The 57409-nt window shown below is 68.1% G+C and carries 52 protein-coding genes and 1 pseudogene (2 of these 53 running past the window's edge); 24 read left to right on the top strand and 29 right to left on the bottom strand.

Translation table 11 applies throughout. The features are described from left to right. Positions 1-5941 carry the 3' portion of a hypothetical protein gene (locus ACIBJH_RS17195; protein ID WP_399117666.1) on the top strand. Its footprint begins 347 nt before the window's first position, so only the last 5941 of its 6288 coding nucleotides appear in the window; the start codon falls outside the window, past its left edge; the stop codon is at positions 5939-5941. After that, a complete protein-coding gene (locus ACIBJH_RS17190; RefSeq protein WP_399117665.1) occupies positions 5913-6623 on the top strand; it encodes a hypothetical protein in 711 nt (236 codons plus the stop codon). Before ACIBJH_RS17195 ends, ACIBJH_RS17190 begins: the two co-directional genes overlap by 29 nt. A 91-nt stretch (positions 6624-6714) precedes the next feature. Here ACIBJH_RS17190 and ACIBJH_RS17185 read toward each other — a convergent pair. Next, positions 6715-7382, bottom strand: a pseudogene (locus tag ACIBJH_RS17185) (nucleotidyl transferase AbiEii/AbiGii toxin family protein). A 113-nt stretch (positions 7383-7495) separates the two neighbouring features. On the opposite strand from ACIBJH_RS17185, the gene ACIBJH_RS17180 reads away from it, so the two are divergent. The 5 genes from ACIBJH_RS17180 (at position 7496) to ACIBJH_RS17160 (ending at position 11211) form a co-directional block, all read left to right on the top strand. Beyond that, complete coding sequence (locus ACIBJH_RS17180) at positions 7496-7969, top strand: hypothetical protein (RefSeq protein ID WP_399117664.1); 474 nt, start codon at positions 7496-7498, stop codon at positions 7967-7969. Between the two features lie 105 nt (positions 7970-8074). Continuing rightward, on the top strand, positions 8075-8476 hold the full coding sequence (locus ACIBJH_RS17175) for a hypothetical protein (RefSeq protein WP_399117663.1): 402 nt from the start codon (positions 8075-8077) through the stop codon (positions 8474-8476). 62 nt (positions 8477-8538) lie between these two features. Beyond that, a complete protein-coding gene (locus tag ACIBJH_RS17170) occupies positions 8539-10125 on the top strand; it encodes a DNA translocase FtsK (protein WP_399117662.1) in 1587 nt (528 codons plus the stop codon). Then, positions 10043-10342 carry a transposase gene (locus ACIBJH_RS17165; RefSeq protein WP_399117661.1) on the top strand — a complete coding sequence of 100 codons (300 nt, stop codon included), beginning with the start codon at positions 10043-10045 and terminating at the stop codon, positions 10340-10342. Before ACIBJH_RS17170 ends, ACIBJH_RS17165 begins: the two co-directional genes overlap by 83 nt. Then, on the top strand, positions 10339-11211 hold the full coding sequence (locus ACIBJH_RS17160) for an IS3 family transposase (protein ID WP_399117660.1): 873 nt from the start codon (positions 10339-10341) through the stop codon (positions 11209-11211). The genes ACIBJH_RS17165 and ACIBJH_RS17160 overlap by 4 nt, the downstream gene beginning before the upstream one ends. Positions 11212-11232: 21 nt before the next feature. Here ACIBJH_RS17160 and ACIBJH_RS17155 read toward each other — a convergent pair whose 3' ends face one another. Further along, a complete protein-coding gene (locus ACIBJH_RS17155) occupies positions 11233-11403 on the bottom strand; it encodes a hypothetical protein (RefSeq protein ID WP_399117659.1) in 171 nt (56 codons plus the stop codon). Between the two features lie 580 nt (positions 11404-11983). Between ACIBJH_RS17155 and ACIBJH_RS17150 the strand changes: the two genes are divergently transcribed. Continuing rightward, complete coding sequence (locus ACIBJH_RS17150) at positions 11984-12316, top strand: tyrosine-type recombinase/integrase (protein WP_399117658.1); 333 nt, start codon at positions 11984-11986, stop codon at positions 12314-12316. A gap of 213 nt (positions 12317-12529) precedes the next feature. Here ACIBJH_RS17150 and ACIBJH_RS17145 read toward each other — a convergent pair whose 3' ends face one another. From ACIBJH_RS17145 to ACIBJH_RS17125, 5 genes are all read right to left on the bottom strand, one after another. Beyond that, positions 12530-13138: a hypothetical protein gene (locus tag ACIBJH_RS17145; RefSeq protein WP_399117657.1), complete on the bottom strand. Its 609-nt coding sequence runs from the start codon at positions 13136-13138 to the stop codon at positions 12530-12532. An 89-nt stretch (positions 13139-13227) separates the two neighbouring features. Further along, on the bottom strand, positions 13228-15486 hold the full coding sequence (locus ACIBJH_RS17140) for a hypothetical protein (protein WP_399117656.1): 2259 nt from the start codon (positions 15484-15486) through the stop codon (positions 13228-13230). A gap of 54 nt (positions 15487-15540) precedes the next feature. Continuing rightward, on the bottom strand, positions 15541-16356 hold the full coding sequence (locus tag ACIBJH_RS17135) for a hypothetical protein (RefSeq protein WP_399117655.1): 816 nt from the start codon (positions 16354-16356) through the stop codon (positions 15541-15543). A 102-nt stretch (positions 16357-16458) separates the two neighbouring features. After that, positions 16459-17118: a Crp/Fnr family transcriptional regulator gene (locus tag ACIBJH_RS17130; RefSeq protein ID WP_399117654.1), complete on the bottom strand. Its 660-nt coding sequence runs from the start codon at positions 17116-17118 to the stop codon at positions 16459-16461. Positions 17119-17163: 45 nt separating this feature from the next. Then, a complete protein-coding gene (locus ACIBJH_RS17125; RefSeq protein WP_399117653.1) occupies positions 17164-17664 on the bottom strand; it encodes a hypothetical protein in 501 nt (166 codons plus the stop codon). A 461-nt stretch (positions 17665-18125) separates the two neighbouring features. On the opposite strand from ACIBJH_RS17125, the gene ACIBJH_RS17120 reads away from it, so the two are divergent. From ACIBJH_RS17120 to ACIBJH_RS17110, 3 genes are read left to right on the top strand one after another with little or no spacing between them, the layout of a single operon-like run. Continuing rightward, positions 18126-19400: an esterase/lipase family protein gene (locus ACIBJH_RS17120; RefSeq protein WP_399117652.1), complete on the top strand. Its 1275-nt coding sequence runs from the start codon at positions 18126-18128 to the stop codon at positions 19398-19400. Then, positions 19397-20566: a caspase family protein gene (locus ACIBJH_RS17115; protein WP_399117651.1), complete on the top strand. Its 1170-nt coding sequence runs from the start codon at positions 19397-19399 to the stop codon at positions 20564-20566. The genes ACIBJH_RS17120 and ACIBJH_RS17115 overlap by 4 nt, the downstream gene beginning before the upstream one ends. Then, entirely contained in the window at positions 20563-22101 is a 1539-nt protein-coding gene (locus tag ACIBJH_RS17110) for a hypothetical protein (RefSeq protein ID WP_399117650.1), read from the top strand. The genes ACIBJH_RS17115 and ACIBJH_RS17110 overlap by 4 nt, the downstream gene beginning before the upstream one ends. Positions 22102-22551: 450 nt before the next feature. On the opposite strand, the gene ACIBJH_RS17105 is transcribed toward ACIBJH_RS17110, so the two are convergent. The 12 genes from ACIBJH_RS17105 to ACIBJH_RS17050 all read right to left on the bottom strand — a co-directional run bounded on the left by ACIBJH_RS17105 (position 22552) and on the right by ACIBJH_RS17050 (position 30917). Further along, positions 22552-23076, bottom strand: a complete 525-nt coding sequence (locus ACIBJH_RS17105; protein WP_399117648.1) for a hypothetical protein — start codon at positions 23074-23076, stop codon at positions 22552-22554. Positions 23077-23263: 187 nt separating this feature from the next. Then, a complete protein-coding gene (locus ACIBJH_RS17100; protein WP_399117647.1) occupies positions 23264-23626 on the bottom strand; it encodes a glutamate ligase domain-containing protein in 363 nt (120 codons plus the stop codon). Then, entirely contained in the window at positions 23626-24147 is a 522-nt protein-coding gene (locus ACIBJH_RS17095) for a C39 family peptidase (protein WP_399117646.1), read from the bottom strand. The genes ACIBJH_RS17100 and ACIBJH_RS17095 overlap by 1 nt, the downstream gene beginning before the upstream one ends. Positions 24148-24184: 37 nt before the next feature. Further along, positions 24185-25276, bottom strand: a complete 1092-nt coding sequence (locus ACIBJH_RS17090) for an ATP-grasp domain-containing protein (protein WP_399117645.1) — start codon at positions 25274-25276, stop codon at positions 24185-24187. Next, positions 25273-26073 (bottom strand): diaminopimelate epimerase, encoded by an 801-nt coding sequence (dapF, locus tag ACIBJH_RS17085; RefSeq protein WP_399117644.1) that lies wholly within the window; start codon positions 26071-26073, stop codon positions 25273-25275. Before dapF ends, ACIBJH_RS17090 begins: the two co-directional genes overlap by 4 nt. 60 nt (positions 26074-26133) lie before the next feature. Further along, a complete protein-coding gene (locus ACIBJH_RS17080; RefSeq protein WP_399117643.1) occupies positions 26134-26277 on the bottom strand; it encodes a hypothetical protein in 144 nt (47 codons plus the stop codon). A gap of 182 nt (positions 26278-26459) precedes the next feature. Continuing rightward, entirely contained in the window at positions 26460-27002 is a 543-nt protein-coding gene (locus ACIBJH_RS17075; protein ID WP_399117642.1) for an NUDIX hydrolase, read from the bottom strand. Next, a complete protein-coding gene (locus ACIBJH_RS17070; RefSeq protein ID WP_399117640.1) occupies positions 26999-27388 on the bottom strand; it encodes a hypothetical protein in 390 nt (129 codons plus the stop codon). Before ACIBJH_RS17070 ends, ACIBJH_RS17075 begins: the two co-directional genes overlap by 4 nt. 96 nt (positions 27389-27484) lie before the next feature. Continuing rightward, entirely contained in the window at positions 27485-28330 is an 846-nt protein-coding gene (locus ACIBJH_RS17065; protein WP_399117639.1) for a helix-turn-helix domain-containing protein, read from the bottom strand. A 27-nt stretch (positions 28331-28357) separates the two neighbouring features. Next, positions 28358-28879 (bottom strand): DUF6879 family protein, encoded by a 522-nt coding sequence (locus ACIBJH_RS17060; RefSeq protein ID WP_399117638.1) that lies wholly within the window; start codon positions 28877-28879, stop codon positions 28358-28360. Further along, complete coding sequence (locus ACIBJH_RS17055) at positions 28857-29087, bottom strand: hypothetical protein (protein WP_399117637.1); 231 nt, start codon at positions 29085-29087, stop codon at positions 28857-28859. Before ACIBJH_RS17055 ends, ACIBJH_RS17060 begins: the two co-directional genes overlap by 23 nt. A 522-nt stretch (positions 29088-29609) precedes the next feature. After that, positions 29610-30917, bottom strand: a complete 1308-nt coding sequence (locus tag ACIBJH_RS17050) for a hypothetical protein (protein WP_399117636.1) — start codon at positions 30915-30917, stop codon at positions 29610-29612. A gap of 53 nt (positions 30918-30970) precedes the next feature. Here ACIBJH_RS17050 and ACIBJH_RS17045 point away from each other — a divergent pair, with 53 nt between their 5' ends. The 5 genes from ACIBJH_RS17045 (at position 30971) to ACIBJH_RS17025 (ending at position 36733) form a co-directional block, all read left to right on the top strand. Continuing rightward, positions 30971-31528 (top strand): helix-turn-helix domain-containing protein, encoded by a 558-nt coding sequence (locus ACIBJH_RS17045; protein WP_399117635.1) that lies wholly within the window; start codon positions 30971-30973, stop codon positions 31526-31528. A gap of 348 nt (positions 31529-31876) precedes the next feature. Beyond that, entirely contained in the window at positions 31877-34306 is a 2430-nt protein-coding gene (locus ACIBJH_RS17040) for an NACHT domain-containing protein (RefSeq protein ID WP_399117634.1), read from the top strand. A gap of 389 nt (positions 34307-34695) precedes the next feature. Next, positions 34696-35382: a DUF317 domain-containing protein gene (locus ACIBJH_RS17035; RefSeq protein ID WP_399117817.1), complete on the top strand. Its 687-nt coding sequence runs from the start codon at positions 34696-34698 to the stop codon at positions 35380-35382. 273 nt (positions 35383-35655) lie between these two features. Then, positions 35656-35955 (top strand): hypothetical protein, encoded by a 300-nt coding sequence (locus tag ACIBJH_RS17030; protein ID WP_399117633.1) that lies wholly within the window; start codon positions 35656-35658, stop codon positions 35953-35955. 106 nt (positions 35956-36061) lie between these two features. Next, entirely contained in the window at positions 36062-36733 is a 672-nt protein-coding gene (locus tag ACIBJH_RS17025; RefSeq protein ID WP_399117632.1) for a hypothetical protein, read from the top strand. 60 nt (positions 36734-36793) lie between these two features. On the opposite strand, the gene ACIBJH_RS17020 is transcribed toward ACIBJH_RS17025, so the two are convergent. From ACIBJH_RS17020 to ACIBJH_RS17000, 5 genes are all read right to left on the bottom strand, one after another. Then, positions 36794-38503 (bottom strand): relaxase/mobilization nuclease domain-containing protein, encoded by a 1710-nt coding sequence (locus ACIBJH_RS17020; protein ID WP_399117631.1) that lies wholly within the window; start codon positions 38501-38503, stop codon positions 36794-36796. Then, a complete protein-coding gene (locus ACIBJH_RS17015) occupies positions 38500-38991 on the bottom strand; it encodes a mobilization protein (protein ID WP_329552148.1) in 492 nt (163 codons plus the stop codon). Before ACIBJH_RS17015 ends, ACIBJH_RS17020 begins: the two co-directional genes overlap by 4 nt. Before the next feature lie 165 nt (positions 38992-39156). Then, a complete protein-coding gene (locus ACIBJH_RS17010) occupies positions 39157-40476 on the bottom strand; it encodes a hypothetical protein (RefSeq protein ID WP_399117630.1) in 1320 nt (439 codons plus the stop codon). Between the two features lie 94 nt (positions 40477-40570). Further along, a complete protein-coding gene (locus ACIBJH_RS17005; RefSeq protein WP_329557517.1) occupies positions 40571-41266 on the bottom strand; it encodes an ATP-binding protein in 696 nt (231 codons plus the stop codon). Then, complete coding sequence (locus ACIBJH_RS17000; protein WP_327400324.1) at positions 41263-42192, bottom strand: hypothetical protein; 930 nt, start codon at positions 42190-42192, stop codon at positions 41263-41265. The genes ACIBJH_RS17005 and ACIBJH_RS17000 overlap by 4 nt, the downstream gene beginning before the upstream one ends. Before the next feature lie 512 nt (positions 42193-42704). Here ACIBJH_RS17000 and ACIBJH_RS16995 point away from each other — a divergent pair. The 3 genes from ACIBJH_RS16995 (at position 42705) to ACIBJH_RS16985 (ending at position 44795) form a co-directional block, all read left to right on the top strand. Further along, on the top strand, positions 42705-42962 hold the full coding sequence (locus ACIBJH_RS16995; protein WP_399117629.1) for a helix-turn-helix domain-containing protein: 258 nt from the start codon (positions 42705-42707) through the stop codon (positions 42960-42962). A 117-nt stretch (positions 42963-43079) separates the two neighbouring features. Further along, entirely contained in the window at positions 43080-43520 is a 441-nt protein-coding gene (locus tag ACIBJH_RS16990; protein ID WP_399117628.1) for a helix-turn-helix transcriptional regulator, read from the top strand. Positions 43521-43568: 48 nt separating this feature from the next. Continuing rightward, a complete protein-coding gene (locus tag ACIBJH_RS16985; protein WP_399117627.1) occupies positions 43569-44795 on the top strand; it encodes a tyrosine-type recombinase/integrase in 1227 nt (408 codons plus the stop codon). Positions 44796-45081: 286 nt separating this feature from the next. Here ACIBJH_RS16985 and ACIBJH_RS16980 read toward each other — a convergent pair whose 3' ends face one another. Next, complete coding sequence (locus ACIBJH_RS16980) at positions 45082-46299, bottom strand: magnesium and cobalt transport protein CorA (RefSeq protein ID WP_399117626.1); 1218 nt, start codon at positions 46297-46299, stop codon at positions 45082-45084. 176 nt (positions 46300-46475) lie between these two features. On the opposite strand from ACIBJH_RS16980, the gene ACIBJH_RS16975 reads away from it, so the two are divergent. Then, complete coding sequence (locus tag ACIBJH_RS16975; RefSeq protein ID WP_399117816.1) at positions 46476-47585, top strand: winged helix DNA-binding domain-containing protein; 1110 nt, start codon at positions 46476-46478, stop codon at positions 47583-47585. Between the two features lie 20 nt (positions 47586-47605). Here ACIBJH_RS16975 and ACIBJH_RS16970 read toward each other — a convergent pair whose 3' ends face one another. Continuing rightward, positions 47606-48253, bottom strand: coding sequence for a LysE family translocator (locus ACIBJH_RS16970; protein WP_399117625.1), 648 nt, complete (start codon positions 48251-48253; stop codon positions 47606-47608). A 66-nt stretch (positions 48254-48319) separates the two neighbouring features. Between ACIBJH_RS16970 and ACIBJH_RS16965 the strand changes: the two genes are divergently transcribed. Both ACIBJH_RS16965 and dmpI read left to right on the top strand, forming a co-directional pair. Beyond that, positions 48320-49222, top strand: coding sequence for a LysR family transcriptional regulator (locus tag ACIBJH_RS16965; protein ID WP_399117624.1), 903 nt, complete (start codon positions 48320-48322; stop codon positions 49220-49222). Between the two features lie 91 nt (positions 49223-49313). Then, the gene (gene dmpI / locus ACIBJH_RS16960; protein ID WP_200717528.1) at positions 49314-49496 is read left to right on the top strand and encodes a 4-oxalocrotonate tautomerase DmpI; all 183 of its coding nucleotides are present in this window, start codon (positions 49314-49316) and stop codon (positions 49494-49496) included. 106 nt (positions 49497-49602) lie between these two features. Here the strand turns inward: dmpI and ACIBJH_RS16955 are convergent, their stop codons facing one another. From ACIBJH_RS16955 to ACIBJH_RS16945, 3 genes are all read right to left on the bottom strand, one after another. After that, positions 49603-50394 carry a S1 family peptidase gene (locus ACIBJH_RS16955; protein WP_399117623.1) on the bottom strand — a complete coding sequence of 264 codons (792 nt, stop codon included), beginning with the start codon at positions 50392-50394 and terminating at the stop codon, positions 49603-49605. 204 nt (positions 50395-50598) lie between these two features. Beyond that, complete coding sequence (locus tag ACIBJH_RS16950; RefSeq protein ID WP_399117622.1) at positions 50599-53418, bottom strand: ATP-binding protein; 2820 nt, start codon at positions 53416-53418, stop codon at positions 50599-50601. A gap of 172 nt (positions 53419-53590) precedes the next feature. Beyond that, the gene (locus ACIBJH_RS16945; RefSeq protein WP_399117621.1) at positions 53591-54424 is read right to left on the bottom strand and encodes a response regulator transcription factor; all 834 of its coding nucleotides are present in this window, start codon (positions 54422-54424) and stop codon (positions 53591-53593) included. A gap of 125 nt (positions 54425-54549) precedes the next feature. Between ACIBJH_RS16945 and ACIBJH_RS16940 the strand changes: the two genes are divergently transcribed. Together ACIBJH_RS16940 and ACIBJH_RS16935 are read left to right on the top strand one after the other, a co-directional pair. Then, complete coding sequence (locus ACIBJH_RS16940; protein ID WP_399117620.1) at positions 54550-56226, top strand: AMP-binding protein; 1677 nt, start codon at positions 54550-54552, stop codon at positions 56224-56226. After that, positions 56223-57409, top strand: partial view of an AMP-binding protein gene (locus ACIBJH_RS16935; protein WP_399117619.1) — the 5' portion only. Its footprint extends 451 nt past the window's final position; only the first 1187 of its 1638 coding nucleotides appear in the window; the start codon lies at positions 56223-56225; its stop codon lies beyond the right edge, outside the window. Before ACIBJH_RS16940 ends, ACIBJH_RS16935 begins: the two co-directional genes overlap by 4 nt.

Below are 57409 nucleotides of genomic sequence, written 5' to 3'. Positions count from 1 at the left end.
CGAAGAGAAGGTGACCTTCGAGTTCCTTTCCAATCGGCCGGTCCGTGAGTCGGTGCTTCAAGCGATCGAGGTCCTGGCAGCCGGCGGAGAGCCCAGTGAGTACGCGCACGATGTCAAGTACCTCAGGCAGTACGCGAACTTCTCCGATGACGCAGCTGGTGAGGCCGCGTTCTTCAGTCGCCTGGAGGTGGATGCCACGGCCCCGGGTCTGTTGCGGCTCGAAGGGCTGTTCCGGCTGGACTTGACCGGTCTTCTTCCCGGTGCCCCGGATGTGCAGCCCCTGCTGCTGAAGGAGATGATCACCAGGCGCGCGACCTCGCTCGAGGCGAACCACGTCGTTGAACGCTCCACGGTGCTCGCTGCTCTCGGAGTCCCACCTGAGCATGTGCTGCCCGCGCCCAACCTCATCGACAAACCCGGGCATGTCATCGTGACGGACCAGACTCGCGCGATCGTCGACGACATCGTCGGACTCATCGGGCGGCCCGTCGTCGTTCACGCGGCCGGTGGCGTGGGCAAGTCGGTGCTCACGACACAGATCGAACCGAATCTGCCTTCCGGCTCGGTCATACTCGTCTACGACTGCTTCGGAAACGGTGGGTACCGGCGTTCCAGTTCACCGCGCCATCAACATCGTCAAGGTTTGGTGCAGTTGGCGAACGAGCTTGCTGCGCATGCCCTTTGCGATCCGCTGATCCCGGTCGGCACAGCTCAGCCAGCCGACTACGCGAGGGCGTTCATGGCCAGGGTCCGGGGCGCTGCGGAGGCTGTCACGGCCTCCGCTCCCGGGGCGCTCCTGGTTCTTGTCGTGGACGCGGCTGACAACGCGGCGCTCATCGCGAACGACGGTGGGGAGCGGACCTTCGTCACGGACGTGCTGCGCGAGACACTGCCGGACAACGTGCGGCTCGTGATGTTGTGCCGCAGCGAACGCATCGATCTGTTGAAACCGCCGCCCAACGTACACAGAATCGAGCTCGAGGGCTTCGGCGTGGCCGAGTCCAAGCAGCATCTTGAGTCGGTGTTCGGGCCGGTCTCGGAGGCACAGGCGGCCGAGTTCCATCGGCGTACCGGCGGCAACCCTCGGATCCAGGCCCTCGTTCTGGGCATGGCCGCGGACATCGAATCCTGTCTGGTCTCTCTCGGGGAGGCGAGGCACCCCGACGGCTCCCTCTTCGACGAACTCCTCCAGGACATGGTGGACCGGTGCAAAGACGCCCACCACCTGAGCGCGGAGATCGACCGTCTGTGCGAGGCCCTGGCCGCGCTCCGGCCGAGGCTGCCCGTCAAGGTTCTGACCGAGCTGTGCGGAGTACCGGCCGCCCTCGTGCACAGCTTCGCGGCCGACCTCGGACGCCCGCTCCTCGTCGACGGTGACACGCTGCAGTTCCGTGACGAACCGACCGAGACCTGGTTCCGGACGAAGTACCGTCCCACCGGCAACTCCCTGATCGATTTCATCGACCGACTGACCCCGCTCGCCGCCGACGAACCGTACGTGGCTGCCAGCTTGCCCCAACTGCTCTGGGAGGCCGGCCAGGTCGACACCCTCGTCGAACTCGCGATGACCGACGGCGCCCTACCCGAGGGCGATGACCTGGAACAACGGGAGATCGCCCAGCAACGGGCCCAGTTCGCTCTCAAAGCCACACTGCGCGTGGGAAAGGAGTGGGAGGCAACCCGGCTGGCCATCAAGGCCGGCAGCCTGGCCGCCGGTCACTCCCGCCGCCTTCAACTGCTGCGGTCCAACACCGATCTGGCGGGGCAGTTCCTGGATGCCGTCACGATCGAGGACATCGTCGCGAACCGCAGCCTCGTCGGCGACTGGCCCGGCTCCAATCTTCACTGCGAGGGCGCCCTTCTCTCGTTCGCCGCAGGCCAGACCGACTTCGCCCGCAGTCGGCTGCGCAGCGCCTCGGAATGGCTCAGGGCATGGGTGCAGCAGTCGGACGACGACGATGCGAACCGGCACCGAGTCACCGCGACGGATATTGCCGAGGTCGCCTTCGGGCTTCTCAACACCGACGGCGTAGAGGCATGTGTCAGCCATCTTGCTCGGTGGAGCCCCAACTGGGTGGCCTTCGAGGCTGGACTGATCATCGCCACCCGGCTTGCCGACTCGGGCCGCACCGAGGATCTGGAGGCTCTCGGCCTTGCGGCCGTGTCCTTGAAATACCTTCAGCTCGCGGTCGCTTCTGCCGCCTGGCAGGCCAACTTCGTCTGCCAGGCGCCCCTTGCGCGGCGCTTGGTGAGAATGCTGAAGCGCCAGCGCCGATCCGTCTCCGCTCGTCGGCACCAGGGATACTCCGAAGAGAACAAGGAGCTTCCAGCGGTCGGTTGGATCGTCGCGATGGGCCTGCGCCACGGATTTCTCTCGGACGGGGAAGCCGAGCGGATCCTGCGGCTGAATCTCCCCGGCGACCTGGGTAGGGGAGCCGGAAGCCGCTGGGGGCGCGGCACCGACACGATCACGCTGCTGTGCGGCTTCGCGTTGCTGTCGAAGATCCGGAGACAGCCCTTCGACGTGGACGAGTTCGCCGGCGAAGACGTCCGGGAAGCGCGAAAGAAGCCGCACACGTACTCAAGTACCGAAAACGACCACAAGCAGAATGTCGTGCCCCTCGGCGCCTGGGCGAGCCTGTGGATCGACTGCCTCGTTGGAACCGTCAGAGACACGGAAAGTCTTTTCCTGGAACTCGTACCTCCTACCCCGTCCCACCGGACCCTTGAGGAGGTGCCCCACTTCCTGCACAGAGGCATTGCCGGGCTCGGCGTCCGGATCCTAGCCTTCGGCTCGTCCGAGGGAACGCGCCAGCAATTGCTCGACTGGTACCGAGGCGCGCAGCGGCACCTTCCTGATGGGGTCCTCATCGACGCTGTCCGAGCAGCTGCTCCTGTCGATGAGTTGCAGCACGTCGCCGTCGAACTCGCTGAATCCGTGGCCGCTTCGCTCGACGCGGCTAAGGAGAGTGCCGAGTACAAGGCGGAGCAGATGGTGAAACTTACTCGCGCCGTCCAGCGATTCGACAGAAGCGAAGCTCACGCTTACTTCACCCAGGCGATCGATCTGACCGACCGCGTGGGCGACGACGTACACGCGTTGTGGCGGGCCTTCCTCTCCGTCGCCCGCCGAGCATCCGACGGCAATCACGACGACGACCGTCGTGCCTATCGCGTCGCCCAACTTACCGAAAGCCTGGAACCCTACCTCGGGGACGCAACGAATCACTCCGAGGTACTGGTCGCCATGGGCCGCTTGAGCGCCACGACCGCGACGACCGTCGCCTCCCGCTGGCGCGACCGCCGCTTCTGTTCCGTGGGCTCATTCATCCAGGCACTGCTCGACGCAGAGGCCGGCCCGCTCGCTCCGTCCGCCGTCACCGCCGCAGCGCTGGTGCCGTTCGACGAGCACCGCGTCGATGAACTCCGTCTCGTCGAACGAGCACTGCGCGAGACTCCGGGCGACGGTGAGCGTATCGCTGGAACGTTGGGACAATTCCTACGGCCACGACGCTTCAGCAGCGCATCCTTCGAACGCCTCGACCGGACCGCCGCCGAACTGGACGTCGACATCTCCGGAACACTGTTCGCCCCTGGCAAACGCCACATCGCCTTCTCCGCATCGGGCGGTTACAGCTCGGGCCGATGGACCCCGGACAATGAGCAGGACGCAGCGCGAGCGGCTCGTGCACGGCAGGCCGAGGACGCCCTGGCAGAGTGCGACTTCTCCACCGCCGAAGGCTGGGAGCAGGCCCGCCACCTCGTTCGCACGTCCGACCACCTGTTGTATATGGAGCAGGTCATAGCCCAAGCAGTCAAGGTGCCCCTGCGTGAACTCGACGACATGCTCGCCGCGTTCCAGTCCCATCCCAACCTCGACGCTTTCGACTACGCGCAGATGGTCAAGAAACTGGCCGCTCTGCCGCTGCTGCCACGAGCGGCGCGCCAGCAACTGAGGCATCTCGCGGACACGGCCGCGACCCGGTTCAGCCGGGAGCTGACCACCAAGGTCTACGACCCCATCGGCCTGTCCGAACTCGCTCGTCTGGCCGACGAGCGCGATGTGGATCTGCTCTCGACGGCTCTTCGAGAACTCGGTTCGCAGTCGGCCGTGCTTCCCCCCGAGGAGTGCTATCACCTGGCAGCCCGACTTGCCCCACGCCTTACCGGTCAGCAGGCGCAGATTGTCCTCGACGACTTCGGCACCATGCTGGCTGACCTCTGCCCCGAGGATTCGGGCGACGGTGGGTTCGCCGACCTTTCCACTGGACCGACCGGAGTCGTGGAGTGCTTCGCAGGCTATCTGTGGGCAGTCCTGGGTGACCCCGAGCAGGACGTCAGGTGGCGGGCCGCACACTGTGTCAGGCTCCTCGCCGAACTCAACTGCCAAGAAGAACTTGACGCCCTCCTACGATTCGCGCTCGGCACGATCGATGTGACTCCGTTCCATGACGCCCGTCTGCCTTTCTACGATCGGCACGCCCGTCAATGGCTGCTCTTCGCCCTCGCGCGGGCCGCTCAGAACCCCGCGACGCATCGGACACTTGCAGAGTTCGAGCCCCTGCTGCGGAGAGTGCTCTTCGACGACGGACCGCACGTTGTGATGCAGGAGAGCGCGAAAACGATCTGTCTGGCCCTCGCCTCGTCCCGCCCTGAGATCCTGAGCGCAGAGGAACTCGCCACCGTACGCGAGATCAACATCCCGACGGAAATCCTCGCTGAGTCGTGGGAGGAAGGAGAGGCAAGAAATCGAAGCCGTATGGAGGACGAAGCCCACGAATCCGAACTAAGCGACTTTCGCTTCTTCTGGGATTTCAAGGATGACTGGTGCAAGCCCCTCGGCGAAGCCTTTGGGGTCTCCGAGGAGACCGTCATAGGTCTCGCTGGGCGCACTATCACGGACACCTGGCGGCTCCCCTACCGCGGCACCCACGAGGACGACCCGCGCCACACCCTCAGGCTGTACAAGGACGGGAGCACCTTCGCCTACCGTACGACCCGGCCGGACGCCGACGACCTGGACTTCTACCTCACGACTCACGCCCTGTGGACCGTGGCCGGGGAGTTGCTCAAGGTTCATCCCGTGTACCGGGACAGCGAGGCGGACATGGACCTGTTCACCGACTGGCTTCGTGATTTCCGCGTCACTCGAGACGACGGCAGGTGGCTTGCCGACCGACGGGACCCCTCACCGCAGAGCGTCTTGAGAGGAAAGAACGAATCCCCGGACGCCGACTGGGTCTGGCGGCTGAACAGCAGGCACTTCAGTGAGCGTCTCTTGGCGGGTGACGGATGGGTCACAGTCTGGGAGAGCTCCGATGACGCGGGATACGAAGCTGAGCAGAGCGTCCTGATCCGTAGTGCCCTCGTCACTCCCGAGAGGGCCAGAGCACTGGTACTTGCCCTGCAGACAGCCCCTTCGTACATGGGCTACCGCATTCCCGATGCCAATGACAGCGACTACCAGTTCGACGTCCAAGGTTTCCGGCTCACCGGATGGATCGTCGATCCTGACGGGCGTGAGGGGATGGACAGTAAGGATCCGCTGGCCGCAGGGATCAAGTACCCGCCCTATATGCCTTCTGATGAAGTCATCGATCTGCTAGGGCTGGAAGCGGACGCAGATATGCGCGAATGGACTCAGGCCGGTGATATCGCTCTTCGTAGCGCCTACTGGGACGATACTTCTACGACCAGTTCGGACCGCGTGACGGGTACTCAGGGACGGCGGCTGGAAATTCAGCGGGACGCCCTTCAGGAACTGCTGGCTCTGGCCGGACACAGCATGATCGTCGAAGTGATGATCGACCGCACACACAAAGACCACAAGCAGAGCTACACGACGAGGTCCCGCCAAAACGATGACGAATCCCTCCCCCCACGCGAACGGTCCTACAAGATTTACCTCTTCGATGACTCCGGAAGATGCGGCGAGCTTTGAGCGGACCCTCGAACTTGGCAAGGAGATCGCCGACAGTCTCTCTGAGAGTGATGTCCTGGGCCGCTGGATGGCCCACCGCATCGGTGACTTGATCGTGCAGGCGGAGAACGCCACGGGAGCAGAGGCGGACGGCGTACGCCGCGAAGCGACGACCGTCATCCTCGCGCTCTGGGACCACCGGACGGCATTCCCGTCCCCGACTCCACCGCTGCGCGCGTTCGAGCCCGTGTTCAGGGCATTGGAACGACTGAGCGAGCCCCAAGACCGCTGGAGCTTTTACCGGATGTTCCCGTCTGGGAGTGAACCCAGTGAGGACGACATGGTCGGAGCACCGCTACTTCGGGTGGCGTTGAGCCTTGAGGAGACCGTCCGTGGCGTGGCAGGTGAGATTGTCGCGCTTGCTGCCCAAGAGGCCGACGACAAGGAGGCCAAGTGGTTGAAGCTCTCGGAGCATCTCGAACCGGACGAACAACGAGCGGCGCGGGACGCCCTCCTTCGGCTGGCGCGCACCCTCAAGGCGTACACCGATGGCGAGGATGGCGATCCGGCCGCACGCACAGGGCTCCCGAAGCTGATCGCTGCTCTGCAACGTGCCGAGTCACAGCTCGCAGAAGCTCGGCGGGTCCTCGAAGACGGTCTGCCCGCGATGCCGTCGGAGCGTGAACCCGACGGGTCGGTGTGAGGGTAGGGGCCTTTTTGAGGAACGGTCTTCCGGTCCGCAACTGATCTGCTGGCACGGGGGTACCTGCTAGATGTGCCTCGCCTGGGCGTGATCAGTCGATGTCGGGGGCACCGGACTCTTCGAGGAGACGGGTCGCGAGGTCGTCGGCCCACTCCACCGCCCAGGCGCGGAGAGAGATGATCGTGGCGTCATCGAGGCCGTAGGCGGTGAAGGCGTCGTCGTCGGTCCACTCGGCGCCCGTTAGGTTCGCCTGGAGGTCCTCGCGCTCGAAGCGGCCGCGGGCGTGTCGGCGGCCGAACTCTTCGAGTTCGGCATTGGTCCAGCGGCGGGAGGCTGCGAACACGTCGATCAGGTCGCGGGCGCTCCGCGGTCGGCGAGGGCGCGGACCTTGGTCCCGACCACGTCCTCCTCCGCGGGGACGGGCCCGTACGGGCTCTGGGCGACCGGCCGCCAGAAGATTTCCTTGAGGATGTCGACTTCGCATTCTTGCCCGGTGGCCGGGTCGGCCACGGTGAAGCGGGCGGACAGCGGGGCGGTCTCCAGCGCGTGTACCTTCCAGCCGCGGGCTTCCAGGCCGGCGCGGAGCGTGGCTGCGATGTCGGCCATGGGCGCCGGGTTCTCGGTGGCGACGTCGAGGTCCTGGCTGGGTCGGTTCACCAGGCGGTGTGCCTGCACGGCGTATACACCGGTGAGAACCAGTGGATACGGAGAACCGAGGGCGATGACGTCCGCTAGGAGCCGCGTGTGCAGCTCTGGCATGTCCGTCACGCGGCCGCCCGGGTGCGAGAGGCGAGCTCGGGGAAGGCGTCCTCCCGCACCGTGCGCACGGTGCGAACACTGATCAAGAAGCCCAAGCAGCACCAGACATCCTCATGACGGCCCTCAGTACAGCTACTACCAACGAACTACCGGCGCTTCTCACCTTGATCTCGACGAGCCCGCAGGCTTCCCAGACCATCTCCGACTACTTTGACGACGCAGTCGAGGCTCGCGAATGGGACGAGGCACACGCAGTCCTCATTGCTGCCGCTTGCCCTGACTATGCGCCCCTTTGGAAGGTCCTCCTTGCGGCCCTTTCAAAGGGCCAAGGCACGATCGAACGCGTAGGCCCGCTCATCGCGGCGCTCCTCACGCACACTCCCAACAGCGCTCCCGGCAATCTCGTGGACGAGATCGCTCCCGTGCTCCGCGACGCGACCGTCAACACCGCCACCGCACTTGGCTATGCGGTTCGGCCCGTACATGACGTTGCCACGGCCCTGCGGCGCACGCTGCACGGACACAGCAAGACAGCCGCGGAGAAGGAACGCACAACTGCTTTTAAACAGGCAGCAGGCATCCGATGAGGAGCATCGCCCTCAGTCGTCAACACCCCCAAGCCGACGGGAGGTTGACGATATGCTCGTCTGCGTGGGTAGTTTCCTGGGGGTGTTGTGGCCAACGCAGACTTGATGACCGTCACGCTTGAGGGAGCACCTGACAGCGATCCGGTCGAACTCGACGAACTCACCATCCAGTTACGTGCGGCCCTGCTCGAACTTGACGTTGATCGCGTTGAGCCGGTCCGTGTCGATGAGACTCCCGAAGGCTCCAAGCCCGGCGATGCCGTCGCCGTTGGGGTACTCGCCATAACCCTGTCGCCGATCGCCTTGCGGGGGGTGTTGCGGTTACTGGAAACTTGGATGGCCAACCGTCCGGTTCGCAAGGTACGGGTTGTGTTCGGCGACGACAACATCGAGCTCGAACAGGCTTCGGCGGAAGACCAACGGCGGCTCGTCGACGCCTTCATCGTGGCCCATGGATCCGCCGCACATGTGGGGCCGGAAGGCGAATCAGGGCTGCCAGGTGCCTGACGCGAGCTGCTCTGTCGAGCGGAGAGGCGTGGCGGGCGGCCGTGTCTGGTAGCCGCAGCGCGTTGCTCATTGCCACGGGCGAGTACGAGAATCCCGCGCTGAAACAGCTCCGTTCACCCGCGCGGGACGCCGCAGGGCTTGCGGAAGTGCTTCAGGATCCAGGCGTCGGCGCATTCGACGTCACGCAGGTGATCGACCGTCCTCAACACGAAGTCAATCGGCGCCTGGAGACCTTCTTCCTGGACCGAAGTCGGGACGATCTGCTACTCCTTCACGTTTCGTGCCACGGCATCAAGGACGACAGCGGGAGCCTCTACTTCGCTGCCGCAGACACGGACCGAAGGCTCCTGGCTTCCACCGCGATATCCGCAGCGTTCGTGCACGAGCAGATGCGCCGCTGCCGGGCGAAGTCGATCGTCGTGCTCCTCGACTGCTGCTACAGCGGTGCATTTCTGCCCGGGGCCAAGGGCGATACAGCTGTGCACGTGAAGGAAGAACTGGCAGGCCATGGCCGGGCTATTCTCACGGCGACGAACCGCACCGAGTACGCCTGGGAGGGCGATCACCTCACGAAGTTGGTGCCTGAACCCTCTCGATTCACCGGGGCAGTCATCGATGGTCTTCGGACTGGCGAGGCGGACCGGGACCAAGACGGAATCGTCAGCGTCCATGATCTTTACGAGTATGTCTACGAGCGGATCCGTGCCGCCAATGTGAAGCAGAGACCGCAGATGTGGGTCGAGCTCGAATACAGGGTGGCCATCGCCTGGGCCAACGGCAGGTCGCATGGGGGAGCCGTCCCCGCGACGCTCACCGCTGAGCCGGTCTCTGCGCCCCTCGCTGGACCTCGCATCAGTGCTGTGCAGGAGAGGAGACCCCCACGGCCGCCGGCGGGCGATGAGCGGGAACTGGATGTTCCCCCGTCGATTCGAGCACGGCTGCCCGGTGCGGGGCGGAACGCAGAGGTTGGGCGTGTTGCCGCAACCGCCGACAGGACTCTGGAAGATGCTGCGCTGCGCGACACGCCTTCCTCGCCGATCACCGTAGGCTCGGCCGAGTATTCGCCCGACGCATCCGGGGACTTGCCGCCGCATGCCGGGCAATCTGTGCACGCCGCTGCCATGACGTACCCACTGCCTTCGGTGGACCTGCTCGCACGAGGCGGCCCCGCTACGGCACGCAGCGCGGCCAACGATGCAGCGATTGCCGCGCTCCAGAACGTCTTCAGCGAGTTCAAGGTCGACGCTGCCGTCACCGGGTTCTGGCGCGGACCGACGGTGACACGCTACGACGTCGAGCTGGGCCCTGCCGTGCAGGCTGAGCGGATCATCGCGTTGACGAAGAACATCGCGTACGCGGTCGCCAACCCGGATGTACGGATCACTCTCCCGGCAGCCGGCAAGCCCGCGGTCGGCATCGAGATCCCCAACACCGAGCGTGAGGTGGTCAACCTCGGCGACGCGCTGCGCATAGCGGCCAAGGCCGAGGACGATCTGGGCTTGATCCGCTTTGACGGACATCCGAGATCAGGGGTTCTGCCCCGGAAGGATGTCCATCATGGAGAGCATGGGGAAGAAGAAGCCTCGGCCTCGCCGTTCGTTCACGCCGGAGTTCAAGGCCGAGATCGTCGAGCTGTGCCGTCGCGGTGACCGCTCGGTCGGTCAGATTGCCAAGGACTTCGACCTGACGGAGACCGCGGTGCGGCTGTGGGTCAGCCAGGCCGAGGTCGACGCGGGCGAACGCGATGGCCTGACCAGCAGTGAACGCGAGGAATTGGCCGCGCTGCGGCGGGAGAACCGCCGGCTGCGCGAGGACGTCGACGTCCTCAAGCGGGCCACGGCTTTCTTCGCGAAGGAGACCCGGTGACGGTGCACCCGTTCATCGAGGCGGAGAAGCGAGACGGTCACAACGTCAAGCGCGCGTGTGAACTGCTGCAGGTCTCCCGAACCGCCTTCTACGCCCGCCGCACCGCCAAGCCCGGCCCGCGGGCGGTCCGTGACGCGGAACTGACCGGCCAGATCACCGAGGCCCACGCCAAATCGCGCGGCGCCTACGGCGCTCCACGCATCCACGCCGTGCTGAAACGCGAGGGTGCTGTCTGCGGACGCCGCCGCATCGCCAGACTGATGCGGGCGGCGGGCCTGGAGGGCCGCCACCGCAGACGACGGCACCTGACCACCATCCCCGACCCCCGCGCCGCCACCCGGCCCGACCTCATCTTGCGGCAGTTCGGTCCCGACCCAGCCGGCGTCGACACCCGCTGGTGCGGCGACATCACCTATGTCCCGACCGAGGAGGGCTGGCTCTATCTGGCCACCGTCATCGACATCGCCTCGCGCCGGGTGATCGGCTGGGCGACGGCCGATCACCTGCGAACCGATCTGGTCGCCGACGCCCTCACGGCAGCCTGCCGACAGCGTCGTCCCACCCGGCCGGTGATCTTCCACTCGGATCGTGGCTGTCAGTACACCAGTCAGCAATTCGCCACCCTGGCAACGGAGTTCGGCGTCCGTCTGTCCGTGGGCCGAACCGGACAGTGCTGGGACAACGCGCTCGCCGAGTCGTTCTTCGCCACCATCAAAAGGGAGTTGCTCGACACCACCGCCTGGCCCAGCCGGGCCGCCGCCCGCACCGCGATCTTCGACTTTATCGAGGGCTGGTACAACTTGCACCGACTGCACAGCAGCCTCGGCTACCGCAGTCCCGTCGAATACGAGACCGCACGCGCAGCCTGACCACCACACCAATGGTGTCCGTCAAAGCGGAACAAGCTCAAGCTCACGCCACCACTCCAGCCGTGCCGGGGCGGTCTGGGGGAGGGCGCGGACGAGGCTGCGCGCCAGCGTGACGAGCGTGGTGGTGACGGTGGTCAGGGCGACGAGACAGGCGGCGGCCCAGGATGGGACCGCTGAGAGGTCGGGCAGCACGGGATGAGGGCCTTCCGGAGGCGCGAGGGCGAGGTCCGCGACGGACCCGCCAGGGTCGTGCCGAGGAGCCTGGCGCTGGCCGAGCGGTGGTCGTCCGTGCTGTCGGGAGGTCGCTCGACTCGGCCCAGGTGGGGCGGTTGGTCACCGGGTTCGGCATGCCGGTGACGCCGTTGGCGTCGCCCCTGGCATGTGCATCCCCCTATGCGTTGTCTCCGTTGGCCGGTGTCTTCCCCGAGTCGGAGATCCCTACACGACTTCCGAGATACCACTAGGCGGCCCCAGTGCCACCGGTGGTTCAGCTCCTCAGACGCTCTCTGGTCCCGATACGTTGTGACCGTTCTGTCCGGCGCTTGCTTCGCTCGCTCGCGGTCTGTCATTTAGGAGATCGATTGGACGTGTCACGCCAGTGAAGAAGGATGGTTCGTCAGTGCCACCCGGCCCATCCGTGATCTGGGAGAGCCGAGGGGCTACACCCCGCCGCAGTTGCTGCTACAGCGGTGCGTGAAGCCGTCGCTGATCACGTCCGTGGAGTGGGTGGCGCCCTCGGCCGCGCTGGGGTGCCGCTCTGGGAGCTGGGACTATGCACAGACTACGGTCAGATGATGCGTCGTCACAGACGCCGACTACCTGCCGCACTCCATGGGTCTCGTGGCTGGTCCACAAGGAAGGCTCGCTCTACGAGGTCCAGCACCTACTTGGGCACGAGAGTTTCCAGAGCACCCAGCACTACACCCACCTGCAGCCGGACGCCCACAAAGCTGGTTCTTGGCGCTTGGGAACATCTCGATGCTCCGCTGCCGGTTGTTGCATAGACGATCCTTCGCCCTGTCCTCCATGGACAGGGCGAAGGAGCTTGCGTGGTGCAGGACACCTCAGGTCAGGGGTCGCCGGTCGGTCGGCCCGTCGTTCCTAGGCGGTATGGCGGGTGCCCGGGCGCCGGAAGCCTGTTCGGGGGGCGTGGCGGCTTGGTGGCCGTGGAGCCGGTAGACCATGTCATCGGGACAACGATCCAGGCGGGCTCGGCGCCACGCGGCGTCGTACGACAGGGCGCTTGCACTGCGCCGTTGGATGATCAGGGCTCGAAGGCTGGTGAGGGGGGCCAGCAGTACCCGCCACAGGACGAGCTTCATGGATGCGCCCTTCGAGACGCCTCGTCGGACTCAGTTATGTCCGTCGGTGCCATGCCGCTGGGCAAGCTGCCGCCGTTGAGAGCCTTGAGGGAGTCGGACAGCACGAGCATGGCCTGCTGTCGCTTCTCGATATTCGTGAACCCTTGGCCGACCTGCTCCCATTGCTGCAGGAGTGGGAACCACCAGCGGTCGCAGGAGCAGATCAGGCGAGCAAGTCGCTGGAGCTCGGCAACGTGTTCGTCGCCCAGGACACCGGCAGCGTGGTGTTCAAGTTGGTCCAGGACGACGAGATCCGGGTGATCGTAGAGATTCGTCTTCAAGAACCGCAGACGGCGGATACGTTGCTCGTCCGCTGCCCGCTGCGCCAGTAGCTCCTGCGCTGCGCTGGGCAGACCAAGAGCCGCGCGGACGTTCAGGAGGCAGTAGTTCGGGGCGCGACGAAGCAGGCAGCCGAGGGTGGCATTGACGGCATCTTGTGCGGCAGGCAGGTCTGAGGCTCCCTGACGCACCGCAGCCCCAGCGGCTGTGGCATGCACGGTAGCGCGCACTGTCTCCTCCAGATTGGGAGGTACACGCCAGAGTGGTCGCCAGGTGATCGTGTACATAGCCTCGAACGCGATGCCGTCGGTGGCACTGGGCAGCAGACGCGGCTGGGCAGACCTACTTGTACGGGCAGCGCGGCGCCACGGCCACCTCATACGAGGTTCGCTTCGAGCGGGAAGACCGTGCGCAGTCGGCTGTCGACGAGGTGGTTGTAGAAGTCGTCAGCCACGGTGACGCCCTCAACGGTGGAGATCCCACGCAGCTCGTTCATGAGCTTCATGCCGGCCTCGAACATGTTGTGGCCACTCAGCGCACGCAGGAGTTGGTCGCGCATCTGCGTGTAGAGGCTGGGATTGCCAGCACAAGAACGGATCCAGTCCGTCAGGCGCGAGATGACTTCGGCGGAGGTCTCCGAAGAGGAGAGCAGGTCGTGGACGGCTCGCTGTACGTCGATGCCGGCGGGAGGGTTGCACACGAGCCACGGCGTGCCGTCGCGGCGGACGGTCATCAAAGCGAGGAACGCCAGTGCACCGCCGCGTGCGGAGACCTTGCCCTGTTGCCAGCCCTGGACCTCACCCACCAGTCGCTGGGCCACGGTGGGGTGTTCGGCCAGAGCGTCGAAGGCATCCCGGACTTGGCTGACTACGCTGTCGTCGGTGTTCTTGTGTGCGACGCGGCGCAGGCGCACCATTGCCCGCTTGGCCAGGGAGGTATCGGCGGAGGAGTCCTCCAGGATGCGTCGGCACAGTGCAATCACGGTGGGTGCGTAACTCTTCTGCTCCGCCCACCCGTAGAGCGCCTCCCAGGCCAGGCGTCCGACGTGTTCGTTGTGCACGGCGCTTTCCATGACCGCACCGAGCACCTGTGGCTGACTGCTGCCGACGAGTTCGCCCAGTGTGGTGAGGTAGTCCACCGATCCGTGCCGCACGGTGAGTTCGGCCAGCGCGGCCACTGCGCGGTCTTCCGGATCGGCGCCTTGGGCTGTCGCGACGAGCCAGGTCAGCAAGGGCTTGCGCAAGACGTCGTAGTTGTCCCAGACGTACTCCAGCACCGCGCGTCCGTAGGCGGGCCGGTCGAAGACCACGGTGTCCTGCATGTCGACTCGTCCCCCGACATCCTGGATACGCCTGCGCATTCCCCGTCCGGACAGTGCGGTGAGAGTGGGGGAAAATCCTGCTGATGCGCCGGGAGCGTCGGGGACGGCTCCGATGCCTTTCAGCAGAGCAGCCGCACTGCGCGCGACGACGGGCATGGGCGCTGACTGCTGCACGGCCAGGGCAAGCAGCAGACAACGGTCCTCCACGGTGAGTGAGGGGTTGTCGTGGTCGTGCAGGCCGTTCATCTCGCCGAACCTGCTGTCGAGTTCCCCACGCCAGTCGGTCAGCGCCGCGATGATGCGTTCTTCCAGAGGTGTCGGGGTTCCACCCTCGCCGTCGGCCTGTGCGAGCGGCTGCTGGGGGTTGGCGTGGACGTGTTCCTCCCAGGCCATCACGGCGGCCTCCGCAGCCCGCACGGCGGCCACCGCGGTCAGTCCACGCAGGGAAGCGGTGGCCTTGGAGAGGGACTTCAGCGATGTGGCCAGTTGTCCGTAGCCGTTGGCGTCCAGATGCGCCTCTACCACTGCCAGGGCATCGGGCGCCTCGCGCAACCGAACCACTTGGATGCCGTCACGATCGCTCAGGCGGTGATCTTTCCAGAGGTCCTCTGCCACGGTCAGCGCCAGATAGGAACGGCAGTCCCGGAGATGGGTGGCGTGTTCCGACAGAGCGTTGAGGAAGTCGGCCGATACCTGATCCTTCTCCGGGTGCTTGAGGTCGAGCTGGTAGGCGTGTGTCCTCTCCAGGGGCAAGCGGCCCTTGCTGGGGGTCCTCCAGTCCGCGTCCAACTTGACCACGGTGGTGTTGATGGCAGTGTGTTCGGCCAGAAGGCGCAGTGCGAGGGTCGTCGAGCCGCATGAGCGGGGCGCGACAACGATGATCACGGGTTGGTGGGGGCGGCCGGTTGAGGGATTGACGATCTGCTCCCAGACCGTGTCCCAGTGCGCGCTGCGAACGAAAGGCTGATCGAGCAGCCGCTCACGACTTTGTTTGACGCCCTCCAGCACGTCCTGCTTTCGGGTCTCCAGGATCAGTTGTTCGATGAAGTGGGCGACGACGTCGGGATCCCCATACACGTGTGTCGCTCCACCGTCGGTTTCGTGCACGCGCGGCGCGGGTGGGACAGGATCCGGTGGTGGGGGAACCAAAGAGGAAGATGGTTCGCCGGTGTTTCCATCCGGCCGATCGGGTGCGCCGGTTCCAGGACGCAGGCGATGCAGCCAGCCGCCGGAGCCGTTGGACTGGTTCTCCCCAGCCTCACTGGTCGGCGGGGTGGTGTCGGAGCGGGTGGGGTCGAACGGTACGTCAGACATACGCGTACTCCAGGGTGAGTGCGGGACGAGCGGCAGGGCGGAAGGCCGGGCGCCTCACCGCTGGCGGCGATCGATTCGCAGGGTTTCGATGCTGTTGGCGATCGTGGCGTCGCTGACCTGCTCGTGGAACTGGAACGTCCCGCCAGTGCTGGCAGCCGGTGTCGCCGTCGCATCGCTCGGCTGCGTGATGCAGGACGAGGCAGCAGCCGGCGATGCGGCGTCCGAGACGTAGGGGCGCACGGCCGGTCCGGTCAGTCCGGGCACGTGGATCCGGCAGGGCTGTTCGAAGCCCGGCTTGTCGCTGACGCGGGCAATCACCTCAAGGAAGTGGTGCGGGCCCAGATCAGGCGTGCGTCCTGCGTGCACCGTGCGCTGGTAGACGATCTCGGAGAGCGCGGCAGCGAGGAAGACGCCGCTGTCCTTCGCGGCGGACAGCGCTTGGCGGTTTGCCTGACTGTCGAGCAGCCGAGTGGTGTCGTTGATGGCGTTGCCGCGGTGGTCGGGGACGGACAGCGGGCCGACGTGCACACTGGTCCGCAGTCGCACGACGGGACTGCTGGCCAGCCGCTGCTGCTCGTAGCGCACCAGCGCCGCATTGAGCCGGCCCAGCAGCGGGTCCACGAGCCGAGCCAGCACCGAGGGTGGGAACAGCAGGATCGCCCCGTCGCCGTTGTCCTTGTAACCCCCGGGGAAATCCTGCGGAGCAGGCAGCCGGCATTCGGCGAGCACGTTTGCCACGATGTCGTCCACGTCGCACCGCGCGGCGGCCATCTTCGCCTCGGGGATCTGGCTGTACTTCTCCATGTCGATCGCCACGAGGGCGAGTTCAGCGGGCACGTCCAGGGACTCTGCTTGCAGCGGCGCATCCATCGGGCACCGTCCTTTCAGCACAGGCGGTCAGGGAAATGCCCATGCTGATCGGGTTGGACGGCCGCCGCTGCCCAGCAGTGGGCACGCCTGAAGTGCGGCCCGTCACGTCTGCGTACGCGCGTGTGACTGAATCGAATGGATGTCGCGAACGAGGAGCCCGCCACCAGAGGTGGTGCGGATCCAGTCCTGCTCGCGCCACGGCTTGAGCGCGTTGACCACCGCGTTGCGCGAAGCTCCGATCATCTGAGAGAGCTCCGTCTGTGTCAGACGCACGGCGAGATCCGAGGCCGAAGGGGATGCGACGTCGACCAGGCGCGACAGAGCCGATGCCAGACGCAGCGGAACCGACGCTGTAGCCAGTTCGAGCCGGACGGCCTCCGACTCCCTGACGCGGGCAATGGCATGCCGCAACAGAGGGGCGAGCAGGTCATGCTCGTCGACGAAGGTGAGGAAGGCAGCAGCTGGAACGATGTGAACGTGGCAGGGCTCGGCGGCAATTACGGTGGCTGTGCGTGGCTGAGAGTCCAGCACCGCCAACTCTCCAAGCAACTCACCGGCGCCGCGCACGGCGAGCAGTGTCCTTTCCCCGCTGGCCCCGGCCAAGGTGATCATTGTCGACCCGGATTCCAGGACGATGACATGTGTTGCCGCGTCTCCTTGCCGCAGCAGCACACTCCGGGCGGGACGGACGTGCTGCGGTGCCAACGCCCTCAGGCAGGCCCATAACTCGTTACCGATCACCATGGCATGCGGCTGATACACGTCGCCCCCTGCTGCGCGGCCCCGACACACACTGAGGCGATCGTCTCAATTAACCAGAAAGCAACTCAACAGGCATATTCCAGCCATCAGAAGAGCCGCCAGGGAAAAATCGACGGCGAGGCGGACCGCGCGCAGCTTTCTGTCCGCGAGCCAGGCGAGAACCCGCAAACGGCGTGCCTCGACATGTCGTTCAAGCTCCCCATGCGCGGCTGCACTCACGCCGAACCTGAGGTGTACGACTGCCTCGGCCATCAGTTCGGCCCGCAATCCCGCCCCTGGCACCACGGGGCGCAGTACGAGCAACGCGGCCCCTATCGCGAACAGCAGCAACAGGCACATCAGTAGTAGGGAGAAAACCCCGATGGAGGGCAGAACGTCTGTACTCGACAGAACGGCGACCCCTGCTGCCAGCAGTCCGCCGGCAATTCCACACAACGCCGTTGCTTTGGTGTCCGCCCGCTGCACCTCGACGAAGGCGCGTTCGGCGTGCCCTTGCAGTTGTTGTAGGTCTGTCGGAATGCCCCATGGCTCCTGCATATCGGCCACGTCCTCCGCTGGCGTCGGTGTGCTTGTCCTGGCAGTCGCCAGCCTGCTCGCAGAGGTGAAGGAGCGTTGCCTATCGCAGGGCACGAGACGCGCTGGTTCGCTCACTCCGCGGCTATCGGAACGCGGCGGAGTCTGCTGCAGGTTTGGGTGACAGGCCGACCTGCCCCACGTCGTGGGTTCCAGTTCTAGTGGCTAACTGAGGGTCCTTCACGGCAGTCTGGCTTGGCGGCGCCGTTCGCCCCACGTCGCTCGTCCGTGGCAGCGATCTCGGTCACGGGGTAGCCGTGTCGTATTCGGATCTGGCGGCACGGGCGATCTTGGCAAGCGCCAAGTACTGGGTAACTCGCTGGCGAGGAAGGCAGCGAACGAGCTGCGACCGGCGTTGAGAAAGGGGTGGGGCATGCTCTCTTCGAAAGCAGTGTCCTCCTGGGTAGTTCACCCACCCTCGTGAGGGTGGTCCGGTGCTGCAGAATGAACAGTCCGGGCTTGAGGGGGAAACGATGCCGCTGGTTCACGTGCACGGAATTGCCAATCGTGGGGCGGAAGATGAGCGGCGGACGGCCCTTCGGGACAGCTGGTTTCGGCTCGCGTTGATGCCAGCGGCTGGCTGCCGGTCGCCCGAGACGCCGATCCTGAATCCGCGCTGGGGAGCGCTGTTGCCGCCGCCGGCATGGAACTGGGCGAGTCTGCACGTCGCCGGAGTCGAATCCCTCGGTGGCGACGAGGCTGAGATCGACGACTCGGTCGCGGAGATGGTCGACGGAGTTGTGGCGGCGGCGCCGGATGTCGCCGAAGGACACGTGCTGGTGACGGCCGCGCGGGCGTCGCTTTTGTGGGCCGTGGAGTTGCTGGCGGCGTCGGTGGAGGCACGGTCGGCCGAGGAGCGGGACGCGACGGTCGCTTTCTGCGCGAGGGCCGTGGCCTATTGGGCGCGCAAGACCGGCGACGGCCGACGCGGTGATGGCGTCGAGTTCTTCGCGTGGCTTGGTGAGGTCGAGGCCGACGTCGATTTTCTGGATCGCCTGGACGAGGAACTCGACGCCTGGCAGCACGAGTTGGATGAAAGCGGCGGGCAGAAGGACGTACCGGACGAGTGGGAGCGGTTCGGAGGTGTGTCTGTGCCCCGGCCCGCGCGGGCGGCCGTGCGACGGATCAACGCCGTTTTCGCGAAGACCGTCGCCAGCGGTGTGATGGCGGTGAGTCGGCGCTTCACGCCGAAGGGCGCGCTCTTGTTCGCGGACGTCGCCGGGTATCTCGCAGGGCGCGGCAGTGTCGAGCAGCCGGGTCCTGTCGTGCAATTGGTGGGCAAGGCGCTCGACGACGCGGCCCGTGCGGTGCGGGCGTATGGTGATCCGCTGATCGTCGTGGCGCACAGCATGGGCGGCAACATCGTTCACGACGTCCTCTCGTTCTACCGGCCTGATGTACGCGTCGACCTGCTGGTCACCGTGGGCACGCAGGTCGGCCTGTTCGAGGAGTTGAAGCTGTTCGCCGCGAGCGACCCGGCAGTGCCGTCTCCACAGGTCGCGAAGGTATCGCGGCTACCGAACGTGACGCGTTGGATCAACGTCGTGGACGTACGGGATCCGTTGGCGTTCGTGGTTGGGCCGGTGTTCGCTGGCGCTGAGGATCTGGTGTTCGATAGTGGGGCACTGCTGCCACACGGCGCGTATCTCACTTCGCCGGACTTCCACCGGAGGCTGGCTCGCCGGGTTGCCGAGGGGGTCCGCTCGTGACAACGCTCAGGGATCTCGCCATCGACGGACCGGCGCTGCACGCGTTTGTGATCGGCGTGGGGCAATACGACTGGTTCAAGGGCGGCACGCATCAGCGGCCCAGGGCTCGCCGCGACGACCACTGTCGAGGCTTCGCGCAGTTGACGGCGCCGCCCGTGTCCGCGACGGCGATGTGCGAGGCCCTTCTCGGTCCGCTGGGCGCGCGCCCGGAGTTGCCGTTGGGCAGCCTGGAAGTGCTGATCTCGGCGGAGGATCCGGTGCGCCTAGCGGGCGACGAAGGTTCGACGGAGATCGCACCGGCCATGATGCGCGAGGTGAGAGCAGCGTTCGAGCGCTGGTACGAGCGTTGCGACGGCCATGCGGACAACGTCGCGCTGTTCCACTTCTGCGGGCACGGCGTCCAGGTCGGCCGGGGCCCGCACGGCCTGCTGCTGCAGGACACGGGCGAGAGTCTGTTCTCGTATTTCGAGAACGCCGTCGACCTGGATCGCACGGTACTGGGGATGGAAGACAATACTGCCGAGAAGCAGCTCTTCTTCGTCGACGCATGTCGCGGCATGCCGTCGTCGCTGGAGGAGGCGGCTGGCATCGATGCCACCGCACTCAAGTCCCCAGCGCGTGATCCCCAGAGTCGGGATCGGCTGGTGCTGCGGTCCACCGACGTCACCGCCGACGCGTACGCCCGCCTCAAGTCGCCCTCGCTGTTCACCCGCGCGGTGTTGAGGGCGCTGGGCATGCCGCGCGAGCCTCGGCAGGGCTCGAGATGGGAGGTCACCACGGACACCATCGGGCCGTACGTCCGTCAGCTTACGGAATGGCCAGGGCTGCGCGCGCCGGACGAGCCGCGCCAAGTGTGCGACTATTCCGGCAGCTCCACCAAGGGCGGCACCGTGTTCACGTTCGACGCATGCCCGCCGGTGCCGTTCCACTTCGACACGAATCCCGGTGACGCGCTCTCGTCGGCCATGTGGACACTGTCCGAGCGCGTCGGCGGGCGTCCCATTCAGCGGCGAGATCCCGAGCCCGACCCGTGGCAGGGCGAGGGTCCCAGCGGGCCAGCCCGGGTCGATGCCGACTTCGTCAATGGCCGCTTCACCGCGACCGGTTTCGACGTGTGGCTGTCCCCTCCCAGCCATCAGAGCACCCTCACCTTGGGAGAGTTGTGAGTTCCCGCACGGAACGGATCGCCGTGCTTGCCCCGACCGTGCCGGCTGCCCGTAAGGGCACAGTCGTCGGCGCGGCGGAGATCCTGGACCGCCGCAACCATGTCCTAGACCGTTTTCCCCTGAGCGTCGACCAACCGCACACGGTGGAACTGCGAGTCGGCGAGCGGTTCCTGCTCCGCGGCTGGTCACCGTACTTGCCGTTGCGCCGCACGCTCGTCACCGGCGGGGACCGGACGGCACGCTTCGCGACGGACACCACTCCGGAGATGCGGCCGTCGGACCGAGGGCGTCGCAGCACGAGCGGGTGGCTGTGTCTGTGGCAGGGGCCTCGAAGCGGTGCCGACGGGTGGGTGCCGTTGCCGCCCTCGGCCCTGCGTGACACGGAGGTGGACGCGTCGGCTGTCGTCCCGATCGGCACGGCCGAGCGTCCACTTGCCGTCCAAGTGGGGGGTGGCAAGCGCTCGCCCGCCTGCACGCTGGTGCCGCCCGGCCTGCCCGTGACTGTTGACCCGGTTGAGGGCCTATCCGGCGCCCGTCTGACACTGCGACCGGTGGCAGACTCCGGCTACACCCTGTTGGAGGCCCTGCGTTGCGGCGAGTCGCTGTGGGCCGGAACCATCGCGCAGGCGTGGCGCGGGCCGCTGTCCGCCGCCTCGTCGCGAGTCGGCGAGTCCACGCTCTTCGACCTGGCGGTCACATATCTGCGCTGCCGCCAAGGGGACGTCGACTCGGTCGACGAGTGGCTGTCCTCGCGTTCGGATCTGCGAGGGCCGCAGGCTGACGCTGGTGACATTGCCGCGCTGTCGGCATGGGTCGCGCGCCGCAGAGGCCGCCGCGGCTCGCACGAAGTGGGGTGGCGTGAAGCCCTCGATCACTGGACGCTCCCCTTGACCGGTGAAGGGCTTGGCTTGCTCTACGACGACCTGATCCGGCAGCCGGAGCCGAGCCGCCACATTCAGGAGCGTGTGATGCCGTTGATGGCTGCCGCACATCCCTCGGCTCTGCTCACATATACGGCCCCGGAGCCCGGCGAGCCGAGGGTGTCCGTACGTCAACGCGATCGGTCCCCGCATGGACCGGTGCGGGGTTTCCGACTGGGCCCGCAAGACGGTTCTGGGGTGCGCCTCACCTTGGAAGACACGCCCACTGCCACGGAGTTGTGGGAGCCGTTGATGGTCGCCGCAGCTCGGGAAGCGCCCCATCGCACGGAGTACCAGCTCGATATTCGCTGCGGCCCCGGCCGCGAAGACCGCGACCTGATGTGGGAGCTGGCCCGGCTCATTGTTGACACCAGCGTGCACGATGGCGAGCTGCGGTTCCCGACACCTGACCATGTGGTTGTCCCCCTCACCGATGTCACGCGCCCGGCCCGCGCCCGGCTCACGCGGATCGTCGAAGAGTGGTGGTCCGGTGCCCGCCACGTCGGCTCCCTCACCCTCACCACCCCGACGGGCACCGTAGTTCTCGACCGCGACTCGGCCGATGCCCCCGGCCTCCTCGCGCTCCCGGCGCTGCTGCACGTCGAAGAGGAGTGACCCCCGGAGGCATGGTGCGCCGACAAGGGCCAGGAGGTCCGACCCGAGGCGACGGTTCGACCTCGGCAGCCAGGTCCATCAGCCAACGTTGCCTGGCAGGCCCGCACGGCCGGGAACTCGCCGGCGAGACGCCGATCTCGCTACCGCGCAAACCTAGGCTGAGTCCTGTCAGATTGCGTCGAGATTGCGGAGTGTCTCGGCCCGCTGCGTGGGCTACTGGGTGCCGGTGATCGTCCGGTGGCGATCGAAGCTGCGCGTGCCAGAACGGTGGTGTGCTCTGGGAGGGAAGTGTGTCACTGTCCGCGCAGGGTGACTCACAAGTACCCCTCGATTGGTGATGATCCGGGTGGCTTTGAACCTGCGCTGAACTGCGGATATGCCAGATCCCGCTCCGTGCGACGTCATTCCGATGCCGCCCCATGTGGAGTGCGTCGCGAGCCCGCTTTGGGCTCAGAGCTGGATGTCGGTATCGATCAGGCTTGTGTCCCAATTCCTTGGCGCTGCGTGGGCAATCCGCTCCACCAGCCGTCCGCAGAACACGGGCACGCTGATGAGCACTTGACCTGTCGTGGACGTATCGACCGCGTAGGCCGCCGCGTCAGACGTCAGCAGTACTTTCCTGTTGTTCACGGCGCTGGGCTTCGGCGGACCGTAACCGTGCAGAAGGGAGCAGCGCAGCTTGTAGACGATCTTTGCGTCGTCCGCTGGGATACCGTGTGAAGTGAGCAGGCGGTCCCAACTGTTGCCCACGTGGCCGGGGCTGGGGCCGGACAGCGTGTCCAGTACAATCATCGCCAAGCTCAGGCCGACCCACGATTCGTTGCCTTCTCCCGCTCCCGTCACCAGATCACGACCGTTGGCCTGCCGCATGTCGCGCAAGGCGAGAACGAGGCTGGGATAGAGCTTGGATTGCCGTATCTCGCACCGGAGCATCGACGGCGCGGGATCGATTCCATGGTCGAGCTGTGTCGTCATGCGGGCAACGTAGCCGGAAAGGGAGGCACGCTCTAGATCCCGCATCGGGCGTTCTCGACCCGGCCCGCAGTGAGATGTTTGGGGTCGGGGTACCACGTTGGCTGCAGCCACAATTGGTTGACGTCTGCAAGTCCTGAGTGTGAGCCGGAGTCGGCTGAACCTGGCGCGCTACCGGGCCGACGGTTGCTCATAGGCCGGTGACGGGTTGTCCAGTGAGCGCTTGGGCGATCTGCCAGAGCTGGCCGCCGCGGGACGCCTTCACGAGCACGACATCGCCGGGGCGGAGGATGGAGGCCAGGTAGGCGGCGGCGGTGCCATTGTCGCCGACCATCGCGATGTCCGGCACGCCCGCCGCGCCGGCGGCGAGGGCGAGTTGCTTGGCGAGTGTATCGCCGACCGCCACGATGAGATCGACGCCGTTCTCCGCTGCCATGCGCCCGACCTCGCGGTGGGCTTCGACGGCTTCGTCGCCCAGTTCCAGCATCTCTCCGAGTACGGCGATCCTTCGGCCGCCTGCGGCCTCGGTCGTCTCGCCGTCTGTCTCGGGCATCAAGATTCTCCGTTGTTCAGGGGCGCGAAGGTGATCGCGCGGCCGGCGTAGGAAGGGGACAGGCGACTTAGGGAGACTTGATCGTGCGTCTGGCCCCAGGCCGACGGGTCCCGAGTGAAGAGCGTCGGGTCGGGGTCGTCCTCGTAGCCGCGAAGGATGACGAGGTGGCCCCCGGAACGTCCGTCGTCGGGGAGCTGCTCGGTGACGGACACGATGACCGGTGCGACATCGAGGCGGGCGAGCAGGTCTTCGACGGGTAGAGGCTCTGAGGTCGCCGGGACGCCGAGGTCGGTGGCCAGGCTCGCGATCCCCGCGTGCAGTGCCCCACGCGGGGTCAGAACCTCGTGTTTGACCGCGAGTTTCAGCAGTTCCGTGACCGTGGGTGCCTCGCGCCCGTAGGCGAGCAGGATCATCCTCAGAGATGCCAGGCCGCACGCCCGGTTGGACCATTCCAGCCTGTCCCCGAGTGCCCATCCTCCGTGCCGATCCCATTCCTCGGGGGCGATGAGCTGTCGGCACATGGGGACATCGTGGACGCGCGACACAGCGGGCGGGCTCCTACGGAGAGACGGCAGCCTCCCGAGTCAGCCTGGTGCTGGAGAACGCGGGAGTGGGCAGGGGAACATCGTATGGCGGGTGGGCCAACGCCTCGTGCAGCATCGCCACTACGACATCCGTGTGCGTGAGTCCGACCATCGCGGCGCCCACCACGAAGTTGCTGTCACGGGACATGCCCGGTGTGCTGTTGACCTCCAGGACGTACGGCTGGTCGTCCTCGGTGAGGATGAAGTCGACGCGTGCTGACCCGCGTAGCCCGAGACCGTCCCACAGCGTCGTGGCGTGCTCGGTGACCTTGGCCAGTACCTCGGGCGGCAGTTCGGCGGCCCGAACGGCTACGGCGCCCTTGGAGTCCACGTCGAGCTTCGTGTCGGCGTCGTAGAACTCCGCCTCGGTGGCTTCGGTGGCCAGCGGGGGGAGTACGACGACCGCGCCTCCGGGTAGTTCCAGGAGTCCCACGGTCAGCGGTACGCCGGTCAGGTAGTCCTCGACCAGTACGGCGTCGCCTTCTTCGCTGGCCGCGTCCGCCAACGCCTGGGGAAGCTCTGCCTGTTCGCGGACCAGGCTCATACCCACGCTGGAGCCGCCGAACGGCGGTTTGACCATCGCCGCCCGACTGTTCCAGTGCATCGGGCCGCCGGACCACACCCACCACCCGGGGGTGGGGACGCCGAGGCTCAGCATCACCCGCTTGCAGAGGATCTTGTCGGCGGCGACCGCGGACGCTGCGACTCCGCTACCGCAGTACGGCACGCGCAGGTAGTCGAGCAGGCCCTGGAGCCTTCCGTCCTCCCCGTACGGTCCGTGCAGGTTGGAGAGGGCTACGTCGTATCCGGCCAACTGCGTGATGAAGTCCGGCTCGCAAGGGTTCAGTACTTTCCAGCGGGCGCCGATGTCGTCGAGGGCCTCGGACAGGGCGGTCACGGAGCGCTGGTCCACGGGGCACTTCGAGTGGTAGAGCCGGTCCTCGGCTGATACCGGTCCGTGGACGAGGGCGACACCGAGCCCCTCGCGGTCGCGCTGCCAGTCGCGAAGGTTCTGGGTGGCTTCGCGCACCGCGAGGTCAGAGCTGGAGGTGAGGAACTGAGTCATGCAAGGACCCCTTCGAAGGCGTGGGTGACCGGTCCGCCGACCCAGTGCGTTCGCTTCGGTCGGTCGGGGTGTGGCCGGACCGTGAGCGGCTCCCCGGCGCGGTTGTGGACGGTGATGGCGCGCGGCGACACGAGGCCGCGCAGGGTGGCGATGACGACGGCCGCGACGGCTCCGCTCCCGCACGAGAGGGTTTCCGCCTCGACGCCGCGCTCGTAGGTGCGGATCTTCAATGCCTGTCTGCCGGCGGCCTGTACGAAGTTGACGTTCGTCCCCAGCGGGGCCAGGTCGGCGTGGTGGCGGATGAGGCGTCCGACGAGTACCGCGTCGATGGCATCCACGTCGTCTACGACGGCGACGACGTGTTCGGTGCCGGTGTGGGCGCTGTCGAACCAAGTGGGCTTGCCGTTGATGACGGTCTGCACGCGGCGGGGATGGACCGCGCCGACCTCGGCGGTGACCCACACGGAGTCGTCGCTCACGATCGCCTCGTGCATCACCCCCGCCATGCGGAGGCTCATCTCGCGGAAGCCGTGGTCGTGGTGGGCGGCCCAGGCGGTACACCGCAGAGCGTTGCCGCACATCGTCGCGATCGAGCCGTCGGCGTTGAAGCAGCCGACTTCGAGGACGACCGGGCTGATGCTGATCAGGCTGCTGACGACAAGGCCGTCCGCGCCTACGCCGGTTCGCCTGGCACAGAGGCGCTCGGCCTCCTTTGGCCAGTCCTCCTCGCTATTCGGCGAGGGGTCGGATAACAGGACGAAGTCGTTTCCCGCTCCGTGGATCTTGCGGAAGCGCATGGCGAAGCTCCTCGCTGGCGTGAGGTGGCAGTTCTCGTGGTGGCTGAATGGGGGCCGGGATCAGAGGAGTTCGACGGGCCGGTACGTGGTCGTCGACTCCTTCATGACCCACGGGGAGTGCCCGTCGAAGATCAGGACCCGGCGCCCCGCGGTGCCGGCGGACCTCATGTCGCGGACCCGCAGGTACATCCCGTCGAGGAACACGAAATCGCCTATGCGGACGTCGCTTGGTTGCCTGTGACCGGGGATGGTGCCGAGGGGAGGAGGCACAGGAGTTGGCTCGGTGGTGCGGCGCTCGTATATTCAGCCTCTCCAGATGGCCAGGAGGATCGAACCGCCGAGTGCCAAGAGGCTTGCCACGTAGGCGAGTTGTTGGTTGCGGGGGCTCAAGGGGCACCGACCAGGTGGCCGTGAAGGCGGTCGCGGACTGACGGGATACCGATCTCCGCAAGGGGCATCCAGGCCGCCGCGCCGGCTTCGATCACCATCGGGGCGATGGCGCCGGAGTGGGCCCGGAAGAGGTATCTGAAGCCGATCCGGAGGCGGGGGCCGTATCTGTGTTGCCCCGCTCTGGTCACGTCGATCAGGAAGGGGCCATCGCTGTCGGGTTCTGTCCACACGTCCCGGATGCCGACCGCCTCGGCCAGCAGACGCAGGGCCGCCCCTCCGAGCGAGTCGTCCTGCTCCTCCGGCTCTGCTTCGGCCAGGGCGAAGGCACCGTTGTGCCGCAGGGACAGGACGCGATTGTGTTCATCGACGATGACCGCGCCCGTCGTCACGAGGGGGCAGCGCCGGCTGTGGGTGCAGGTCCCGCGCTGCGCGTGGTCGCGGGCGGCGTCGTACACCGGCATCAGCGCCATCTGCTCGTCAGGGTGCGCGTAGATGTAGCGGGACAACTCCCGGACGATCTGGTCCTCCCGGACACTCACGGGGCACCGAGCCCGTGGCGCTGCGTGTAGATCCACAGGAGCCTTCGCGTGACGTCGGCGGCATCCCGGAGGTAGATGAAGGCGCCGAACGACGGGGTCTCCGGGGTCGGACGGTTCTGCAGGTCGAGGAGCCGATACCCCTTGCGGAACAGCTCTCGTACGTCGTCGTCCTCGTCCGCCCCCAGATCCTCACCGAGCAGGAGGTTGAGGTGCCCGACGATCTCCGGCAGGGATGCGTCCATTTCCTTGCGGGTGGAGGTGGCCATCTGCATGGAGAGGGCTGCCTCGGTGCTTTCCGAAATCGTCTCGACGTCGATGGGGAGAACTTCGGTTCCCGCGCCGTCGGTTGCTCTCGATGCCTTGCCGCTACTTGCCACAGTGATCACCGTCTCGCCCCTTCAGTGCGCGTTTCCGGCCGTGCCAGTAACGCTAAGAAGGGCGATGGGAAGGGCTCTACGAGTGTGCCGGAACTTGCCCGGCATTCACCCCAGGGATTCGATGGCTGCCGTGATGATTTCGCGTGCCGCCGGGCCGTAGACGGCAAGTTCGGCCAGTTCCGTGAACGTCTGGGCATACATGGCAAGTTCGTGCTTCTGCGTGACGGCGAGGTGGGCCGAGACGAGTTCGACGTGGACCGTGTGGTCGTCGTACAGGAAGAAACCCTCGACGGGCCAGAGGCCGGAACGGTCGGCGTCCTCAGGAATGATGCCGATACTCACCGACGGAAGCGCCATAACGCTGAGCAGATAGCCGAGTTGGCCGGCCATCACCTCCGTCCCGCCTATGCGCTTTCGGAGCGCTCCCTCTTCCAGGAGGATCGCGAACGTGTGGTTGCCGTACACAATCTGCTGCTTCTCCACACGCACCTTGACGGCCGCCGGAACGTCATCAATGAGGCCGCGACGGTTGCGAATTGAGGTAAGCAGCGCGGTGATGTACGAGGCCGTCTGCACCGGGCCAGGAATGAGCCACGGGGAGTAGAAGCGGAAGCGCTGGGTGCGTTCCCACAGGGGGAGGACGGACTCCTGGGCCTGCTTCAGACCGGTGCGCTCCAACCTGCGCCACTCGACATACATCCCCTCGATGCCGCGGGCTGTCGAGACGAGATCCTCGGCCGCGCTCTCCGCACCGCAAGCAGCAGCCCACGCACGCAGGTCGCGCTCCGAGGGCGGACGCGTGCCGCTCTCGAAGCGCGAACACTTCGACTCGTGCCAGCCGAGGCTGCTGGCCAACGCTCGTTTGGTGAGCCCGGCTTCGAGCCGGATTTCGCTCAGGCGTTTACCTAGAGCCCGGCGGGCTTCCTGAACGCTCGAAGATGGCGATGTCATGTCGCTGCGACGGTGCTGTTCGAGCTATCAGGCCGACTCGGCCGGCTGGAACTCCGCGTGCGGTGTTGCCCGCGCCCACACGGCCTCGAAGGCCGACTCGCAGAGCTTCGCCACTTCCGGGTCGTCCGTGAGTTCCACCTCCATGTTCTCGCCTTCGCCGTCGAAGTGGTTGACGAGGACAAGGCTGGAGTCGAAGAGCCAGAAGTCGTTGCCCGGGAGCGCGAGAGCCGTTGAGTTTCGCCGGGAGAGCCAGCGCACGTGCTCGCCGGCGGCGATGTTGAGTCCGTCCGTCACGTCGTACTCGAAGCGGATGTACTCGCTGATGGGAGTCGAGACGACGCGGGCCCGTCGGATCTCGACGCCTCGCGAGGTGGCCTCCGTGACGATGCTGTGCCAGTCGCCCCAGCGCTCGGCTGGGTCGAGTGTGATGCCGGCTTTCCAGTCGATGAAGGCCGGGTCCGACTTCATGTAGGCGTCGCGCATCTCCAGATGGACAGCCGTCCGCTGGCAGTCGCGGAACAGCTCCTCAAACGTCGGGGTTCTCGTCAACCTTCTTCACCTCCAGGAAGAACTGCACCATGCGCCGGGGGATCTCCACCACCGATTCATGGCCGGGGATGTCCATCTGCCCGAGGCGCTCGATGTCTTCCACCTTCAGCCCCTGCACGAGGTAGCTGTCCTTCTCCTCGTCGAGGTAGATGGTGGGGGAGCCGCCACTGGGACTCTCCGGGTCCTTACCGAGCTTACGCAGGGCCATGATGTCCTCCTCGGATGCCGGTAACGATCTCTGTGCCAGAGCTTGCCCGCAGCTGTGCCGTGGAGCTAGGAACTTGCCGAAACTTGCCAGGAGTAAGGAAGTTGACCTTACGCGGCCGGGGGCAGAGCGACGAAGAGCGGACGGGCCGCCGCACCCCAGGTATGGCCGGATTCGATTCCTGTCCGCCTTTCCTTGAGTCCGGGAGAAGTGCCAACGAGGTCAGTCCGGCGGAAGGCGTTGACCTGCGCGGATTGGCTTCAGCGGCAACGGACATTGTTCCTTTAGGGAACGCGCTGTCCGTTCCTTGGGGGAACGTCCGGTCTGTTCCCTCGGGGGAACACCCCTGACGCGCTCACGCCCTCAGTTCGGGTCCCTCGTACGGCTAGGTTCGCTGTTGTCCCGTCGTAAAGGATCTGGTCTCCGAGACCGGCTCTGACTTGGATCGACCAGTTCAAGTGAGACGGGGAGGCATCGAAAATCTCAGATGATCTGGTCCGGCGAGAGCGGATACTCGTGTCCGTCTCAGGTGATCTGGTTCACCTGGGGCGTTTTCGCCCGGTTGCAGGGTTCGTGCTGAAGCCGGCAGTCCAGCCATGCGGCGACGTCCGTGATGACTGCCGCGTCGACGTGCTGGGGTGCCATGTACCCGGCGGGCGTCGACGGTTCTGTCCCTGGGAAGAAGAGGTGGTCGTCGACTTCGTGGATCTGGATGGTGACGTCCGGACGCTCGGCCAGTCCCTCTCGCCAGAGGGACAAGTCATGCTCGACGGTGACCTGGTAGTCGCGGCCGCCCTGAAGGATCAGGAGCGGCTTGTCCAGGCGGGCGGCGGTGGCAACCGGGTCGTAGGAGCGCAGGTCCAGCCAGTACGAGGCAGGAAGGCCGAAGGGCAGGTCCTCCCGGGGCGTACGGAGTGACAGGGCGGTCTCGACGGTCGCGGCCTGACGGGTGATCTCCGCGAGGACCGCCTCGGAGTGCGGGCCGGGGTCGAGTGCGGCGAGGTGGCCCACGACCCGGACGGCCGCCCGGTGCATGGGCTCGGCGTCGCCCGCCAGGATCACGACGCCCGCGACAGACGGCTCGGTCTCGGCGACCCGTGGGGCGACCTTGCCGCCCATGCTGTGCCCGGCGACGAACACCCGGCTGGAATTGACGCGCGGCTCCTTCTGGAGCAGGCGCACGGCGGCGACGGCGTACGGGATGTACTCGCGAGTCATCGTGAAGTCGTCCGCGGCAGCCACCTCCGCCGCGTGTGTGAAGGTCACCTTGTCGTGGCGCAGCACTGCCACGCCGCGGCTGGCCAGACCCCAGGCGAGGTCCTTGAGTGGCTTGTTGGGTCCGCTGGTCGCGTCCCGGTCGAAGGGGCCTCCGCCGCTCAGCAGCACGGCCCCGGGCCACGGGCCGTCGCCACGCGGAACGGTGACGGTGCCGGCCACGGCGAGAGCACCGGCTCCGACCGTGACGTCGTGCTCCTCGAAGGCGTCCGGATCCGCATAGGAGGGCGCCGCCCAGGGTTCGCAGGCAGGGGGCGCGAGGCGCAGCCCGTTCAGCAGGCCGGCGGAGTCGACCGACATGACGGCGGTGAACTGTCCCCGCTCGCAGACCACGGGAACGCTGACACGGATCAGGTCCGGCCGCAGGCTCTCGCTCGACGGTTCGCCGAGGTCCGTGACCGGACCGGTTCCCGCGGTCTCGGCGAGCCAGGCCGCTTGGAATGTCTCGGCGGTCAGCGCGGCACGCAACGGCGGGGCGAACAGTGCAGTGATCTCCCTGAAACGGGCATCGCGCGCCCACGCGACCACCATCACGGCGGTCTCCTCCGCAGTCTGCATCCCCTCACCTTTCTTAGATTTGAGAAAGGTAGCATGCGTGAGAAAGTGAGGGGATGGACACCTTGGAACTCCTGGCGCATCCTGTCCGCCTCCGCGTGGTCCACGCACTGCGCGGCGGGCGGGTCCTGACCACCGGGCAGCTGTGCGCTCTGATCCCGGACGTGTCCAAGGCGACCGTCTACCGGCACGTCGACCTTCTCGCCGCGGGCGGCATCCTCGACGTCGCCGACGAACGGCGGGTGCGGGGCGCCGTCGAACGCCGATACCGGCTGCGGCAGGAACGCGCGGGCATCGACGCGGAAACCGCGCGTGCGCTCACCCCGCAGCACCACGAGCGGGCATTCGCTGCCGCCATGGCCGCCCTAGTCGCGGAGTTCGGCGCCTACCTGGAGCGCGAAGGCAGCGATCCCGTAGACGACCTCGTGGGCTATCGGCAGCACGCAATCTGGCTCAGCGAGGACGAGCTCGTAGCACTGATCGGCGCGATGCAAGCCGCCATCGCGCCCCTCCTCGCCAACGAAGCGTCGAGGGAACGTACCCGCTACCTCCTCAGCCCCATCCTGTTCCCCGTCGAACAGGCCGAACAGGCCGAACAGCAAGACCCGCTGTAGCCGACACCGCCGCTCACCGTGAACCAGATCATCTGAGATGACGAGCGGATCAGACCGGATCACTTGAGACGGGGCCAGGTCGACAGAGACGGGACAGCTGTCAATTGCCCCGATTGGACGGCGACGGACACCAGTTGTCCTTTGACGGCGAACCTAGTCGCTGTGTCATCCAACTCAGTCGACGTCGAGCAGCGACCGCATGTCCGGGTACGGCGGCACTAGGGCGCAGAGGAGGCGGCGACACCTGTTCTCCCGCCGCTCGTTGATCCGGCGAGCACATGACCACACCAGAAGGATCGCGCCCGTATGAACCGCCGTACCCGTTCCCTATGGGTTTGTGTAGCTGCAGTGGTAGCTGCCGCTGTCGCCTGGGGCGGCAGCACATTGCTGCTGCAGAAACCGGACAAGTCAGTGTCGCCGGAGGTGTACGTGGCGGTGATCGCGACGGTGGTGGCGGTGGTGACCGCCGGGATTCCGTGGACCTGGCAGGGCCCTCAGGTGATCGGCGGGACAGACGACGGCCAACGAGCAGATGCAGAACAGGTGCTGTCCGACGCGGTACGGGAGCAGTGGTCCCGGGAAGTGGTGTTCCGTCAGCTGTTCGACCCGTGGCCGGTGACTGTGGTCTGGACACCCGTCGGCGGGGGAGCGGTGGAGCTGACCGACCACGCGGAGCTGACCGGGATGCGGCCCGGGGTCCGGTTCTCCGGCGGGCAGGAGCTCGCCGAGTTCTGGGCCGGCTCGGCTCGGAGGCGGACTGTACTGGTCGGCGACGCGGGCAGCGGGAAGACCAGTTGCGCGGTGCTGTTCACACTCGCGTTGCTCGACATGCGCCAATCGCCGGAGGTTCCCGTACCGGTGATCCTCACGGCGTCCTCGTTCCGACCCGAGCGGGAGTCCGCCGAGCGCTGGCTGCGCCGGCAGTTGCTCGCGACGTATCCCGTGCTCGGTGACCGTGAACGGTTCGGGCCCGATGCGGCCGGGGACCTGCTGGCGCGGCACAGGGTGGCGCCCGTGATCGACGGGTTGGACGAGCTGGAACCGGAGCGGCGCACGCGGGTGCTGTGCTCGCTGGTCCAGGGGCTGGATCCGCGGGCACCGTTGATGCTGACCTGCCGCAGTCGTGAGTACGCCGAGGCGGTCGCGCAGTGCGGGGTGCTGCCCCGAGCGGCGGTGCTCGCGCCGTCGCCGGTGGCACCGGCGGAGGCAGTGCGCTCGCTCGCATTGTGCGACCAGCCAGGGCGACGCCAGGTGGCCTGGCGCGGGGTTGCCCAGGAAGTCGCGGCCAGGCCGGACGGTCCGCTCGCCTCCGTACTCGCCACCCCGCTCGGGGTCAGCCTCGTGCGCGCGCACTGTGTGGAGGGCACCGTCGATCCGCGCGAGTTGCTGGACCGCCACCGGTTCCCGGACCGGCGCACACTGCAGCGGCATCTCCTCGGCACTCTGGTGCCCGCGCTCTACGCGCGGGCCGTGGCCCGCGATCCGCAGGGCGTCTACGGGGGCTCTCCGGAACGCGCGGACCGTTGGCTGCGCTTCCTCGCCGGTGCGATGGCACGCCAGGGGACCCGCGACCTCGCCTGGTGGAAACTGCACGACACCTCCAGGGCCACCCGTGCCGCCTGGGGTGTCGCGGCCTTCGTCGGAGCGCTTGCAGTGGCGGTGGCGCTGCCCGGGCTCCTGGACTCCGTGAAATCCAGTCCCACCGTTCGCCTCTACGGTGACCCCTGGGTTCCGCTGCTCGTCGTAAAGCTGCTCTCCCTGTTGCTGATCGTGCCGAGCCTGTTGCTGCTCGCGCGGCGCCGGACCGGGCGGGTGCGCGACGCGGTCGCGGTGGTGACGCTGGCCTCGATCGTCCCGGCAGTGCTCATCGCCGTATACAGCCTCGTCTACGTGCACAACTCGGTCGGTGGGCCGCTGCTGTCGGCATTCCTCACCGTGGCAGTGTTCGTCACGCAGTTCCTGCCGGTGCTCATGGTGGCGGGTGTGCCCTCCAGCCCTCGCCAGCCGAGGCGCGGCCACTTCTCCACGCGGGCATGGCACGCGCGGCTCGGTTCCTGTGCCCGCAGGTTCGCGGCGGTGACGGCGGTGGTGGGGGCGGCTTCGCTTACGGTCGAGTCGATAATGTTCTGCTTGCAGTCCCGTGGCCGACTTCAATTCCAACCGGTCTGCGCGGCCGGAAACGCCGATGCGGCGCTGGTGGTGGGCGCCATCGTCGGGGCCATGGCAGCGGCGGCGTACTGGTATGAGAGCACAGGCGTGCCGGCAGGCCGGGGGCCGTCCACGCCGCGCTCCTCGCTCCGCCACGACCGGCGACTCGCGTTCGCGTTCGTCGCGGCCGGCGCAGTGCTTACCCTCGTCGACACAGCCGTCACCGAGGTCATGCCGTCGGCGAACAGCAGCCCTCCGCCGCTCGGGCAATTCGCCCTGCTGCTCCTGCAGGATCTTGTCGTCAACGTCGGCCCGCTCGGGGCGGCCGTTGCCGTCATGAGCACCTGCTGGCCGTACTACACACTGACCCGCCTCCGGCACGCCCTCGCCGGTCACCTGCCCTGGCGGCTCCAGGCATGCCTCGCGGAGGCACACCGGCTGGGCGTGCTCCGCCAGGTGGGCGCGGTCTACCAGTTCCGGCACGCACTGCTGCAGGACGAACTGGCACGCCCGCAGCTGCCGACTCCCAGACCCCGCGACGGACGCGACCCCACCTGTGCCTCGGCCACCGGTACAGGCGGACAGCCGGACGGCCAACGGGCGTCGCCTCCGGGACACGCCCCGTCCTGAACGGGACCGGCCAGGCCCCGGGCGTCGGACATCCCCGCCGACCTGGCGGGTTCGCCGAGCCCACAACGCCCAGAAACGCGAGATACCGCCGTCGGTACCGAGGGCGAATGCCGCTCCAGTGACCGTGGCGCCTCCGAGCCGGCTACGCCACCTGGTTGCTGCTGACTTCCTTGTCAAACGCCTCAGAAGGATGGCAACGGACACCAGTTCGCCGGAGGCAGACAGGGAAGAGCCCGAAACCACTGGTGCTCTGCGGACTGGCATGTCAACGTGGACGACCGTCCGAAACCCCAGGTCAACGACGGTCAGTAACCCATCCCGAGGGCACGGAGGCGCCTCTGTATCCGCACCATCCCAGTGATTCTTCCCGTACCGACTTGCCTGACCCGGTGTACTGGGTGACCCCGCGTCACCTGGCGGGTGATGACGGCGTGCTCGCCGAGCGGATCGGCGACGCCTTGGTCAGTCTCGGCTGGAGCATGTGGCCCACCTCGCGCCACACCCTGCTGTATGTGAGCCCGGACAAACTGCGTGGCGCCGAGTGGATCCTCGCGGCCTACCCGTTCGAGCTGGGCGGATTGCCTGTTGCTTGGCAGTTGAGCGCCCGTCCGCACGCCAACTCTGCGATGACGGAGTGGAACGCGTACTTCACCACTGGCGTCCCGTACGAGGCGCTCGCCGATCTCCTCGTGGCGATCGATGCCTGCGAGGCAACCGACACCGACTTCGGCGGGGCCGAGACGGTGCTCAACGCGCTCAGTGCCCAAGGCTGGCTCCGCGACGTTGATCGCCCCCACACCACCGCCACGGACCTCGGGCTCTCCGGCTGCGTCTCCCTGGAGCCGATGCCACCGCTCATCCAGGACGCCGACCCGCGCCCTGACCTGTCGGGATGGCAGGCGTGGGCGGAGCCTGTTCTCGGCGCCCCGTACCTGTGGTGTGCCAGCTTCAGCGCCAGCGTTCCGAACGGCCTGGTAGCCGCGTTCACGTCATCGCTTGCCTCACCGGTCCCGGTGGCCCGCCACAGCGTGCCCAAGAGCGCCGAGGGACGGCTCACAGTCGTCCACCGCAGCTGACGATCCGCGCACTGACGGAACCGCAGGTGTGCTGCTCGTCGCAGATTTCTCGGCGCAGCAGCAGGTCAGACGTATGAGGCACGTTCCCTGCGCTCGCCCGATGACCGAGAGGAAGAGAGCTTGTTTTTTCGACGCGCTCGCGAGGACCGCGCGTTCCGCGAAGCCCAACGTGCCAGCTACGAGCTGCTGCTGCAGCTGCAGGCCACACCGCCGTGGCGCGACTTTCCCGAGCCGGCCGCACCGGTTCCAGCACCGACTGTGGAGGAATCGGCGGTGAGTGACCTCCTACCCCCGGAGTTGCGGGTGCCGTCCCGCCAGGAGGTGGCTGGGCTGATGATGCGCTGGGAGCAGCCGCTCGTCATCGGCGGCGAGGTTCGTACGTGCCCCGAGTGCGGCGTGTACCGGGACTGGATCGTCTTCTGCATGCGCGACAACTCGATATGGCTGCGTTGCCGGGCTGGCCACGAGGCGAAGGAGCCCGGCCTGGATGCGGCCTGGTACAACCGCAACTCCGGTCCGGTCGACCGGTTCCACCCCACCCTCGAAGAGGGCCTGCGCCACCTCGGCCACTGAACCCCGAAGCCCCTGCGCTCCTTCTCGCTGCCGGTGCTCGGAGGCCCGGCTTGGTCAACCTGTCCGTTTCGCAGGCCACTTAGGGGTTCACTTGCGCCTTCACACCATGACCGTCCTCAGCCTGAGCGTCCTCGCCGTCCTGGCCCTGGAGGGCTGCTCGATCGGCAGCACCTCCTCCACCGACCCGGCGTCCGCCGCGACCGCCCCGTCCGAGAACGCCTCGGTGCCAGCCCCGCTGTCTTCGGCAAAGCTGGCCAAGCGGCTCCTGGAGGAAGGCGACTTGGGCGAGGGCTACGCCCGCACGCCGCAGCGCCCCGCTGCGCACGACGACGTGAGCGTGATCGGCTGCCCGGCGCTGGAGAAGCTCGGCGCTGACGCGGCGACCGGTGCCGGCCTCGACTTCTCCCGCAAGGCGAAGGCGTCCTTCGCCTACGCCGGCGGCAGCGACTCCGCGGTTTTCGAGGAGTTGTACAGCGACAGCGCCGCGAAGCTGTCGAAGGGCATCGGGCAGATCTTCGATGCGATGGTCTCCTGCCGGACGTACCAGGTGATGTCGGGCAGCACCGTCATCGACATGGGCACCCGGGTGACGGCCGCGCCTGATCTGGGTGACGAGCAGTGGAGCCAACTGCTCACCTATTCGATCGGCGAGCAACGCACCGTCGTCAAGCAGACGGCGATACGTGTAAGCAACGTGTTGGTGATCGTCTCCGGCTTGCCGGGACTTGTGGACGCCAACCTGGAGAAGGCGGTTACCAAGGTCCAAGTCGCCTTCTGATTACTCGGCTTGCCGGTGCCTTTTGTCTTTTTGGCAGAGGGCACCGGCGTATGTGCTGAATCACCGTGTCTGGCTGGACCGGTTATCCCGGCTTGGGGCGGGCGGGACAGCGCGCCTGCTGCGCTTGGCGGCATAGGGGGTGTGGTCGGGCATTGTGGTGGCGTCGGCGGGCAGGTCGGCCATGCGGCGCAGCCGCCACACCAGCACATCGCTGATCGAGTCTGCGGTGCCCAACTCCCGTCGTCCGGCAGCTTCCGTGAGCAGCGTGGCCGGGTCGTGGCCGACGCTCTCGGTGTCGGCGAGGGTGGCTGCGAGGGCGTGCCAGCCAGGCTCGGCCAGGATCTGTTCGGCCAACTCGGGTACCGCCGCTCGGAGATGGGCGGCTTGCTTGTGTCGCAGGGGCTGAGACAGGCGCCGGCCTCGCTGGTACAGCACGCTCAACGGGACGTCGGCGGCGGCCCGGTAGGCGGTGCGCAGATGTTCTGCGGCCTGGAGGGCTGCGGCTGCCTGTTGGGCGTGCTCCTTCTTGGCGTGCCAGTGGGCGGCAGCGGTGACGAGGAAGAACAGCATGTCGATCGCCATTGCGGTGGTGGCTCCGTCTTCCCCACGGCCAAGCGCGGGGCCGCTGTAGATGAGATCGCGGGCGGCCTGGCGCAGGGCACGGTCGTGCCCGTGTTCGGCCCTTACGTGGGAGCGGGTGGCCCGCTCGAATACGGCGGCGGCCTGACGCAGTTCGGTGCGGGTGTGGGCGGCGGAGGTCTTGGCGAGCGCGTCCAGGATCTCCCCGGCCGCCGAGATGCGCGCGGCCACCTGGCCGTCCTCACCATTGTCGATGACCAGCACCGCCTGCCACGCAGCCGTGGCTGTCCGACGCCGCGCGGTCGCGGGGCCATTCGAGGCTTCGGCGAAGGGTGCGTCCGTGCCCCGGTTCGGGGTGTCGACGGTGAACCGTTTGCGGATGCGGGGCAGGGACAGGTCGGGGGAGAGCGTGGAGCCCGCGTAGAACACTGGCTCCTTGTCACCGTTGCGGTTGTCCGGGAGGGCGACCTTGTAGCCGAGCAGGTCGCCGGAGGGCGCGGCGCGCTTCCGGATCAGCAGGCCGGCGGCAGCCAGCCGGTCGAAGAACTCCCCCTCGCTCGTGGCCCCGGCCACTGCCCGCCGTACGGTCTCGCGCAGTTCGTCGCGTGCCGGTTGCTGCCTGCCTTCGCGTTCGGCCTTGTGGCGTTCGGCGCTGGTGGTCCGCTTGGCGGCCGTGCCGTCACCGGGCGAGACCTGGTGCAGACCCAACTCCTTTTCGATGAGGCGGCATTCGGCCTGGGCGCGTTTGCCGGAGCGGTGGTGGTCGGGGCGGCGGCCGTCTTCGCGGACGAGGGTGGCGATGATGTGGATGTGGTCGTCGGCGTGGCGGACGGCGGCCCAGCGGCAGCCGGCGCCGTCGCCGGGGTCGATGCCGGTGGCGGCGACCACGCGGCGGGCGATGTCGCCCCACTGCTCGTCGCTGAGGATCGGGTCGTCGGGAGCGGCGCGCACGGAGCAGTGCCAGACGTGCTCGTCGGGACGTTGGTCTGGTTCGAGGAGTGCCAGGGGCTGGTCGAGGAGGTGCTGGAGGTCTTCCTTCGTCACCGAGGGGTCGCGGCCGGGGTCGGGAGCCATGCCGTCGAAGGAAGCGACCAGGTGTGGGTCGATGTGTTCCTCGTGGGTGCCCTTGCCGTAGAGGTAGTTGAGGAGTCCGAGGGTTTTGCTTCCCTGCTGGTGGATCCGGGGGATCAAGCTGCCTGCTCCTCCTGCCCGTTGGTGATCCTGTCGGCCGCCCGCTGGACGGCCTGTGCGGCGCGCTGTAGATCTGCGAGGGTCGCGGCGAAGTGAGGTGCGTCGGCACCGGAGTTGAGGGCCTTGGAGGCTTGGTTGACGTTGCTGCCGGCCCAGCCGAGCTGACGGCGCACACCGAACAGGGCGGTCAGGATGTCCCGTTCGGTGGCGATGGCTGCCGCGGTGCGGGACTGGTCGCGGGCGGAGGCCAGGGCGGAATGGGCGAGGAATCCGGCCACGCTCATGCCGACGTGGTCGGCGCCGGACTGGATGATGGCGAGTTCTTGTTCGTTGAGGCGGACGCTGTGGGCGGGGCGCTGCTTCTTGTCGCGCGGGCGGGATTTCCCCTTCCTGGCCCTGCCCTTGCGGCTGGCCCTGCCTGGCTGCGGTCCGCCCTCGGTCGCAGCCTTCCCGTCCGGCGCCCCCTGGTGCTGGACGGACCCCGTCACCCCTGGGGCGGGGTCGGGTTCGGGCGCTCCCCCTCCGGGGGAGTGTCCGAACCTCCAACTTGCTCCCGATGGCGCTGAGATGATCATCTCCCTTTGGACTGTGGGCAGTTCGTGGTTCGAGCCGTGCATTGAGTGTTCTTCCTTGGGTGTTGAGGTCGGAGCGGGTCAGTGGGGATGGTCGACGTGAGCGGCCCTCAGCTCGGCCTTGACGGTGCGGACGACCTCCCCGGCGGTGTCGCTGGCGACGCTGTAACCGTCCTCGCGCACGGTGTCTTCCAGCAGATCGCGGGAGAGACGTCCGGTCTCGCCGTGGATTCGGTGGGCGTAGGAGGTGAGCACTTCCCGTGTCGCGCGCGGTCTGGGGCCCGGGCGGTTCGGCTTCGCCCGCGTGGCCTTGCCCGGATCGGCATCCGACGGTTCCTTGCCCGGATTTGGTTCTCGGCTCGTGGTGGTGCGGGCGGGCTGGTGCGGGCGGATTTCGGGCTCCCGGTGGGCGGTGTCATCGCCCGCGTCGCTCTCGGACGGGCGGCCCGGATTCTCGGCCCGCTTCGTCGCTACGGCGCGCGGGCGGGCAGTCGTAGAGCTGACCGTCCTGCCCGTGACGAGGGCGGGCCAACGCCGGGGCAGCGGAATGGAGGCCAGGGTGAGGGCCTGTTGGCGGGTGGCGAGCTTGCGCAGCAGCAACTCGTCCTGGCGCTCGTCGCGGTCGACATCGGCCTGTTCTAGGGCCTGGTGCAGGCGGCGGGTGAGGCGCCGGCCTCGCCAATTGGTGCGCTGATTGGGCGTCATTGTCTCTGCCCGGAGGATCAGGGTGACGGCTTGGTCGAGGGCGCGGTCGCGGATGATCCGGGCGGCGTCCGCATCCCGGTCGGCGATCCCCAGGCGTGCCAGAAGGCGTTCGCGTGCCTGTCGGGCGATGACGGCGGTCAGGCTGCGGGAGTCGGCGTCAGGGGTGCGGTGACGCAGTTCGATGCCCATGGCCAGGTGCCACAGTAGGGCTGCCAGGACCGGGCCGACGAAGGCCCGCACGGTTCCGCCGACCAGCCCGGACTCGGCGTAGGCGGGCACGATCTGCACGCCGGTGATCACCCAGGTGAGGGTGCCGGGCATACCGGGTGCTTGCTTCGGGCCGTTGAGGTTTGCCCGGGCGAGCAGGGCGGTGGAGAACAGCGCGAGTTCGGCGGCGGCGAACATCGCCGCCCGTTCGATGCTGCTGCCCATGTCGAGATAGTCGGCGGCGAACCGCCAGCTGGTGTCCGCGCTGTAGGCGGTACAGCCGATCGCGGCGATGGCGGCGACCCGGACCGCGGCGGTGCTACGGCGCTGCTCGGGGTCCCGCTTCTGTAGGCGCTGCCGTAGGGACCATGTGACGGACAGGGCGACGGCGACCAGGACCGCGACGGGCACAGGTGCAGGGATCCAGTGCGGCCAGGCGGGTATGCCGGTGCCGTTGGTGCTGATGAGTGCGGTGGTGCCAGGGGTCATGCAGAGGCTCTCCAAGGGTCCACGCGAGCGAGTGCATGCCTCTTGCGTGGGCGGCGGGGTGAGGTGAGGGCGAGGGGGGAGACGCGGGCTGCCGTCAGGCGGTGGGCGCGGTGCGGCGTCGGTCGGGTCCGGTGAGGATGACGCGTTCGGTCATCTCGGCGAGGCGGGAGGCGACGCGGTCGCCGAGTGCGGTGCGCAGCTCGGGGATCGGCAGGTTCGTGGTGATGAGGGTGGGGAGCATGTGCTCGTAGCGGTGGTTGATGAGCCGGTAGGTCAACTCCTCGGTCCACTCGCTGGTCTTGGCCGCGCCGAGGTCGTCCAGGAGCAGCAGGGGGCAGCGGGCCAGCGTCTGAAGCTCCCGCTCGCCGTCGTGCCCGGCGCGAGGGCGGAGGCGCGCGTGCAGGTCGGCGCTGGTGGTGGCTTCCCAGCGCAGGCGCACCCCTCGCGAGAGGAGGGCACGGACCGCGCCGTATCCCTGGTAGGTCTTGCCGGTGCCGGTGGGGCCGGCGATCAGCAGCGACGGTCCCTCGGCGATACCCGGTCCGCCGGGTCCGGGGCGTCCGGCGCGAGCGATCCGGTCGGCCCAGGCGGTGATCTGCGGGTGGTCGGCCAGGGCGCGGCGGTAGCGGGCGGGGATGCGGGCGTCCGCAAGCTCCAGGGCGGTGACCGGCTCGGCCGGTGGTTCCTGGGCCGTGACCGCGGGGTCGATGCCGCGCGTGGCCAGGATGCCGTTGAGCCGGTCGGCGATCGGGCCGACCCGGTGGGGCTCGCGGGTGAGGATGGCGGTCAGAGGTCACCTCCGTAGGCGGCGTCGACATCGGCGGGATTCGTCCATGCCTTGTGGGTGGCTGGTACGGGCGCGGCGTTCATGACCTCGTGGACGAGACTCGGCAGGACGCTCGGGGACAGGCCCTTGAGCCGATGGAGTCTCAGAGCGGCCCGGAGGTAGTCGGTGGCGATGCCCTCGTCGAGCAGCTTGCGCACCTGTCCGCCGAGACGCTTCAGGACGTCGTCCGGTGGGCGGTGGTTGCACGCGCTGACGTACTCGGCAAGGAGCTCCCTGGCCGAGAGGGTGTCGGGCGTGTGGGCGCTTGCGCCCCCCGAAGGGGTATTTCCTAGATCCATGGTCCTAGGTCCTAGATCCGGACGGTGAGGCGTCACCGCCGATGCGGGGAGGGTTCCTGACTCCCTCACGGAGGGCTCCGTGAAATCGTTCTGACCTGCCGGTTTCCTATCAGATCCCGAATGCGGTGCAGGCTCGCGCGCTTCGCAGGAGGTCTCACGGAGGGTTCCGTGAGGCAACGGTGCGGACTCCGTGACGCTCGCCTCCGCCACCGGTGCGGCGGCAATCGGCCGGGTGCCGGACGGCCCGTTGTGGCGAGGGCAGCCGGGCAGACGGCTCACGCTCGGCCGGTTGATCTTCTGATGCTGGTGCCATGTGACGACGTGCAGGTACCGCTTGTCGTCCGGGCTTGTGTATCGGCAGATCAGACCGGCGTCGGCGAGCTGGGCGAGGTCCGTCTCGACGTCGGAGGGTGTGTGGTCGGGGCGCAGGACCCACAGCTGCCCGGCGATGATGGCGGCGTGGTCGCGATGACGGCCCTGGTCGTCGGCCTGGGTGAGCAGGCCGAAGAAGGTGCGCTCGGCGGTCAGCGAGACAGCAGCCAGGGACTCGGAGACGAAAGCTTCGGGCTTGATGGTGCGGATTCGTGCCAAGAGGGGCGGGTCCTCACTCGGTTGCAGGTGGGCAGGTGCCCACGGCTCACCGTCGATCGGCGGTACGGGCGTACGGGGTGGGGGAGTTGGCCGGCCCGGCGGCGCGGGGCGCGCTGATGGCCGCTCGCGCTTTCCGGGGGTGTCGTCAACATAGCCACACCCAGGTCGCACAAGTCCAGCCCCATCCCGCGCAATCTCTTACGGCAGAAAGGCAGCCGTAAAAGCAGGCGGTAGGGGGCGGTGGCAAAACGGTAAGGCACGATCGCCGGTTGACCAAATAGTTGTGCCGGTTTCCAAGCCAGAAGCATCACATCGGGAAGCCGTTGACGTGCCGGCGACGGGCAAGCTACAACACAACACCCCATGTCGCAGCAGTCACTGAGCGGCGATCAGCGCGGCGGCTCTCGGGTCATGTCAGCGCGGGGAACCACTCCGCATGCGGACAACGCGGGGGAACATAGACCACGATCGCCGGTTAACCAAACCGGCGAATGGACGCTACAACTGGAGCCATGCCCGCACGCTCATTGGAAATCGGCCCCGCAGGAATACGGGTGGCCCGCACCATCGAAATCCTCCGCACCGAACGAGGCTTGTCGCAACGCCAACTCGCTCGCCGTGTCACCGCACTTGGCCACCCGATGTCCAACACCATGTTGTCTCGCATCGAACGCGTTCAGCGCCGGTGCGACATCGACGACCTCGTGGCTCTCGCCGAGGCACTGCACGTCGCACCTCCAGCGCTCCTCGGAGACCCCAGACTCGTCTGACCTGCCTCCGGAGTTGGATTCACAGCCCGGAGACCCTCGGCGAGTGCTTGCCCCGGGCCGTACGGCTCGTACTCGCTGGGGCGTATAGCACGAGATCCCCGGTTACCGAAACCGGGGATGCTCCGCACCATTGATGGTGTTCGCCAACCGCGCTCGGCAGAGAGCGTCCCTTTCCAATGTCGCGCCGCCTGGCAGACCACGCCCACCCCCGCGCCACGCCCACGGAGGCCACCCATGCCTGCACGTCCGCCTTCTGCTCCGAAGCCGAGTCCTATCCAAGTTCCGGATTCCACCCCCACAACGCGCCAGGCATTCCTGAGCGTGAAAGACGCTGCCGAATACCTCGGCCTGTCCCCGCACACCCTCTACGTCTGGCGGCATCGCCGAAACGGCCCGCCCAGTTTCCGGATGGGGTCGCGTGGTCGCGTCATGTACCGGATAGAAGCGCTCGACGCCTGGATCCGCGAACAGGAGCAAGCCGACTCACGTTCCAATACAACCCTGAGCCCATTGGGCGCCGCACCGCAGAAACGCTCGGACTACGCCACGGGCGCCTGACCAGCGGGCTGACTCCTACCGCACGCAACCTGCCATCGAGGGAAGTATTTGGCCGGCTACATAGAAGACCGTTGGATCAAGAAGAAGAAGGACCCCGACACCGGCAAGCGGGAACGCACCACCCGCTACGGCAAGGGCTCCCGGTACCGAGTTGCCGGTATCCCTGGTGTCCGGGACAAGTCGTTCGACGTGCTCGAGGACGCCAAAGCGTGGCTGCGAACGGCTGGCACCGACAGCGAACGCGGCGAGTTCGTCGATCCCCGGGACGGCTCCATCACGCTGGACGACTACGTAACACGCTTCTGGCAGACAGGAGTTCGTGGAGCGCCCGGCACGGTCAAACGCATCGACGAACGAGTCCGCCTCCACATCCAACCTCAGTTGGGCACCGTCGCGCTGCGGGACATCAGCCCGGCGGTACTGCGCGGATACATCGCCGCGCTGGAGAAGGAACTCTCGCCGCGATACGCCCGGCAGATCCTCGGCACGCTCTCGAACATCTTCGAGACCGCCATCGACGACAAGCGCCTGGCGCGCAACCCGATGCGGGCCAAGTCCGTGCGGTGGCCCAAGGCGCCGGAGGACCAGCGGGACGCCTGGCCCCTGGAGACCGCACAGCGCGTACGGGATGCGATCAACGCGCGCTACCGCATCGCCGTCGTGCTCGCGCTGGGCTGCGGGCTGCGGCAGGGCGAGGTCTTCGGGTTGTCGCCGGAGGACGTCGACTTCGCCCGTGGAGTCCTGCGTATCCGTCGGCAGGTCCAACTCCTTGGCGGGCGCCTGTACTTCACCTTGCCGAAGGGCGGCAAGACCCGCGTCGTCGATATGCCTCCGTCGGTCGCGGCGGCCCTGGCCCAGTACTTCATGGAGTATCCGGCGGTCGAGGTGGAGCTGCCGTGGGGTGGCCCGGAGCCCGAACGGGAGACGAAGAAGTTCCCGCTCGTCATCACCACGACGTACGGCAACGCCCTTCGCGCGAACATCTTCAACGTCGAGGTGTGGAAGCCGGCCTTGGCAGCCGCCGACGTCATCCCCATGCGGCAGAAAGACGAGCGGTGGAAGGCGTCCCGCAAGGACGGCTTCCACGTGCTCCGGCACACGTACGCCTCGGTCATCCTCGAAGCGGGCGAGTCCGTCGTCACCCTGGCCCGCTGGCTCGGCCATTCGAGCCCGACCATCACCTTGGACTACTACGCCCACTTCATGCCGGAGGCCGGCGGCAAGGGGCGAGGCGCCATCGACGCCCTGATCGGCCAGCCTGCACTGGCCGCGTAGACGTCCTCTCCGCACAACCCACGAAACGGGTGGGCACAGCGATCTGCTGTGCCCACCCGTTTCGGCGTTCCACAAGGGAAGTTGGCTACTCTCCGTGCCGATCAGTGCTGCCAGCCTGCGCTTCAGCGGCGAGGCAACCGCAGGTCAACGCCCGCGATCGCATGAGACCGCGCAGATTGGAGCGCGGCCCATTCTCCCCAGATTCTCCCCAGCGGCCTCGGAGGCACCGTCGGAGCCCGCGATCCGGGCCGCAGTCACTCCCGGGAGCGCCTCCCAGGGCGATTACTCAGAGCCAGTCTTTCCGCTTGAAGATGACGTACAAACTGGTGCACACCACCGCCATCAGTAGGATTGCGAAGGGGTATCCAAGTACCCAGTGCAACTCCGGCATCCGATCGAAGTTCATCCCATAGATCGTCCCGACCAGCGTCGGCGCGAACAAAATCGCCGCCCAAGAAGAGATCTTCTTGATCTCCTCGTTCTGCTCGAACCCCGCCTCCGCCAACGCCCGCATTTCCGCGTTCTGTTGCTGGGTGACCAGGGTCGCGTTCACCGTGAGGATGTCCGTGAGGGCCTGGCGGAAGCCGTCGACCTGTTCGCTGGTGTGGGTGACGTGGTCGGCGACGTCGCGGAGGTAGCGCTGGAGTTCCTCGTCCGTGCCGTACTTCGCGAAGCCCGCCATCAGGCTGTGCAGCATGCCGACCAGGGGACGGGTGGCGCGCTGGAACTCGACCATTTCCCGGGAGAGTTCGTAGATCCGGCGGGAGACCGCCGGGTCGCCGCGGAAGACCTCCGTCTCGATCTCGTCGATGTCGGTCTGGACGCCGGCGACCACGGGCGCGTAGCCGTCGACGACCGCGTCGAGGATCGCGTAGAGCACCGCCTCGGGGCCGAGTTGCAGCAACTCCGGTGATTCCTCCATGCGTTGGCGGACGGCCGAGAGGTCGGGTGCCGCGCCGTGCCGGACCGTGATCACGAAGTCCGGGCCCACGAAGACATGCAGTTCGCCGAAGTCGACCTCCTCCGGTGTGTCCAAGTACCGGGCGGCGCTGAGGACTACGAAGAGCGTGTCGCCGTAGCGTTCCAGTTTCGGGCGCTGGTGGGCCTCCATCGCGTCCTCGACGGCCAGCGGGTGGAGGTCGAACTCGGCGGCCAGGGAGAGGAGTTCGCGTTCCGTGGGGCGGGCGAGGCCGATCCACGCCATGCCGGACGGCTGTTCGCGCAGTTCGCGGAAGGTGTCGGCGAGGGTGTCCGGCGCCGAGACCCGCACCCCGTCCCGGTACAGCGCGGCCTGGACGACGCTGCCCGCGTCGGAGGGTTCGGAGGGGGGTGCGTCGGTGGAGGAGGACGGCGAGGGTTCGGGCGTGGGCGTCGGGGGTGGGGCCGGTGTGCGGCGCCAACCGGACAGCCTGCCGCTCTTGCTGGTCCTGTCGTTTCCGTCGCTCTTGCCGTTCCTGCCGGTCCAGCCGTTCTTCGCGGTGGGGCGGGCGCGTCGCTGGGGCATCGCGGTGCCTCTCGATCGGGCCTGTGTCTGCGTGATCACGGAGCAAGGGCACGAGCAGGATATACGGGGCAAACGACCTCGGCGTGTGATCGGGTCCGGGATTCGGTGAGAGTTGCGGACCGAAGGTGTCCGCAATCGTCGCTAGCGTGCGGAGTGTGACCAAGGAGAAGACCGCGATGGCGAAGAACCCGACCGCTCCCGTACTCGACCTCCGCGCCCTCAACCGCGCCACCCTCGACCGGCAGCTCCTCCTGCGCCGCTCCGCCCTCTCCGCCCATGCCGCCGTCGAGCATCTCCTCGGCCTCCAGGCCCAGAACGTCAAGCCGCCGTACTACGCCCTCGCCGCCCGCCTCGACGGCTTCACGCCCGCGGCGCTCTCCGGGCTGATGGCGGAGCGGGAGGTCGTCCGGATCGTCACCATGCGGTCCACCATCCACACCCACACGGCCGCCGACGCCCTCACCCTGCGCCCACTTGTGCAGGCCGCCCGCGACCGTGAGCTGGGCGCCTTCCGCAAGGGGCTCGTCGGCGTCGACCTGGACCGGCTCGCCGTACTCGCCCGAGAACTCGTCGAGGCCGAGCCGCGCACCATGAAGGCCTTGCGCGAGGCGCTGCTCGTCGAGTGGCCGGACGCCGATCCGCAGGCCCTCGCGATCGCCGCCCGGTGCCGGCTGCCCCTCGTCCAGGTCACCCCGCGCGGGCTGTGGGGGAAGAGCGGTCAGGTCGCGCTCACCACCGTCGAGCACTGGCTCGGCCGGCCCGCCGAACCCGTGCCCACCCCCGACGCGACCGTGCTGCGCTATCTCGCCGCCTTCGGTCCGGCCTCCGTCAAGGACATGCAGACCTGGGCCGGCCTGACCCGGCTGCGCGAGGCCTTCGAGCGGCTGCGCCCGCGACTCATGACCTTCTACGACCCCAACGGCGTCGAACTCTTCGACCTCCCGGACGCGCCCCGCCCCGCCGCCGACACCCCGGCCCCGCCGCGCTTCCTGCCCGAGTTCGACAACCTGCTCCTCTCCCACGCCGACCGCACCCGGGTCGTACCGGCCGAGTACTGGGGCCGCGCCTGGCAGGGCAACGTCGCCCACCGCACGCTCCTCGTCGACGGCTTCCTCGCCGGCGTCTGGAAGATCGAGGACGGAGACGGCCACCTCGTCGTCGAACCCTTCGGTCGGCTGACCAAGGCCCAGCGCGACGCGGTCACCGCCGAAGGGGCGCGGATGCTCGACACCATGCACCCGGGGACGTCGTACGACATCCGGTTCGGGACCGTCGTAGGGGAGTAGGCCGTAGAGGCCGTAGAGGTTCAGTCCGCGCGGCCCGTCACCGCGACCGTCACGCCCAGGCCGATCATCGTGAAGCCGCCCGCGCCGCCGATCAGGGACAGACGGCGGTCGGAGCCGGCGAACCAGGTGCGGGCCGCCGAGGCGGTCAGGCCCCACAGGGTGTCCGTGACCAGGCCGATGGAGATGGGGATCAGGCCGAGCAGGAGCATCTGGAGGGGGACGTTGCCCGCCGAGTGGTTCACGAACTGGGGGAGTACGGCGGCGAAGAACACCACGCCCTTGGGGTTCGTGACGCCGACCAGGGCGCCGTCCAATACCGTGCGGAGGTCGCCTCGCGGTTCCGATGCCTGGTCCGTCCGCATCGCCGAGGCCTTGAGGTCCTTGCGGTGGCGGAAGGCCTGGACCCCGAGGAACACGAGGTAGGCCGCGCCCGCGAGTTTCACCGTCAGGTAGATCGTGACCGAGCGTTCGACGAGTGAGCCGATGCCGAACGCCACCGCCGTCACCAGTAGGTACGAGCCGAAGACGTTGCCGATCGCCGTCGCCACCGCCGTGCGGCGGCCGTGGGCGAGCGCGCGGCCGATGACGAACAGGACGCTCGGCCCCGGGATCACGATCACCAGCAATGACATCGCCGCGAAGGCGAGGAAACGGTCCGTGGACACCATGCTTATCACTCCCATCAGGGCGCTCATTGAAACAGGAGTCCAGGAGCCCCCTCTAGAGTCGAACACATGGAACTGCGGCAGCTCACCTACTTCGTCGCGGTCGCCGAGGAGCTGCACTTCGGGCGGGCCGCCATGGGGGTCCCCCCGCTCGAGCGAAGCCGAGAGTGGGGGAGGCTGCACATCGTGCAGTCGGCGGTCAGTCAGCAAGTCCAGCGGCTGGAGCGGGAGTTGGGCGCCGAACTGTTCGACCGGTCGCCCCGGCGGGTGCGGCTCACGGGGGCGGGGGAGCGGCTGCTGCCCGAGGCGCGGGCGGTGCTGGCCGCAGCCGAGCGGGCCCGTGCCGCCGTCGCCCCGCCGCCGGGGCTGCGGATCGGTACCAGTACCGGGCTCGGCGCGCATCTGGACCGGGTCCTCGGCGCGTTCGCCGAGCGGGCCCCGGACGTGCCCGTCGAACTGTTCTCGCTGCCGGTCGGCGAGCGGCTCGCCCGGGTCGCGGGCGGGCGGCTGGACGCCGCGTTCGTCCGGGCCGTGGAGCCGGTGCCGGGCGTACGGGTGCTGCCCCTGTGGCCCGATCCGCTCGTGGCCGCCGTCCCCGCCTCGCATCCGCTGGCCGGGCGCCCCGAGATCCGGGTCGACGAACTGGCCGCGCTGCCCCTCGCGCTCACCGAGCGCCGGAACAATCCGGCACTGGTCGATCTGGTCGTCGGTGCCTGTCACTCGGCCGGCTTCGAGCCGCTGCCCGGACCGGTGAGCGGGTCACTCCAGGACACCCTCGCCAGCATCGGCACCCGCCCGCTGTGGACCGTCGTCTACGCCTCCCACGCGCGCGTGCTGCACCACCCGCGCGTGGCCTTCGTACCGTTCGCGGTGCCGGGGCTGAGCCTCTCGACGGGCCTGGCCGTGCATGCCACGCGTACGCCCCCGCACCTCGGCAACCTGCTGCTGGCCTGCGGCGATCACGAGAACTGATCGTCGCGTTCGCGAGCTGCTTCTTGGTCGGGGACGGGCGGCACGATGAACTGGACTCACCGAACAGGAGCGCAACTCAAGGGAGTTCAGCATGCCCATCGTGACCATCCAGCAGGGACCGCGTGACGTCGAGCTGAAGCGGGACCTCGTCAAGCGGGTCACCGACGCGTTCGTCGACGCGTACAAGATCCCCGCCGAGACCGTGCAGGTCTGGATCCACGAGGTGCCCGCCGACAGCTGGGGAGCGGCGGGGCAGCTCATCGCCGACAAGTAGCCGGACCACTTGTCCCGCACATGGATAGGGTGCGTTGCGGGCTGCTCGTGGAAGCCCGCAACGCACCCTGGTTTTTCCCTGAGGTGTACTCAGGAGACCTTCCGGGTTACGAGTTGACCTGTGTGGTCACCAGGCTGGAGAACGTGGTCAGCCGGGTGTAGACACCCGGGTAACCCGCCTCGGCACAGCCCTCGCCCCAAGAAGTGATCCCTGCCAGGACGCCCCCGATGAGCAGGGGACCGCCGCTGTCGCCCTGGCAGGTGTCTACGCCGCCGGATGTGTATCCGGCGCAAACCATGTCGGACGCGATGAAGTCCGAACCGTAGGAGCTCTTGCAGCTGGTGTCGGACACGATCGGCACGGTCGCCGTCCGCAGCTGGTTGGAGGAGCTGCCGTTCTCCGAGGTGGTGCCCCAGCCGAGGATGCGGGCGGTGGTGCCGGCCGCGTACACGCTGGTCTGTGAGGAGGAGACGTACGACGCCGTGGTGTACGGCATCGAGGTCGAGAGGGTCAGCACCGCCACGTCGTCACCGTTGGTGGCGTCCGTGTAGCTGGGGTTGATCCAGATCTTGCTGACCTTGCTGACGGTGCCGTTCGTACCGTTGAGGTACGTACGGCCGCCGACCACGCGGACGCTGCTGGTGGTCTCGCCGACCATACAGTGAGCCGCGGTGATCACCTTGGTGGCGGAGACGAGCGTGCCGCCGCAGAACTGGTTCTGCGAGGCGTCCGTGATCTGCATGACGAACGGGTACGACGTCGTGGTGGTCGTGGTGCCGCCGACGATGGGCTGGGGGGCTGCCACAGCGGTGGGGGCGCTGAGCAGTGCGGTCGCTGCGGCAGCGGCGGCTGCTGCGAGGACTGCGGTGGATCTCTTGGCGCGGTTGAGCCCGAACATGAGTCTCCTCATTAGGGTTGCCGGTGGGGGGTCGCGCGGGTGTGGGGGTGTGCAACGGGGGTCGCGGGACCGACCCCCGTATGCCCGGGCGAGCGGCACACCCATAAGCTAGAACCAGGCACACCCTGCTCCCAATGAGGGAACCCCCTAGGGGAGTTGGGCAGGGAAAACCCTCGGTCGCCGCACAGTTAACCCGTAGGGTCCTCAGTTCGGACGGCGCCCCGCCGCCAGTCGGACGATATCCACCCGCGAGCGGATCCCCAGCTTCCGGTAGACCCGGGTCAGAGTCGCCTCGACCGTCTTGACGCTGATGAACAGCCGGGCGGCGATCTCCCGGTTGGTGGCGCCCTCCATGACCAGCGCGGCGACCTGACGCTCCATCGAGGCCAGCCCGTCGAGTCCGTCCAGCGCGGGCGGCGCGGGGGTGGCCGCGGGCGCCGGCTCCGGCGGGCGGGTGACGGCGGCCTCGTCCACCTGGCGCAGCCAGGGCAGGGCACGGCAGCGGCGGAAGAGGCGGGTCGCCTCGTCGTACGACGTGGGGCCGGGCTGTCCGGTGCGCAGCGACGCCAGCGCGAAGGCCGCGCGGGCCTCCTCCAGGCCGTAGCCGAGCTTGGCGAGCCGGTCCTGAACGGACGTCAGTTGTGCCACGGCGGCGTCGTGTTCGCCGCGGGCCGCGCGCACCAGGGCCTCGGCGCGGTCGAGTACGGCGAGGACGCTCTCGCGGCCGAGCCGCAGGGCGCGTTCGCGGGTCACGTCGATGACGTCCTGGGCCTCGGCGGTCTCGCCGATCCGCACGAGGGCCTCGGCGAGGTCGCCGTGCCAGCGTCCGCGCGCCGGGTCGGTCACCTTGAGGGCCTGCTCCAGTTCGCGGACCCGGCGCAGCGAGCGGACGCTCCCGTGGGCGTCCCCGGCGACCAACTGGGCGTATCCCAGGGCACCGAGGGCCCGGGACAGATACATCTGGTCGCCGTCCTCCTGGGCGTGCTCGACCGCCTCCCGGGCGAGAGCGAGCGCCTCCTCGACGTCACCGCCGGAGGCCTCGGCGAGCGCGGTGAGCATCGCGGACGCGGTCTGGCCGATACCGGAGTCGCGGGCCAGTCGCAGGCCCTCGCGGGCCAGGTCGAGGGCGCGACCGCAGTGCCCGGAGCGCAGTTCGGTCTCGGCGAAGCCGCGCAGGAAGTGCACCTCGCTCTCCACCGAGCCGCGTCGCCGCACCTCGCGCAGCAGCGCGGTGATGGTGGCGCGGGCCTCCGGCAGCTGATCGCTCATCACCAGCCAGCGGAACCGGGCCGAACCGGCGCCGTTGTGATGGCAGGCCACCCTCGGGTCCTGGGGTTCCTTCAGCGCGCGCTTGATGGTGAGCGGTGCGTCCGGATGGCCCATCAGGGTCTCGGCCTGGGCCTGGAAGGAGAGGGCGAGGAGTTCGGTGCGCCGGTCGCCGGCGAGCGCGGCGAGTTCGGCCGAGCGCGCGGTCTCCGCCCGGGCCTCGGCGAAGTCGCCCTCCACCAGCAGGGCGCGCCACGCCAGTTGGTAGCGGACCAGGGCGAGCAGCCGGGGGTCGTCGCCCGCGTCGGCGAGGGCCTGCGGGAAGACGGCGTCGACGTCCGCCATGGAGTGGCCGGCCGTGTCGATCACGATGATCCAGGCCCGCACCCGCTCGGCGGGCACCGAGGTCCGGGTCAGCACCTCGCGCGCGATGTCCCGGGCGAGGTCCAGCTCGCCCGCGGTGATCGCGTCCTCGGAGGCCTGCAACCGCCGCTCATCGGGGCCCGGCACGCTGTCGCCCGGGGTGTGCCGGGCGGCCAGCAGCCCGAGGGAGGCGGCGACCGAGGGCGCCCCGCGGTCACGGGCCAGGGTGGCGGCCTCGGCGAGCCGGGCCGCGACCTCCGGGTCGGTGCCGGTGGTCGCGAGGGCCAGGTGCCGGGCGCGCTCGATGGGGTCGGATGCGGCGGTGGACAGGGCGGCGTGCGCGGCCCGCCGCTCCTGGGCGGGGGCCTCCGCGTACAGCGCGGCGGAGATCAGCGGGTGCGCGAACCGTACGGCGGGACCCTCGGGTTCCGTTGCCAGCAGGCCGAGTTCGGCGGCCTGGGCGGTCTCGGCCTCGGCGTTCTCGCGGCCGGCCGTCTGGAGCAGGGCCACGGTCGGGCGGGCGCCGGCGCTGGCGACCAGCAGGGTGCGGCGGGCCTCGGCGGGCAGCATGTCGAGCCGGCTCAGCACCAACGCGCGTAGTGACGTCGGCACGGGGAGCGGCTCGCCGGGTCTGGGTGGGGTGGGGTTCTCGGCGAGGGCGCGGCCCAGCTCCAGCGCGAACAGCGGGTTGCCGCCGCTGGTGCGGTGGATCTCGCGGACCGTGGAGCGGGGCAGTCCGGTGTAGCCGCGGTCGTCGAGCAGCGCGGAGACCTGTGCCCGGGAGAGCGGGCTGAGCCGGAAGGCGAGGGTGTCCGGCGGCGAGGCGTTCAGATAGCGGTCGTACTCCTGGCCCTCGGTGCGCACCGCGAAGATCATCTGCACCTGGGTGTCGCCGAGGCGGCGGGCGGCGAAGCCGAGAAGCTCCGCGCTGGCCGGGTCCAGCCACTGGAGGTCGTCGGCCACGACGAGGACCGGGCCGTCGGCGGCGAGTGCGCGCAGCGCGGACAGGACGGCGAGGCGCAGCGCGAGTCCGTCGCGCTGGAGGGAGGACTCGCCGCGTCCGGTGAGCGCGGATTCCAGTGCCGTGCGCTGGGCGGCGGGCAGCCGCTCGGACACCTCGTCGAGGACCAGACCGAGGAGGTCGGCGAGGGCCAGGAAGGGGAGGTGCGATTCGGACTCCGTGGCCGAGCAGCGCAACACGGTCCGCGCCGAGTCGCCGTATTCCGCGCTCAGCGCCCGCAGGACGGTCGACTTTCCTATTCCGGCGGGGCCGTGGAGCAGCACACTGCCACCGCCGGCGAGCTGGTCACGGGCGGCGTTGAACATCTCCTCCCGGCCGATGACCAGGTCGGGGCGGCATCTGGCAGGCTCCTTGAAGTCCCGTCGCACGGTCACCGCTCCCCTCGTGTCGTGTCCGGGCCAATATTAGGCAATCAGTCCTTGAAATTCGGATGGACGGGGTCGTGAGGGAAATAACAACCGTGTGACAGGAGGAAATTCAAAGCTCCGATGAATGAATAGACGGCCCTCACCGGAGCCGGTCCCCGGGCCCGCACCCGGGCCCGTCTCATGGCAGCACCCCCGCCCGCCGGGCCGCCACCACGGCCTCCCCGCGGGTGTGCGCGCCCAGCTTCCGCATCGCCGAGCGCAGATACCCCTTCACCGTCTCCGGCCGCAGCCCGAGCCGTTCCGCCGCCACCGCGTTCGTCGCCCCGGCCGCCACACACGCCAGTACGTCCAGTTCCCGGGGCGCCAGCTCCACGTCCCCGGTGGCCGCGTCGGCCGTCAACAGGCCGCAGGCGTCCAGGAGTTCGGCCCGCAGCACCGGGTCCGGGATGCGCGGGGCCAGCGCCCGCAGCGCCGCGTGCGCCTCCCGCACCTGCTCCCACACCGTGCTCGCCGCCGGGTCGGGGGACGGTGCCGGACGCGCCGCGCTCAGCAGCTCCCCCACCTCCTCCCGGACCACCAGCGCCTGCTCGACATCCCGGGCCGCCGCCATCGCCGCGCTCAGCATCCGGTCGCCCAACGGCTGGGCGGTGCGCAGCGCGCCGTAGAGGACACCGCGCACCCGGCGTCGTACGACGACCGGGACCGCGAGGATCGCGCGCAGGCCCTCGGCGGCCACCGGGGCGTCGTACTCGTGGCTGATCTGGCGGGAGGCGGAGTAGTCCAGGACCGCGCACGGGCGGGCGAGGGCGACGGCCTTGCCGCCGAGACCGTTGCCCGAGTTCACCGCGAGGGCGCGCAACGACGGGGTCAGCGTGCCGCTCAGTTCGCTGATGCGCATCTGCTGCCGGCCGCTCTCCACCAGGCCGCCGAAGGCGACGGGCAGTCCCGTGCCGCGCCGGAGCCGTACCAGTGCCGCCTGAATCTCCACCATCCCCGCCGCGTCCGTCGCCACCCGCTTGCCCCTTCGTTGCGGCCGTTCCGCTGCACACACCCCCGTACGGGGGTAGTGAGACCCACATCACGGATTACACGATGTCAGAGAGCCGCCCGGCAATGGTCCGGTTACTAGGAGGACAGATGACTACGGCAAGCGAGTCGTTCCGTAGTGCGCGGGATTTCCTGTTGGCACATCGCGAGGACTATGCCACGGCCTACGAGGGTTTCTCCTGGCCCCGGCCCGACCACTTCAACTGGGCGCTCGACTGGTTCGACGTCATCGCGTACGGCAACGCCCGCACCGCGCTGCACATCGTCGAGGAGGACGGCCGCGAGACCCAGCTGTCCTTCGGCGAGCTGTCCGTCCGCTCCGACCAGGCCGCCCACTGGCTGCGCACCCGGGGCGTCCGCGCCGAGGACCGGATCCTGGTCATGCTCGGCAACCAGGTCGAACTGTGGATCACCGCTCTGGCCGCGATGAAGCTCGGCGCCGTCGTCATCCCCGCCACCCCGCTGCTGGGCCCCGCCGACCTGCGCGACCGCGTCGAGCGCGGCCGGGTCCGGCATGTCATCGTGCGCTCCGAGGACGCCGGCAAGTTCGACGAGGTGCCCGGCGACTACACCCGCATCGCCGTCGGCGCGGAACGGCCCGGCTGGCTGGACTTCGAGGAGGTCTACGACACCTCCGCCTCCCTCTTCGTACGGGACCCCGAACCGACCCGGGCCGACGACCCGCTGATGCTCTACTTCACCTCGGGCACCACCGCCCGCCCCAAGCTGGTCGAGCACACCCACACCTCGTACCCGATCGGCCACCTGGCCACCATGTACTGGATCGGGCTCCGGCCCGGCGACGTGCACCTCAACATCTCCTCGCCCGGCTGGGCCAAGCACGCCTGGTCGAACCTCTTCGCGCCCTGGAACGCCGAGGCGACCGTCTTCATCCACAACTACACGCGCTTCGACCCGGTCCGGCTGATGGCCGAGATGGACCGCGCGGGCGTCACCACCTTCTGCGCCCCGCCGACCGTGTGGCGGATGCTCATCCAGGCCGACCTGACCCAGCTGCGCACCCCGCCCCGCGAGGCGCTGGCCGCCGGAGAACCCCTGAACCCCGAGGTCATCGAGCAGGTCCGGCGGGCCTGGGGCGTCACCATCCGGGACGGGTTCGGACAGACCGAGACCGCCGTCCAGGTCTCCAACAGCCCCGGCCAGCCGCTGAAGACGGGTTCGATGGGACGGCCGAGTCCGGGGTACCGGGTGGAGCTGCTCGATCCGGTGTCGGGCGCGCCGGGCGCGACCGAGGGCGAGATCGCCCTCGACCTGTCAGACCCGCCGGTGGGCCTGATGACCGGCTACCACGGAGACCCGGACCGTACGGCGGAGGCGATGGCCGGCGGCTACTACCGCACCGGCGACATCGGCTCCCGCGACGAGGACGGCTACATCACCTACGTCGGCCGGTCCGACGACGTCTTCAAGGCCTCCGACTACAAGATCTCCCCGTTCGAGCTGGAGAGCGCCCTGCTGGAGCACGAGGCGGTGGCCGAGGCCGCCGTGGTGCCCGCGCCGGACGAACTGCGGCTCGCCGTGCCGAAGGCGTACGTCGTGCTCGCGGCGGGCTGGGAGCCGGGGCCCGACACCGCGAAGGTGCTGTTCGAGCACTCGCGCCAGGTCCTCGCCCCGTACAAGCGCATCCGGCGGCTGGAGTTCGCCGAGCTGCCCAAGACCGTCTCCGGCAAGATCCGCCGGATCGAACTGCGCGAGGCGACGGCCGCGGGGTCGGCCGCCGAGTACCGCGAGGAGGACTTCCGATGAACGCGCCCATGAACCCGCCGACGAACTCGTACAGCCATGGCACCAGCGGGACTTCACTCCTCGGCGACACCGTCGGCGCCAACCTCGACCGGGCGGTCGCCGCCTGGCCCGACCGCGAGGCGCTCGTCGACGTACCGTCCGGGCGGCGCTGGACCTACGGCCAATTCGCCGCCGACATCGACCGGTTGGCGTGCGCGCTCCTCGCGAGCGGGGTGGCGAAGGGCGACCGGGTCGGGATCTGGGCGATCAACTGCCCGGAGTGGGTGCTCGTCCAGTACGCCACCGCCCGCATCGGCGCGGTCATGGTGAACATCAACCCGGCCTACCGCACCCACGAGGTCGAGTACGTTCTCCAACAGGCGGGCATCTCGGTCCTGTTCTCCTCGGTCGCCCACAAGAGCAGCGACTACCGGGCGATGGTCGACCAAGTGCGGGGCAAGTGCCCGGAGTTGCGTGAGGTCGTGTACATCGGCGACCCGAGCTGGGACGCGCTGCTGAGCCGTGGCACAGGTGACGAGCCGTACCCGGAACTCTCCTGTGACGACCCCATCAACATCCAGTACACCTCGGGCACGACCGGCTTCCCCAAGGGCGCCACCCTCTCCCACCACAACATCCTCAACAACGGTTATTTCGTCGGCGAGTTGATCACCTACACCGAGCAGGACCGGGTCTGCGTCCCGGTGCCCTTCTACCACTGCTTCGGCATGGTGATGGGCAACCTGGCGGCGACCTCGCACGGCGCGTGCATCGTCATCCCGGCCCCGTCCTTCGACCCGGCGGCGACGCTGAAGGCCGTACAGCAGGAGCGGTGCACGTCGCTCTACGGCGTACCGACCATGTTCATCGCGGAGTTGAACCTCCCGGGTTTCGCGTCGTACGACCTCTCGTCCCTCCGCACGGGCATCATGGCGGGCTCGCCGTGCCCGGTCGAGGTGATGAAACGGGTGGTCGCCGAGATGCACATGGCGGAGGTGTCCATCTGTTACGGCATGACGGAGACGTCCCCGGTCTCGCTCCAGACGCGGCGGGAGGACGACCTGGAACACCGCACGGGCACGGTCGGGCGGGTGCTGCCCCACCTGGAGGTCAAGGTCGTCGACCCGGCCACCGGTGTCACCCAACCACGGGGCACCGCGGGCGAGTTGTGCACCCGCGGCTACAGCGTGATGCTCGGCTACTG

The organism is Streptomyces sp. NPDC050548 (genome assembly GCF_044457385.1).
Lineage (GTDB): Bacteria > Actinomycetota > Actinomycetes > Streptomycetales > Streptomycetaceae > Streptomyces.
This window is presented reverse-complemented; position numbering and strand designations above follow the sequence as displayed.

Bases quoted from the DNA above. Each gene is read 5' to 3' on its own strand.
- ACIBJH_RS17050 (WP_399117636.1), bottom strand. From the start codon at position 30,917: ATGCAGACTGCGGAGGAGACCGCCGTGATGGTGGTCGCGTGGGCGCGC.
- ACIBJH_RS17135 (WP_399117655.1), bottom strand. From the start codon at position 16,356: ATGGATGCGCCGCTGCAAGCAGAGTCCCTGGACGTGCCCGCTGAACTC.
- ACIBJH_RS16975 (WP_399117816.1), top strand. From the start codon at position 46,476: ATGGCGAAGAACCCGACCGCTCCCGTACTCGACCTCCGCGCCCTCAAC.
- ACIBJH_RS17145 (WP_399117657.1), bottom strand. From the start codon at position 13,138: ATGTACACGATCACCTGGCGACCACTCTGGCGTGTACCTCCCAATCTG.
- ACIBJH_RS17025 (WP_399117632.1), top strand. From the start codon at position 36,062: ATGACCGTCCTCAGCCTGAGCGTCCTCGCCGTCCTGGCCCTGGAGGGC.
- ACIBJH_RS16955 (WP_399117623.1), bottom strand. From the start codon at position 50,394: ATGTTCGGGCTCAACCGCGCCAAGAGATCCACCGCAGTCCTCGCAGCA.
- dmpI (WP_200717528.1), top strand. From the start codon at position 49,314: ATGCCCATCGTGACCATCCAGCAGGGACCGCGTGACGTCGAGCTGAAG.
- ACIBJH_RS16970 (WP_399117625.1), bottom strand. From the start codon at position 48,253: ATGGTGTCCACGGACCGTTTCCTCGCCTTCGCGGCGATGTCATTGCTG.
- ACIBJH_RS17150 (WP_399117658.1), top strand. From the start codon at position 11,984: ATGCACAGACTACGGTCAGATGATGCGTCGTCACAGACGCCGACTACC.
- ACIBJH_RS16995 (WP_399117629.1), top strand. From the start codon at position 42,705: ATGCCCGCACGCTCATTGGAAATCGGCCCCGCAGGAATACGGGTGGCC.
- ACIBJH_RS16965 (WP_399117624.1), top strand. From the start codon at position 48,320: ATGGAACTGCGGCAGCTCACCTACTTCGTCGCGGTCGCCGAGGAGCTG.
- ACIBJH_RS17090 (WP_399117645.1), bottom strand. From the start codon at position 25,276: ATGACTCAGTTCCTCACCTCCAGCTCTGACCTCGCGGTGCGCGAAGCC.
- ACIBJH_RS17190 (WP_399117665.1), top strand. From the start codon at position 5,913: ATGACTCCGGAAGATGCGGCGAGCTTTGAGCGGACCCTCGAACTTGGC.
- ACIBJH_RS16940 (WP_399117620.1), top strand. From the start codon at position 54,550: ATGACTACGGCAAGCGAGTCGTTCCGTAGTGCGCGGGATTTCCTGTTG.
- ACIBJH_RS17055 (WP_399117637.1), bottom strand. From the start codon at position 29,087: ATGGCCCTGCGTAAGCTCGGTAAGGACCCGGAGAGTCCCAGTGGCGGC.
- ACIBJH_RS17140 (WP_399117656.1), bottom strand. From the start codon at position 15,486: ATGTCTGACGTACCGTTCGACCCCACCCGCTCCGACACCACCCCGCCG.
- ACIBJH_RS17045 (WP_399117635.1), top strand. From the start codon at position 30,971: ATGGACACCTTGGAACTCCTGGCGCATCCTGTCCGCCTCCGCGTGGTC.
- ACIBJH_RS17095 (WP_399117646.1), bottom strand. From the start codon at position 24,147: ATGTGCCGACAGCTCATCGCCCCCGAGGAATGGGATCGGCACGGAGGA.
- ACIBJH_RS16980 (WP_399117626.1), bottom strand. From the start codon at position 46,299: ATGCCCCAGCGACGCGCCCGCCCCACCGCGAAGAACGGCTGGACCGGC.
- ACIBJH_RS17175 (WP_399117663.1), top strand. From the start codon at position 8,075: ATGACCGTCACGCTTGAGGGAGCACCTGACAGCGATCCGGTCGAACTC.
- ACIBJH_RS16990 (WP_399117628.1), top strand. From the start codon at position 43,080: ATGCTCCGCACCATTGATGGTGTTCGCCAACCGCGCTCGGCAGAGAGC.
- ACIBJH_RS17180 (WP_399117664.1), top strand. From the start codon at position 7,496: ATGACGGCCCTCAGTACAGCTACTACCAACGAACTACCGGCGCTTCTC.
- ACIBJH_RS17100 (WP_399117647.1), bottom strand. From the start codon at position 23,626: ATGCCCGAGACAGACGGCGAGACGACCGAGGCCGCAGGCGGCCGAAGG.
- dapF (WP_399117644.1), bottom strand. From the start codon at position 26,073: ATGCGCTTCCGCAAGATCCACGGAGCGGGAAACGACTTCGTCCTGTTA.
- ACIBJH_RS17010 (WP_399117630.1), bottom strand. From the start codon at position 40,476: ATGACCCCTGGCACCACCGCACTCATCAGCACCAACGGCACCGGCATA.
- ACIBJH_RS17105 (WP_399117648.1), bottom strand. From the start codon at position 23,076: ATGACGACACAGCTCGACCATGGAATCGATCCCGCGCCGTCGATGCTC.
- ACIBJH_RS17065 (WP_399117639.1), bottom strand. From the start codon at position 28,330: ATGACATCGCCATCTTCGAGCGTTCAGGAAGCCCGCCGGGCTCTAGGT.
- ACIBJH_RS17165 (WP_399117661.1), top strand. From the start codon at position 10,043: ATGGGGAAGAAGAAGCCTCGGCCTCGCCGTTCGTTCACGCCGGAGTTC.